The following is a 57,671-nucleotide window of genomic DNA, read 5'->3' on the forward strand; positions in this document are numbered from 1 at the left end:
TGTTATCCCTTCCAGCCCCGGATATCTGATGCTTCTGTCTGTCATGCTGGAACCAGCCCCTGCAATGGGTCAGATTTTGGGCCGATTGCGAGCAGTCCAGTTGCAGCGGCTAAAAATTGTAGCGCGTCGAGAATTGCACGCGCTGGAGATTGCCGCTGCGACCATCTTCGAGAGTGCGCTCGGCATACATCAGCTCGATCCCGATATCGAGCGGGGTGACGGGCGTCCAGATGATGTTGGCAAACGCATTCCAGCTCTCATCGGTCACTTGGTTGGTGGTCAGGAGAACCGGGTTATCCGCTTTGAAGTATGATGCCCCGATGCTTGAGCGGGTTTTGTCTCCCCACACCCGGCGATAGGCGGCAAATCCGGAGTAGGTGAAGATCGGATCGAGATTTCCATTGGCATCGATCGCTGCATCATTGACGATGTTGAGGCCGATGTAGCGGCCAAGACCATCACCAGCGGTTGCCATGAAGCGGAAGTCATCCTTCCCGCCGACCTTGAGCTTGCCCGAAAGGCTCAGACCATAGGCAAAAGCGTTGTCATCGACGCCCATCAAATCGTCCGTGGAGACGTGCAACTGGCGCACAATGCCTGCCGCTGTAAAGTTGCCCCAGTCACCGGACCAATTGTAGCGTCCGACAACGTCTGGCAATTGGTCGTCACCTGCTAGCACGCGGGCGCCAGCTGGCGATGTGACCGTTGTTTCGGGTTGCTCAACCGCGACCTGAAGTCCGCCATTTGTATAGCGGATAAGAGGCTGGCGGTCGAAGACGGTGCCTGGCGTCACACCGATGAAATCGAGGCTGTCTGGTAAAGCGCCGACGTTTTGGAAGGTCGACCATGTCTGACCGAATGTCCAATTGTCGTAAGAGATAACAGCTTGGCGAATACGCGGCACAAAGCTGTTCGAAACCCGCTCATTGCCGCCAGAGGTGACGTTAAAATCGAGCTCGATCAGGCCTGTGAGCTTATGCTCGGCTCCCACGTCGGTTTCGGTCTTGAACAGGAACCGTGTCTGGCGCGCACTGAAGTCGGTATCGAAGCCGGAAGCAGCGCCGCCCACCGGGATAGCCCCCGGAATTAGGAAGTCGCGAAGAATCGAATTGTTGGCAAGCTGCCCGCCGCTTGTGCGCTGGCTGATCGCGTCGAGTTTGACATAGCCGTCATAGGTAATGCGGGTGTTGCCAACCTTGAAACCATCACCCTCCTGAGCGGCTGACGCAGCCAATTGCTGCTCTAGGCTGATGTTATTCGCTTGAAGTTTTTGCGTTTCAGCTAACAGCACCTCGCCTTGGGCGCGCATCGCTTCTTGTTCTGCACGCATCTGGGCTTCGCTTTGGGCAGAGGCAGTCTGCTGTGCATCCAGCCGTTCAATCAGCCCTTCAACCAGCGCCTCCAAGCGGTCCAGCCGGTCGTCAACCGATGCTTCCTGAGCCAGAACCGGGCTGGCGGTCAGGCACGTTGCGCTTAGCAAAATGAGACGCAGGCTTCCACGGATGTTGCGCGATGTCATTCTTGTGATCTCCCCTCACAATATCTTTTCTAGCCTCAGGTTTTGGCGGGGAGTGCGCTGCCTCGCTAGCTAGCGAAAAGTCGTACGACCTTTGTCTGAGAAACAGGAGAGCTGCGGCCCTGTATGGTGAGTCTCAATATGAGGAGATGAGACCATGCTCGAAGCCGTTGTCAGACCGCAGGCCGCTCACGCCACGAACTGTGTCGCAGAGCAATATGACGCACTGTATGCGCGCTCGGTTTCGGATCCGGCCGGATTTTGGCTGGAGCAAGCAGAACGTCTAGACTGGGTCCAAGCGCCTACGAAGGGCGGCGACTGGTCATTTGATCCAGCTAACATCAAGTGGTTTGAAGATGGCCAGCTCAACCTTTGCTACAATGCGGTTGACCGTCATGTAGAGGCAGGGCGCGGGGATACGCCGGCAATCATCTTTGAGCCTGACAACCCCACCGACGAAAGCCGCACACTCACCTATGCTGAGTTGCAAAGCGAAGTGATCGCCATGGCCAATGCATTGAAAGCAATCGGCGTTACCAAGGGCGAGCGGGTCACCATTTACATGCCGATGGTGGTCGAAGGCGTCACCGCGATGCTAGCCTGTGCTCGTATCGGCGCGATCCACTCGGTGGTGTTTGGCGGGTTCTCTCCCGAAGCGTTGGCCGGACGCATCGAAGATTGCGGCTCGCGCTTCGTTGTGGCGGCTGACGAGGGCCTTCGCGGCTCCAAACGCGTGCCACTTAAGACCAATGTTGATGCAGCGCTGAAGCTTCCTGGCACTGAAGGGGTCGAGGCTGTACTCGTCGTTGCTCACACCGGTGCTGACGTGCCGATGACTGAAGGCCGCGACCATAAGTTTGCGGATAAGGCGTCCGATGCGCCTGTGCCATGCGAGGTGATGAACGCTGAAGACCCGCTCTTCATCCTCTACACCTCAGGCTCCACCGGAAAGCCCAAAGGCGTGCTCCACACGACCGGCGGATACGGCGTTTGGACGGCAACAACCTTCCACTACATCTTCGACTATCAGCCTGGCGAGGTTTTCTGGTGCACCGCCGATATCGGCTGGGTCACAGGGCACAGCTACATCGTCTATGGCCCGCTGATGAACGGGGCGGCTCAGGTCGTATTTGAAGGCGTGCCAAGCTTTCCTGACCACGGGCGTTTCTGGGACGTAGTGGACAAGCACAAGGTCAACATCCTCTATACCGCGCCCACGGCAATCCGTGCGCTGATGCGTGAAGGTGATGATTTCGTGACGAGCCGGGATCGTTCGTCACTGCGCCTGCTTGGGTCGGTCGGTGAGCCGATCAACCCCGAAGCATGGCGCTGGTATTTCGACGTTGTCGGGGAAGGGCGGTGCCCCATTGTTGACACCTGGTGGCAGACCGAGACTGGCGGCTGCATGCTGACCACTCTTCCGGGCGCACACGATATGAAGCCTGGTTCTGCGGGCCTTCCCTTCTTTGGCGTGCAGCTGGAGCTTGTCGACAATGATGGCAGATCGCTTGAGGGGCCCAATGAAGGCAATCTTTGCGTGACCCATTCTTGGCCGGGGCAGGCGCGCAGCGTCTACGGCGACCATGAGCGCTTCGAACAGACCTATTTCAGCACTTACAAAGGCAAATACTTTACCGGCGATGGCTGCAAGCGGGACGAGGACGGCTACTACCGCATCACTGGCCGTGTTGACGACGTGATCAACGTCTCCGGCCACCGGATGGGGACCGCCGAAGTGGAAAGCGCCCTCGTCCTCCACGATACCGTCGCAGAGGCCGCTGTGGTCGGCTATCCGCATGATATCAAAGGGCAAGGCATCTATTGCTACGTGACTTTAAATGCAGGACTTGAGGGTTCGGAAGAGCTTTACAAAGAGCTGCGCACCCACGTCCGAAAAGAAATCGGGCCAATCGCAAGCCCCGATCACATCCAATTCACCGATGGCCTGCCCAAAACCCGTTCGGGCAAGATCATGCGCCGTATCCTGAGGAAGGTCGCAGAGAACGATTATGGCTCGCTTGGTGACACTTCGACGCTGGCCGATCCGTCGCTTGTTGACCGCCTTATTGAGGGAGGGCAGAACAACTAGAGGCGCAAGTGGGAGGGCTAACTATGCAAGTCGTTATAGCCGACGATCATCCTCTCTTCCGCACGGCTTTAAGCCATGCGGTGGGGAAGGTGTGGCCCGAGGCAAAGATCATCGAGGCAAGCAGTGCTGGAAAGGCCCGTGAGGCTCTTGGGCAAGCACCTGTAGAGGCTCTGCTGCTCGACTTGCACATGGAGGATTCCAACGGGCTTTCGGTGCTGATGGATCTGCGGCAGGACTATCCCGCCCTTCCTATTTCGATTGTATCGGCGAGCGAAGACCCCCGCGTAATCGCTGCAGCTCGGCAATTGGGTGCGGCCGCCTTCATTCCTAAATCCTCCAGCCTTGACGTAATGCGCGATGCACTTTCGGCTATGCGCGAAGGCGATGGGTGGTTTCCCGAGACGGGCGAAGAGGAAGACGCAGACCTTGCCAATATGGCAAGCCTCACCCCTGCACAGCGGCGGATATTATCGTCCATGCGTGAGGGGCTTTTGAACAAGCAGATCGCTTATGATCTCGAGATCAGTGAGGCCACGGTGAAGGCGCATATCACCGCAATTTTCCGCAAGCTGGGCGTCAACAATCGCACACAGGCCGTGTTGCTCGCAGGCAAACTTGATGTGGAACAAACCGCAGCCGATGTAATCAACCAATAGGGCTATTGCGCATACTCAACTGGCTTGGCAGGTCCGCGCGCCAATCCGCCCGAGATAAGCGCGCGCAAGGCAGCGGGTGACGAGGGTTTGAGCAGACGGTTTGCACCCATCATTTCAGCGGCTCTTTGGGTTTCATCCGAAGGCTCTGCAGTCATTAGGATAGCTGGCGGGCGCAGGCCCCAGTGCTGGCATAGCGTTTCGTAAACAGCATCTCCGCGCTCTTCACCGTCAAGCCGGTAATCCATGATGACCAGATCGGGCGACGTCGGCGCAGCATCAATCGCATTTGTCAGACCATGCGCGCATTTGACCGTGAGCCCCCACTTCTCGAGCAAAATAGAGGTCGCAGAAAGCACGGCAGGGTCATTGTCGACCACAAGAACGTCGGCCGCTCTTAGACTATGCGCTTTGCGACTGGGTTGACGCTCAGGCGCTGCAGCTTGCCAGCGCAGGACCGGCAGATGAAGGGCAAACTGTGTGCCTTTGCCGATTGTGCTGGTGGTCTCGACATGGATGTCGAGTAAGCGAGCGGCGCGGCGTACAATTGCCAAGCCTAGGCCTAGCCCTTCGCGGTCGCTCGATGTACCACGATTGAACTCGTCGAACACTGTCTCAATGTCTTCTTGTGCAATCCCGCGCCCTGTATCGAGGACACAAATACGCACCTCATCGCTTTTACGTCGCACCCCTAGAAGCACACCTCCTTCAGAGGTGTAACGGATTGCATTACTCACAAGATTACGCAGCGCGCTGGTCAGCCAAACCCTGTCGGTTGCGATGACAGCGCTGGTATGCACCCGCCTTAGCGAGATCGACTTGGCCTTTGCCTGTACGGCAAATTCACGCACGAGTTCATCAAAAACCCGCTCGACCTGCACCTGCTCAATTTGAGGCTCAACCCCACCGGAATCGAGTTTCGATATGTCGAGAAGCGCGCGGATTAGACGGTCTGCGGAGAGTATCGAACCATCGAGATCCTTGACCAACCGCTCGAGCGATTTTTCACCCGACACCTCTTCGCCAAGAGCAGAGGCAAACAGCCGCGCCGCGTTCAAAGGCTGGATCAAGTCATGGCTGGCCGCTGCCAGAAAACGGGTCTTAGACTGGGTCGCTTCGGCAAGCGCTGCATTGGCCAGGCTCAGCTGTTTAGTGCGCAGAGCGACCTGGTCCTCAAGCGCCTCCTCTGCCCTGCGATCAGCGGTAATATCGGTGTAGCTGGTAGTGTAGCCACCGCCGGGCGTGGGCGAACCGACAATCCGCATGATGCGCCCGTCATACTGCTCGCTCTCGATCCGGTGCTCGGTTCCAGCGCGCATGTGAGCAATCCGCCGCGCAATATTGGCTTCAACCTCGCCTTCACTCATTTGGGTGCGCGCGAGATTGAAACGAATGAGATCGGCAATCGGCGTGCCCACACTGACCAGATTCTCGGGAAGCGCGAACAGCTGAACATAGCGCGAATTCCACGCGACCAAGCGCATCTCTGCATCAACAAGCGCCACGCCTTGGTCGATATTCTCAATCGCAATTTGCAAGAGTTCACCGCTAAAGGAGAGACGCTTATTGGTCTCGTCGAACATGGCGACAACTTCTTGCAAAGGCACAGGATCACCGCCGGCCCATGACCCAACCAGCATGCGAGCAGATGAGGTGCCAATGACGCCCGAAATCGTTCGCTCCGCCATATCCGTCACCGCGGCGTCAGCCTCGTGATTATCGCGGTAATCACCGGGCAAAGCTGCGATGCTGGCATCGGCTCGCTCTTTGCCAACAAATTGCGCCAGCAAAAGCCGGACATCAGCGACCCGCTTTCTGGTGGTGAAGCGCACTGGCGCGCCACTGGAATTGGTGCCTGCAAAGGCCGCGGCCTGTGCTGCATCAACCAAAGATGGCGCAATCATTACAGACCCCAGCCAGTAAATGATCACATTGGCACTAAGGCTAAGAAGTACACCTGAGACCAGAGGATCAGGATGAATGGCAAATACCGGATCGCCGCCCGAGACAAGCGGCCCGATCAAAAGCACGAGCCACAGGCCAAAACCGGTGCACAGCCCCGCAATCATACCTGCCCGGTTGCCCGTTTGGCTGAGCACGCCAAGAACCAATCCGGGCGCAAATTGCGCGAGCGCTGCGAAGGCTAGCGTCCCAAGGCCGGCGAGCGTTTCAAGCGTGCCAAAACCTAAGTAAAACAGATAGCTGAAGAACAAGAGCGCTGCGATCACGAGCCTTCGTGTCATCAAAAGGCGGCCTGCAATTGCGCTGCGATCTCCTTTGCCGCTCAAGGCTTTGCGAAAGGCGACGGGCGCGATCAGATCGTTGGTGATCATGGTCGAAAGCGCAACACTGGCGACAACGATCATCCCGGCAGAGGCTGAAAACCCGCCTATAAAAACCAGCAGTGCGAGCGTTTCATTGCTGCTGGCCAAGGGCAGAGCAAGGACGATCATATCGGCATTGGTGCCAGCTGGCAGGATGCTTAACCCCGCCAAAACAATCGGCACAATCGCCAGTGAAATGGTCATGAGATAGGCCGGGAAGGTCCACCGCATGGCGGCGTCTGCCCGGCTGTTGCTAGCCTCGACAAAGGTCATGTGAAACTGGCGTGGCAGACACAGGGCTGCGCAAGCTGCGATCAAGGTCAGCGTCATAAACCGCGCATCGATCTGATCTGCTTTGAAGATATCGCCCGCCTCGACAACCGGCTGTGGCGCGTCCCAAAGAAGCGCCAGCGCAAATCCCGCCAGCGCCAAAAGTGCGACCAGCTTTACCGCTGATTCCACCGCTATGGTGAGCACCATTCCAGCATTATCGCCCGCTTTGTCTGCGCGCCTTGCTCCAAACAGGATTGCGAAGAGCGCCATCAATCCCGCCACCATCAAGACCATTTCATCGGCGGCCACCTGTGCTTCGAGCTCTGGACTCAGCATCAAAAGCGAGCTCCCAACCGAGCTGAGTTGGAGCGCCATATAGGGGAGCGAACCCACAGTTGCGATCAGCGCCACAAGCGCCGCGACGCTGGCTGATTTGCCGTAACGGGCAGAGAGAAAGTCCGCGATTGAAGTGGAATGTTGCGCTTTAGACTGTGCGAGGATCTTGCGGACAAGACTGAAGCCGATAGTGAATACCAAAATGGGGCCAAGGTAGATCGGCAGGAAATCGAGGCCGTCCCGCGCCGCTGTTCCAACGCCGCCGAAGAAGGTCCAGCTGGTGCAATAGACACCAATGCTCAAGCCACAAATCAGGCTTTGATTGCGCGACAGCCAATCGGCTGTCTTTGATGCGACAACGCCTCGCTCGCGGGCACGGTCCTGCCAGGAAGCCAGCCAGAACAGTGCGATGAGGTATGCTGTCACAGCGGCAATGGCTGCTCCAAACATCATGATCCCAAATCCCTCTCCGCGTGAGAGGCTACGCATTTTCCGGCAATGTGCAAGGCTTGGGACAGCGCGGCGGTCATTCAGTCAAGGCACGAAAAAGGGCGGCGTCGCTTTGACGCCACCCTCTGAGTTCGACCTGGGAGAGGTCAGGCCATTATGTGCACCTTAGTGGGCATGCGCTTCACCGGCGCCGCGTGGGACGCGGATCGAGTCCACCAGCTTACGCACTTCGAGCGGGGTCTTGGCGGTCACACTCGCAACGCCGATGGCGACTGCGAAGTTGATGACCATGCCGATCACCCCAATGCCCTCTGGCGAGATGCCAAACAGCCACGCATCCGCAGTGTTCGCCGCTGGGTTCACCAGCTTGAAGTATGCGATGTAGCTGAAGGTGAAGACCAGACCGCTGACCATCCCGGCGATTGCGCCTTCTTTGTTCATCCCCTTGAAGAAGATGCCCATGAAGATCGCTGGGAACAGGCTTGCGGCGGCCAGACCAAAGGCGAAGGCCACAACCTGAGCCACCCATCCTGGAGGATAGATGCCAAGGTAACCTGCCACAACAATCGCTGCCGTTGCCGCCAGACGCGCGGCCAAAAGCTCACCTTTGGCCGAGATGTTCGGCGTGAAGGTTTGTTTCAGCAGATCGTGGCTGACCGATGCCGAGATCACCAGCAAGAGGCCCGCTGCGGTCGACAGAGCTGCGGCAAGGCCACCAGCTGCCATCAAAGCAATCACCCAATCGGGCAGATTGGCAATCTGCGGGTTGGCCAGCACGAGAGTGTCGCGGTCAACATAGACCTCATTTTCGCTCTCAGCGTTTGGCGCGTTGGCAATCACACGCTCACCCGATGGGCCACGTTCGCCAGTGAACTCAGGCTTGCCTTCAAAGGCAGCACCGGGGCGATATTGCATAACGCCGTCGCCGTTCTTGTCCTGCCAAGCGTAGAGCCCTGCGTCTTCCCATTCGGTAAAGAAGCCCTCGACCTGTGTGTACTCAACATCGTCAACTTTGTTGATGAGGTTGTACATGCCAAACGCGCCCACTGCTGGTGCGACTGTGTACAGGCATGCGATGAACACAAGCGCCCAGCCTGCTGATTTGCGCGCATCCGATGCTTTGGGCACGGTGAAGAAGCGCACAATCACGTGTGGCAGACCGGCGGTGCCGACCATCAGGGCCATGGTGATGCAGAAGATGTCGATCGTGCTTTTTGAACCGCTGGTGTATTCATTAAAGCCCAGCTGAACGAGCACATTGTCGAGCTTCTCAAGGACATATGTTCCAGAGCCATCATTAAGCTCAGACCCCAGACCCAATTGCGGGATGGGATTATCCGTTAGATAAAAGCTCAAGAAGAACGCTGGCACCGTATAGGCAAAGATCAGCACGCAATATTGCGCGACCTGCGTATAGGTGATGCCCTTCATACCGCCCATCACCGCGTAGATGAAGACAATGCCCATCCCGATGATGACACCCATGGTGATGTCAACTTGCAGGAACTGCGAGAAGACGATCCCCACACCGCGCATTTGCCCGGCGATATAGGTGAAGCTGATGAAGATAAGGCAGATGACCGCCACCACGCGCGCCGCTTTGGAATAATACCGCGTGCCGATGAAGTCGGGCACAGTGAACTGTCCAAATTTGCGCAGGTAAGGCGCAAGCAATAGCGCCAAAAGCACATAGCCGCCGGTCCAACCCATCAGGTAAACCGAGCCATCATATCCCGCAAATGCGAGGATACCTGCCATTGAGAGGAAGCTTGCCGCGCTCATCCAGTCGGCCGCCGTTGCCATGCCGTTGACCACCGGGTTCACCCCGCCGCCAGCGACATAAAACTCTTTCGTAGAACCTGCCCGCGACCAGATCGCGATACCGATATAGAGGGCAAAGCTTGCGCTCACGAAGAGATAGATCAGGGTTTGCGTTTCCATTTTTCAGCCCCCCTCAATCGTCAAGATCGTACTTGCGCTCAATTTGCTTCATACGAACAACGTAGAAAGCAATGAGGGCAATGAAGATGTAGATTGCGCCTTGCTGCGCGAACCAAAAGCCGAGCGGATAACCGCCGAGGCTGAACTGATCGAGCCAGTCGCGTAGCAGAATGCCGCAGCCAAAGGATGCGACAAACCAAACTGTCATAAGGCTGCACAAAAGGCGGATATTCTCGCGCCAATACGCCCCCTCATTGGCAGCGGTTTCGCCGCTTTCCGCGCTCTGATCAGCGGCAGATGAGTTCATCGAAGAGGTATCGGCACTGCCGAAATCTTCTGCGAAATCATCAGCCGGATCAGCAGTTGAAATTGGATCGTCCATTTCTCTCCCCTTCTGCTATCCGTTTAGCCCGCAATAGAGAATATCCGAGCTTTCCCAGTGAGGCTAGGCGCGTGAGCTGTGTGGTGGGAGAGAGACTTTAGTCTTAGGCTGTCAGGTGGGCAGTGGGCTTAGCGTCCAAGATCGCTCAGCCTTGTCCCTTCATCCAGTCTCGTCCCCCCACCAAGCTTGCTGATTTGCGCTTGGAGCAGTTCGGCTGCCGCTATGGCATCGGACAAAGCATCATGCGCGCTGTAATCGGGCAGACCATATCACGCCCTTAGCCGCGCGTTCTTTGCCGATACCCGGTTTTCGAGTCCAGGCAGTCAAAACTGCCGAGCGGCTTGGGGCAATCTATCCAATTCTTAGAGGCCGATCCGGGGCCACCACGTACTCTTGCCTAGGCCAATAGTGAGTACTCCTTAGGCTAGAACGCAAGCAAATGCTCTATGTTGATCTTCCAATGGCTTGGACCATTGGGGTCACACCATAGGGAGAGAAATGGCGATGACGACGCTTCCAGTATTACGTCACCAAGCGCTCAACAATAACGGGTTTGAAGCGGCGAGCGTGCGCAAACTGTCAGAGGTTGGGCAATCACAATCGCATAGTGCGCTTCTGGTATTCGATCCTAAGAAGGAAGAGATTTTCGCTGCAAGCGAGAGTTGCCTGAGGGTGTTGGGCAAAACGCCTCAGTCCCTTGTGTGCACTCGCCTAAAGTCACACCTCAGCACGCCCCTAGTGCACGGGCTGCGCAACCTTGCTGGTTTGCCTCACTTTTCGCACAAGCCCCTCGTTCTGGGTGATTACCTACTAGAGGATAAAACCTGCAATGTTTCTGCTTTTGGCAATGGCGAACACTGTGTTGCCCAATTTGAACTCATGCCGCCTGATATGGTCGAATTGTCGCAAGCGCAGTCCATCGACGCCATGCTGTTTCTGACCCGGGCCATTGAGGAATGCGATAATCTGGCAGATTTGCTGCGTGAGGTCTCGAGCTTTTTGAGACACGTGTCAGGCTATGATCGTGTGGCAGTGGGCGAGCTGAGTTGTGATGAAAATCTGTTAGTTGTGTCAGAAACCAAAAACAGGTCGATTGGCTCTGCGCTCAATCTGTCGCTTCCAATGGGAAATAGGATGCACTCACCGGTCATTTATGATTTTGACCAGGCGAATGTGCGCATATTCTCCGCGCGCAGCGGATTAGATGAACCAGACCTCTCGCACGCAACTTCACGACCAATCGGCGAAGATGATCGGCTGGTTCGCTTAGGAGCAAGAGCCAGTATGGTTCTTCCGATTGGCACTCAAAGTGGTCTGTGGGGCATGATGCTGTTCCACCATGCGTCCCCAAGAAAGCCATCCCCTCGCGTAAGACAGGTGCTTGAATGCGTGTTGCCGCTGCTTAGCCACAAGGTGCAATCGCTGGCAGAGACGCGCTTTTAAAGGATTTAGAACGCGAAATCGAGCTGAGCGGCATCCTTTATCGCTCCTTGCATTTTGGCTTCATCCAATTGATCTGCCAGCTCCAGACCGCTCACCGGTTTCTGCATTCGTACCGGCATAAAGGAACGCGGCACACGCGCGAAAACACCCTGTTGGAAACCATCATGCACACGCGCGCCAGACACCCCGAGGACGAACGGTTTCTTCTGTTGCGACTTGCGCAAAACTCCGAATAGCTGCGAGCAGAACATTAAGCCGCCCGCCCCTTCGTATTCGATGCAGCTTTCCTTGAAATAAGCATCGAGAATAATGGCGTCTGGCAAATTGTGGGTGCAGCTTTTGAGGGCGCTTTGAATGTCTAGGCAGTGGGTGACGTCATAGCCTCTCGCCTCAAGCTGCATGGCCCATGCGAACGCAAGTGCAACGTTATCTTCCACCAACAAAACGTGGTTTCGTTTCTGACTGTTGAGCATATCTTATTCTCTTTCCGAGGATTTCCAAGCTAGGTAATCCTTGGGCAAAGGTAGGCTGCCGTTTAACCATCCGAAATCCGTACAGCCCGCAAAATGTCTAGGTACTGCACCTACACCCTTCTCCTTAGAGGCTGCGACGAGTGGCGCTGCAGACTGCGTTCCATGCCTAGTCGCCTCTGCCACTTGGCCTAAGGATGTTCCCGGAGTTTCTTGTTGTCCGCGTTTTGCGCATATTTGTGGCCAATCCAGTTGGTTTTTCCGACTGGCTTGGGGCTTGGCCCCTGTTCGTTGGGATCTCAAATGCGGAGCGAATGGTGAGTAAGGCACAGACGAATGTACTGATCGTTGAGGACGACAGGATACTTTCATATGATTGGTGTATCGCCTTTGAGATGCGCGGATACCGGGTGCATCAGTACGATACTGTTGAGGCAGCTATCCACCATTGCATCCGTAATTGGCCCGATGTGGTTGTATTAGATGGCTATTTCAACGGCCCCAGAGGCGAGTTGAAGCGCGTTGGCGCAGCAACATTTTGCGCCGACATGCTAAAGCTTGCCTTAGAATTCGACAAGCCGATGCCTGTTGTTGTTGGGGTCACTGGCATGAACCGGTCGGAGTACATGCCGCACCATGTTTTCGATTCCATATCAGCCAATTTAATGCCCATTAGTCTGCAAAAGCCGTTCCCGCCCAACACCTTGACCAGCGCCGTTGAACGAATGCTCGATCAAGAGGCTCCGGCCGAGCCGCTACGTGCGGCCATGCCGTCGCATTAGCTCGATGCATCGGGCCCACTCAATCCCTCATCAATCGCATCTGCCAGTACGACCGGATGAAATGGTTTGCTGATGCGTACGGGCATGACCTCTTGCGATATCTGCCCAAAGACATCCACTGGGAAAAACTGGCTGGGACGCGAACCGGTCACTCCGATCACATGAGGCAGCTCTATCTCGTTATCGTAGGCATGGATCGAGAGCTTCGTGCAAAACAGCAAGCCGCCGCTGCCTGTTGGCTTGCCTTCTTCATCCCGGAAGAACGCATCGACGACTACCCCATCGGGCCAACGTTGCTCGCAAGCCGTGATAGCGTGATCGATTGTGTGACACGCCCCGACCTCATAGCCGCGCGCTTCTAGGGCTTGCGCCCATTGCCGCGTTAATGACACATCGTCATCGATCAAAAGGACATATTTGGCCGCGCCTGACGCCACGATGCTTCTTTCTTCCTATGCCATTAGCACTACGCTCACGGCCTTAGCTGTAAGCGGCTTTTTGAGCAGCTTAACATCGGAAAACTTCGCCGGTATCTTGGAGGAACTACCATATCCTGTGACAAAGGCGAAGGGGACATTTCGGTCGGTGAGGGCATCGGCAATGGCAAAACTCATCTCATCGCGAAGGTTGATATCAAGCAAGGCAAACTCAGGGAGCGCCTGCTCGATCATGCTTATCGCAGCGCCCACGGTCGAAGCCAAATCGACCTCTTGAAAACCAAGGCGTTTTAGAATTTTGGAATGCTCGATCGCCAGAAGATAACTGTCCTCAACAATAAGCGCACGGCCAAGCTTAAGCGGCTGGGTGGTGGTGGTAACACCGCTTTTCGAGGTTCCTGGCGTTGCCTCATTCGTACCGTTTGCCTTCAAAAATGGGTGCGCAGGCAGATTGTAGACTGCCTCAAAGCCTGTCTGGGCAAATGACAGGTCAGCACTGCCGTTGAATTCGTAGGGGATTGCCTCACGCAACAGTTCCATCCCGAACCCTTCACGGTCAGGCTCTGCGATTTCTGGGCCACCGCGCTCTTTCCATTGGAAGATGAAAGAGGGGCCTGCAACAAGCCAACTGATCTCCACCCGGCCATCTGGGACGGACAAAGCGCCGTGCTTGGCAGCATTTGATGCAAGTTCATGGATCAAAAGTGTGGCCATAGGCACCGCGTCGGTCGCTAAAAGCACCTCGGGACCAGATAGCGATTGAGCAATCTGGACCTCCGACAAAAATGGCTCCAGCTCCATCGCAATAAGCGCGCGCAACGAAACGCCTTCCATCTCCGAACGGGTTAGCATGTCATGCGAGGCAGCGAGGGAAAACAGCCTTTGTTCAAGGCTTTCGGCGTAATCCTCGGGCGAAGACGTGGAATCGCGTGCATGGCTTGATAGCGACTTTACCAGAGCAAGGATGTTCTTAACCCGATGGTTCAGTTCATCGGCAAGAATGCGTAGATTGTCTTTTTGCTGCATAATCCGCCCCGCCGCGCTCTGGCTGGCGGCGCATTCGCGCTGGATATGCATAGCAAACTGAACGTCTTCGCTGGTCCATTCATCGCTTCGATTGCCATTGTCTTCAATATATTTCGCAAAGCTCTTTCGCGGAGAAAGGCGCGGCTTGTTTTCAACCTCTTCAATGTCTTTCGCGGGAAAACCGCCCCACGTTACTTGCGAGCTGACCGCCTTGCGAAAGAAAACAACTCGCGTGTCAGGTTCTTTGATTAAAGGAATTTCGAGATAGCCCGCAAGGTCTATGCCGCCCACCTGGCCCAGGACCTTTGAAGCGTCGTTCGAGCCCGTCAAATCCAGAATGTCAGAAGCAATGGCGAAGGTGTTTTCAGACGAGGACTGAAACGTATCGGGCGCGATCCCTCTCGTCTCCCAACTGCAGCCGATAGCAACGCCTAGTCCCTCAAAATCAAAGATATCCTTCGCCGCTTTTTCCACGTCCTGCGCAAATTGATCGGCTGTTTTTAGCCTCGTCTGAAGGCTGATAAAGCTGTCCCGAATGTCGCCAATGGCCATTTGACTATCAGCGATACCTTCACGCAGCAACTTAGCGATGCTGAAGGAGACTATGTGCCCGATGACTTCTCCTGCATCGAGCAGGTCCATCCCGGCGACACGCGGCTCTTCATTGTGGCAAGTGATAAGGCCCCAAAGCTTGCCCTCAACGACAATTGGGATCGTCATGCTCGCCTTGATCCCCATGTTGGTGAGGTATTCAAGGTGCACCGGCGATGTACCGCGCAGAACCGCGATGGAAAGGTCGAAGTCTTCATCGTTCAGCCCATCCGCATAAAGCAACGGGACCCCATCGCTTTGGACATCAGAAATCGTGCGGATCGGCGTGGTTGCATATAAACTGCGTGCCTGCTTGGGAATGTCCCACGCCGGATAGCGAAGGCCAAGGAACGGCTCCATATGGCCAGAGCGACACTCCGCCACCACTTCGCCTGCGCCATCTGGCAAAAAACGATAGAACATTGTGCGGTCATATTCGGCAATGGTGTGCACATTGACGGTCGCAAGCTCGAAAACATCTTGCAGTGATCGCAGCTGCTGCATTCCGCTTGTCAAAGCGGCAATCCGGTCTTGCAAGGCGCGCGATGCAGTCGAGGTCTCAACCAGTTCGATATAGTCAAACTTTGGTCCAGAATGTACAAATAGGTCGAGCTTTTGTCCGGCACCTACACCATCGATTGTGCCAACATATTCGCGCCGTGTTTCGATAGTCGAATAGGCGAGCTTGTTGGAAAGAGCATGCAGGATATCGGGTTCAAACAGCGTCTCAATCGTTTTCCCGATGCAAGTGTCTGGCGATGCATCAATAAACTGTCCGGCATTGCGTGAAATCGCAGTGATGAGATAGCGCTCTCGCTCAAATGCAATCAAACATCCGAAGGGCTGAATAGCCCCTGGAATATGGATCGGCTCTTTATCGCAACTCTCTAGCGCGCTTTCATCGACAGTTTTCATGGTCCCACCTGAACTTGATTTGTCTTAGCGCAAACCTTCGCGCCACTACAATCAAACTGTTCATGACACCTCTTGTTCCGCCGTATTGGCAACAACAAGAGCCCGGTGGTGTGCGCATGTAGCTACACTTGACCCAAAAGATTGGGGAGCCACTAAGTAATTCCACCGGCGTTCCGCGAAATTCTTCGAAAACTCGCAGGTATCTCTTCTGATTGTCTGCAAAGTATAGCATAAGGCGATTGGCGCAGCTTGGGTGCACGGCTGCATGGATCATTCTTTTGACGGGATCAAAATGGAGCACTTAGAAATTGATGAGCCTGAAGCGGAGGCTCAATTGGACTTTCCTGTTGTCGCAGTGGGCGCGTCGGCAGGTGGATTAGAAGCTGTCACCCAAATGTTTCACGATGTGGAAACGGGGACGGGCATGGCATTCGTGCTTATCATGCACCTTGACCCCAACCACGAAAGCATGATGGCAGAACTCTTGTCGAGCAAGACGGGCTTGCGCGTGCGGCAAATCCACGATGGTGACAGTATCGAGGTGGACAGCCTGCATATCATTCCACCGGGCTCAAGCCTGCGTCTGGACAAAGGTGTGTTTCGTCTGGACCCGTTTAGCGAGCCTCGCGGCCTGAGGCGTCCGATTGATAGCTTTTTCACTTCGGTCGCTCAGATTCAGTCCGACAAGGCGGCAGGTGTTGTGCTTTCTGGGACGGGAGCAGACGGCACCGCTGGCCTACGCATCATCAAAGAATTTGGCGGGATTTGCGTTGCGCAATCGCCTGAAGAGGCGCGCTATGACGGCATGCCTCAGTCGGCGATCTCGACCAAACTGGTGGATTTTGTCCTCGAAGCAGACACCATCATTCCGCGTCTCAAGGCCTTCTTCGATGGCGCAATGCAAGCCCGCTTTCCGCAAGACAATGAAGCTTCAGAAGAGGCGATGCGGTCGATCTTTACGGCCATTCATGACAATGTCGGCACGGATTTTTCAGGCTATAAACGCTCAACCTTGTTGCGTCGTCTTAATCGTCGGATGCAGGTGCTCGAAATTGATGAGGTGGACAATTATCTCATCAAGCTGAAAGGTGAGACGTCCGAGCAACAAGCGCTGGCGCGCGATTTCCTGATCAATGTGACATCCTTCTTCCGCGACCGGGAGAATTTCGAGCTGGTGCGCATGTCAATCATCCGCCCCATGCTCGAGCGGGCGGATGTCTCCGATGAGATACGAATTTGGGCACCGGGATGTTCTAGCGGTCAGGAAGCGTATTCCTATGCCATGATGATCGAAGAGACCTGTCAGGAGCTGCAAAAACGGCCTCTGGTCACGATCTTTGCGACCGATGTCGATGAAGCGATGATCGAACAGGCACGGCGCGCTTCCTATCCGATCACAATGCTCGATGAGATACCGGCGCGCTACCGCGAGCAATACACCACCGCGTCAGAAGACCGGTTTGAAGTGGTGCGCCGTGTGCGCGAAATGGTGCGCTTTTCGGTCCACAACATCGCGCAGGACCCTCCTTTCTCGAAGATCGATTTTGTTTCCTGCCGCAATCTCTTGATCTACCTTGGCGAGGAATTGCAGGCAGGCCTGTTCCCACTGCTGCACTTTAGCCTGCGTCCCGGTGGACACCTGTTCCTTGGAACTTCGGAAAGCGTGACCCGTAGCCAGGAACTGTTCGTTGCGGTTGATCAAAAAGCGCGCATCTTCCGGCGCAACGACGCAGCCAAACGCGTGCATGTGAGCTTACCGCTGAGTAAAAACGCGCGGGAGGGTGGAAGCAATCGCGGGATAGGCCGCTTATCAGAAGAGCGTGATTTCCCAAGGCACTCCAGCTTCGATGCGTCCAATGCCTCTATCTACGAACACTATGCGCCGCCTTTTGTACGTGTGACCAGCGATGGACGGATTATTGACAGTTCAGGCGACCTCAGCCTCTTTATGATGTCGCGCCCCGGTGATGAGCGGCAATTGGACACGCTTGCGCGCGACGGGCTGAGTGAAATCATCCAACCGTTGATTAATGAGGCCGTCACAGCGAGGGAGCGCCGCGTCCTTAAGGATGTTGAGATCGCATCGCCATTTGGCATTCAAAAAACTGATGTTTTCGCCCATCCAATGAAGGATGAAACGGCGGCGGTGATCTTTGTGGTCAAAGACCGCTTGCAGCCGCTCGCGGATCAATTTGCGCTGCAACCAATCTCACGCGACCGCAGGATTGCAGATTTGCAGGACGATCTTCAAGCCACCCGCTTAACACTGAAGGGTAAGGTCGAGGAGATTGAGACCGCGAATGAGGAACTGAAGAGTTCCAACGAAGAAATGATGTCGATGAACGAAGAGCTTCAATCGGCAAACGAGGAGCTGACCACCGCTAACGAAGAGCTCAAAAACAAGATCGATGAGCTGACACTAGCGAATGCAGATTTGGACAATTTCCTGCAGTCTGCTGATCTTGCCATGATCGTTCTCGATCGCAGCATTCGCATTCGTCATGTGACCAATGCAGCGCGTGATATGTTACCGCTCCTGCGCAGTGACGAGGGTCGGTCTCTGGCTGAGTTCAATATCCCGGTGGGTAATATCAATCTGACCAAACAAGTGCGCGAGGTCATGGAAGCTGGTGAGGTGTTCTCAAAGACAACTGAGCCTAATGAGGCGGGGCAGTCCTACTTTGTGCGCATTACGCCCTATTTCTTTGCCAATGGCTCGGTTGAAGGTGCCTCGATCACATTGGTCGATATCTCGCAAGAAGTTGAGCTGCGCCGCGATCTCGTCGCGGAAACTCGCAAGCTGCGTCTCGCGATGAGCACTGCGCGGATGGGCTCCTGGGACACTGATCTTGAAACGCTCGATATGGTGATTGATCCGGTCGCAGCTGAGTTGTTTGGCCTTGATACGCCAGGCGTAGTCCACAGAGACAAGGTGTTCCGCTATCATTGCTCCGATGACATCCCTCCTTACGAAAAGGTGAGGGACGCCGCTTTGTCTCAGGATCAAGGCTATTCCTACACCTTGCGTTTGGCACCGCCCGAACAGCCAGCGAAATGGATACAGGTGCACATCCAACCCTATGAGGATGAAAGTGGCCGCAAAAAGGTTACCGGCCTTGGCCTTGATGTAACAGACAGCATGCATCTCCAACAAGAGCTGCAAGAGCAATCAGACCTGCGTGACCTTGTGATGAATACAGGGCGCATGGGAATGGCCGACCTGGATGTGGAGCGCCAAATTGTCAGGGTGGATGAGATGCTTGCCGAGCATCTCAACCTGTCCTCAATAGGTGAGATCAACCTTGATGCATTGTCCTCCAGCTTTGTGGATGAAGACGTGCCGCTACTTCAAGAAAATCTCGCAAAAGCCATTGAAAAGGGGGAAGAGTACGAATTCGATTTCCGTATTGAGGACCCTAAGGTTGGCATCCGATGGGTGCGTACGCGTGGGCGGCCATACACAACCATTGATGGCCACAAAAAGGTCGCAGGCCCCACGCTCGATATCTCCGCTATGAAAGATCAGCAAATGCTGGTCGAAGAAATGAGCCACCGCATCAAGAACCTCTTTGCTGTCGTAGCAGGACTGATCCAAGCCGCGCCAAAAGAGCATAAAGCAGCCCGAAACATGGCGGCTGATTTGTTAGAGCGCGTGGTCTCTCTTGGGCGAGTGTATGACCTGGCTCGCAAAGACAATTCGATGAAGGGTGTGCCGCTTGGCGACCTTCTTGAATCCGTTGTTGGACCGCATGCGGTTGGCCACGCGGTCGAGATTGATGGGCCAACGATCTTTGTCGATGGCGATCAGGTCAACACGCTCACTTTGATCATTCACGAGCTTGTAACCAACGCAGCCAAATACGGCGCGCTTGGCGAACCAGATGGTAAGATCGACATCAACTGGAAGGTAAAAGGCAGCCGTAATGTCCAGCTCAAATGGATCGAAACCCGACCAAACTTTGAACCACCCAAAGACACAAAGGGCTTCGGAAGTCTACTTATTGACACCGGGGTCAGGCAGTTGAAAGGAGAGTTTACGCGACGCTTTGACGGGAAAGGGGCGTCGATTGACTTGAACTTTACTTTATAGCCTTGTTCCGGAGACACCCATGCATTCTGAGGCCCTGCTGAAAGACCTTTCCGTATTGATTGTTGAAGATGAATTTATTGTAGCGGCTGGGCTTGAGAGCACTTTCCGAAATGCAGGATCCGAAGACGTCACAATCGTTGGAAGCATAGCAGATGCATGGGACGCGGTAAGGCGCACCCGTTTTGACTTCGCGCTCCTCGATATACGCCTGCAAGATGGTTTTTCGTTCCCGCTGGCGATGGATCTTTTCGCAGATGGGGTGCCGGTGGTTATGCACTCCGGCCATGCAGAAATTTATCATTCTGCGCGTCTGCCCGGCATCATCTTTTGCCCAAAGCCGGCGACACCTGCCGAAATCGTACGCGCGTCGCTAAAGGCGATCCAGTTTAAGAGCTATCCGAACACCGCGCAGCTCGAAGACACACTGCATTAGGCTCCTAAAGTGCATAATCATTGGTAGGATTACCGCCCAATCAGATCGCCCAATAGAAAAGGCCGCCGCGCTTAAGGCACAACGGCCAATCCCATCGCTTTGGCTGCGCAGGACCAGGGAGCGGGTGACATCTTCGCCAGACTAATCCATCGCTCTCCTTTGTCATTACGTAACGCCGCTTAGGAGTAGGCGGTGACCAATCTCGTGTTCGCGGCGTAATTCGGCGGCTTTAGATTGCGAGCTGGCGCCTCCCTTAGCAGCGCACAGGTCTGTTTTGTGGTTCCCTTTTTCGCACCATTCCCATCACTTGGTAGCTTCCAAACAGTATCACGCGGCGGAAGCATTGATCGCGAATAACGCTTGGCGTTTTTTAGTGATTGGTTACTACATTGCCCCAAATCGCTTTGCGTGACCTTGATGCAAATCTTGCGGGGATGATCGACTTATCAAATGTTGGTGCAGCTCAAATTTCATGAAACTATCGCTGCTTGGCTAAATGCAAACGAGGCTGGTGTTTGGGAGTGGTTTTCCAACCAAAAGCTCCAAGATGAACAGAACGCGGAAACACGCGATTTGCTTTTGCAGCAAACGGTGCGGCTTTCAAAAGAGGCCCACGCTGATGCGTACACCTGTTGCGAGACCGCCATGGCTAAGCTTGGTGTGGAGGCACCCGTAACGCTTTATCAAGCTGGCGATGGAGCGATGAATGCAGCGCTCTATTTCATCCCGGGCGAGGTTCATGTGGTTTTGTATGGGCCGGTTCTGGAAAAACTTTCTGAGGTCGAACTCACAGCGTTATTCGGCCATGAAATTTCGCACTACATTTTGTGGACCCAAAGCGAGAGGCGATACCGCATCGCCCAGCAGATTATCGATGACGCCTCGCAGCAGTCGCCTGGCGACAATTCGCTTTACGAGACAGCGCGTCTTTATCAGCTTGCAACTGAAGTATTTGCTGATCGCGGAGCTGCCATCGCTGGAGGCGGTGAGGGGCCTGCGATTGCAGTGTTGTTGAAGGTCATGACAGGGCTCCAGACAACTGATCCTACCGCCTTTCTGCAGCAGGCCGAGGAGCTTGATGCAAGAGGAGAAATCAGCAAGAAACAGACCCATCCTGAAGTCTATCTGCGCGCGCTTTTCATCGACCGTTGGTGGCGTCAGCGCAATACCGATTTGGTCACCAAGATTGATGATTGGGTGCTGACGAAGCTCAAGGGCCCCATGGTCATCGGACAACTCGATCTGGTCGATCGCGAAGTGTTGAGCGGTCTCACCAGCCAGTTCTTTGCCCGGCTTCTCCACGAGACAGATTTGGCGAGCAAGATGGTGGTGACACAGATCCAACAGTTCTTCCCTGATTGGACGCTTGAGGAGGAGCGCATTGACCTTGAAAAGCTCAAAGCGCTCGCTGAAGACAAGAGCGTGCGGGACTATTTTATCGCGCTCATCTTCGATCTTGCGCACGCTGATCCGGACCAGACCGAGGAACTCTTGATAAGGGGTGCGAAACTGGCGCTAAGCCTGGATTGGGAAGACGATTATCGCGGCAATCTCAAAGCGCTTTTGAAAATGCGCAAACCCCAGATTGATCGGATTTTGAAGGCATCGGACAAAGTCGTATGGGAGATGAGCCGATGAGCGCCGATCTTCCTGACAACACGCAAGCTGCGCCGCGAGAGCCCATCAGACTGACTAAAGCGATGGAGAGTTATTCGGGCCAAATTCCGGAAAATGATCTCGTTCATATGTTCGTGCCTTTGATGCGTCAGGTCGCAGCGCTTCACGAACAGGGGCGTGTGGCCGATATCAAGCCCGACGCCTTGGTTGAGAACCCCGATGGGACCTTGGGGCTCGCCAATCCCGATGGTTTTGCGATCACCACCAACCTCAAAATGCTCCGCGCGGTTGAGCCGCAAGCCAATAGCTCGCTCAATATCGTCGGTGACCTTGAAGTCACGCGTGACAACACCAAAGGCACCAGCGTGCGCGATAAGGATGTAGCGGGGCCCGATGACGAGATTGATCGTCCGGTATATGTCTCTGGCTATAACGCATGGGAGGCGATGATTGGTCAGCATGACGAGCGCACCGATGTGTTTTGCATGGGGCAATTGCTCGCTGCGCTTGCCTGCGATCTCGACTTTGAGAGCGAGAATGACATCGCGACCTTCTCGGCTGCGCGGACCAATCTTTTTCGGATAAATTCACGGCTTCATCCCGTGGTTGCCGCGCTCATTGAGAATATGACACCGCTTGCTCGCCGGGACCGTCTGGGCAGTTTAAGTGCGATTGCGACCCGGCTTGAAAATTACCGCGAAGAGGGCGTCACTTTTGATCCGGACCGTGTGCTGGAAGGTGTTACGTCCGCACCCGACAGGCGCACAGCTGTTCTGTCGCATCTGCGCGACCGGCTGTTTGATCTGTCGCGCCGCAATAAGCTTATCCATTTCCGCCCCACTCAAGCGAGCGTCAATATGACTGTCGCAAGTGTGCCTTTGGTAATGCGGCTTGAATCAATCCGCGAAGATCAGCTTTGCACTTGGGGCAATCGGTTTGCGAAGGATGTGCTGTCCGCCAAACCCCAACCTTTGGGGCGTTGGCTACGATTTGAGGATCAGGTGTACCTGCCCTCATCGCTTGACCGTATCCTTCAGCAATCACGCCGCGACCGGGCCGAATATGGTTTTAGCAACCTTCGTCTTGTGGTCGCTTTTCTGAATTGGACGAACCTCAAAGAGGGCGGGGGTGAGAAGATCAACTCACCGCTTCTATGGCTTCCGGTGGATGTCAAAAAGAAGAAGGGTGTGCGCGATCAATACACCTTTCAGGTTCTCGACACGCAGGCGGAGTTTAACCCGGCTTTGCGACACTACTTGAAGCAGCTTTACGATATCAATCTACCTGCTTCTGTGGACCTCACCGAAACCTCGATTGAAGACGTCCATGCCGATCTCAAAGCGCAGATCCATGCGACTGAGCCCGGTGTGACGTTGGAGCTGACCACAGCTCCTTCGGTCAAGCTGATACACGAAAAGGCGGTTCAGCGCCTTCGGCAGTACGAAAAGCGGCGCGGCAAAGGCCGGGTGAGCGCGATTGGACGCCCGGATTTCAGCTACGACCGAAGCAATTTTAAACCGCTCGGCCGCACGCTTTTTGAACGTCACGTTGTGGTAAAACCGCTTCCTCAGCGGCAAACGCTCGGGCTGCCGATGCCTGCCCCGCGGCCCGATTATATGAGTGGGGTGGGCGTGAAAGAGCGCGAGGCCTATTCGCTCGAGAAGGAAGATAAGGGCAAATTTGCCTGGGATATTGACTGCGCGCAGGTGACACTTGCGCATTTCAACTATCGCAAAATGTCGCTCGTGCGGGACTACAGCGAACTCGTCGAAGGCGAGGGTGAGCAGCCGTCATTCGACAGGGTGTTCTCCATCGCACCGCGCGATGTGGAGACGCCGATGCCAGAGGCGCTTGCGGCGAAAGATCAATGGAATGTCGTTCCCTCTGATGCAACGCAAGACGCAGCCGTTGCAATGGCGCGCAGCGGTGATAGCTTTATCATCCAGGGACCGCCAGGCACTGGCAAATCCCAGACCATCACCAACCTAATCGCTGATTTCGCGGCGCGCGGGAAACGGGTGCTGTTCGTTTGCGAAAAACGGGCCGCGCTTGATGTGGTGTTCAACCGATTGAAGCAATCCGGGCTAGAGAGATTGGCGACGCTGATCCACGACAGTCAGGAAGACAAAAAGCCTTTCATCCACGATTTGAAGGAGTGCTATGAAGACTGGATCAAACGTGAGAGCGGTCTGGAGCAACTGACCGTCACGCGTGATCGCACGGTCAAGGCTTTCGAGCACAACTTCCAGCAAATCGCCGAGTTCGAAGCGGCCTTGTCAGCGATGGATGGCGAAGATGCGCCTTCGATCCGAGCATTGATCCGGAGGCAAATGGAATTGCCCGGTTTTGAGGGCGATTACCCGTATTCCTTGCGCGAGCGCTTGCCGACGCCGGCTCAATGGGAAGAGGCCAAGTCACTCGCGAGCCAAATTGAGCAATCAACGGCCCACAGTTTTGGGCTTACTAGCCTTTCAGAAACGCCCTTTGCCTTGCTTTCTAAATCCGTTGTCACCGACGAGCGGGCGTACGCACGAACGCAGGAGTTCATCGACGCGACCGAGAGCATCGCAGACCGTTTGAGTGATGCCTATGATGACTTGCCTGATTACATTCAGGGCGAAATTACATCGGTCGCTCAACTGACCCAGCTTGCCAAGTTGTGTGATCGCGCCCGTGCGGTAAAGCTCACGGAGAACCTGGGTCTGCTTGAAGAAAATTCTCCTGCGAGTGTTAAGCTTGCGCAGTTCCAATCTGCACACCAGTCACTTTCTCGCAAGCTTGCAGACGCCGACAATGCGAGCGCAAATTGGTCTGACCCCTTCGATGCTGATGATACGACTGCGGGATTGGCGCTGGCAGAGGCGAAAGAGCCCGGTTTCTTCAAATTCCTGAGCGGACCATGGCGCACTTTGAAGGCCTCTGTCGAGGCGCGCTACGACTTTTCTGCTCATGCCGTACGGCCCACGATAACCGAGGCATTGCGCAAGCTCATGGCAAGGCACGAAGCTGAGGCCGAGATGCGCTCCTGCGAGGCTGATCTGGGCGCAGCGTTTGGGACGGATGAGCCGACGCAGCTTCTGGAAACGCGCGATGAGGTCGCCGTTAGAAGGCGCGAGGGTAAGGCGGTGGAACGGCTATTTGATCCCTCAGCGGATGGCGCGTCCGACATCGCCGCACTTGCTGCCATGCTGCCCTCACTTGAGGCTCTGCATGAAAAGACCAGCGAGACTCTGCAAGACGCAGAGCGCCTTGATCTGTCCGAGCTCACCGAGAAAATCCGCGATATGCGCGAGGGGCTGGAAGACTTGCCAGACCTCTTGCCGCTGATCGCCTCGACTTATGAAGTGAGCGATCCATGTGGATTTGTCCTTCGCAACGTCAGCGAGAGCGCCTCTGCGATGGAAGCCTTAGTCGTGGATGAGGCGCTGCAGGCGACCTTCCGCACCAAACCCGAATTGCAGCGCTTTGATGCAGGCCGCTTGGGGCAGCTCGCAAGGCGCAGTGCAAAGGCGCGTTCGATCCTAGCCGAAGACAATGCGCGTTCGATCCTTGCAAGCGTCCATAATGACTTCCTCGCCAACGTTAGGCATTCGACGCTCTCCACCTCACAATTAGACGCGCAAGGCAAAGCTCTGAAGAAAGCCTATGCGACAGGGCGGCGCGAGGCTGAGCATGAGTTTGGCAAGTCCATGCGCTATCGCTCGATCCGCGATATGGCGAGCGGAGAGACGGGGCTGGTGGTCGGCGACCTTAAGCCGATTTGGCTGATGAGCCCCCTTTCTGTGTCGGACACGTTGCCGCTCACTCCTGACCTGTTCGATGTGGTGATCTTTGATGAGGCGAGCCAGATTCCTGTCGAGGATGGCGTGCCAGCGCTATGCCGCGCGCCGCAATTGATTGTGGTAGGCGATGAGATGCAGTTGCCTCCGACCAGCTTCTTCGCTTCATCCATTGATGAAAGCGATATGGAGATCGAGGTCGAGCATGAGGGCGAGGCGGTCAACATCATGCTTGATGCCGACAGCCTTCTCACTCAGTCCGCGCGCCATCTGCCTGCGACCTTGCTTGCTTGGCATTATCGCAGTCGGTCGGAGGCTCTGATCAGTTTCTCGAACGCTGCGTTTTATGATGGCCAACTCGTGACGATCCCCGATCAGGCTTTCCCTGTTCCGGGCGACAAACCGACGCCCTTGGCCTCTGATGATGAAGGCGCAGCGAGTATCGCGACACAGCGCATGCTTGAGCGGCCTATCAGTGTGCACAAGATCTCTGACGGCGTCTACGCCGAGCGCGCCAACCAACCCGAGGCACAGCTGATCGCTGGCATGGTAAAGCAGCTCTTGGTGACCGAAGGGGACGCAAAGAGCATCGGCATCGTTGCTTTCTCCGAAGCTCAGCAAAGTTGCATCGAGAAAGCGCTCGAGGACTTGGCGACCGCTGACAAGGACTTCGCTGCCCGCCTTGAGGACGAGTATGCGCGCGAAGATGATGGCGAGTTCAACGGGCTCTTCGTCAAGAACCTTGAGAATGTACAGGGCGATGAGCGCGACATCATCATCCTCTCCATCTGCTACGCGCCAAATGCGAAGGGCAAAATGGCGATGAACTTTGGCCCGATCAATCAGCGCGGTGGCGAGAAGCGTTTGAACGTCATCTTCAGCCGCGCGCGCCACCATATGGCAGTGGTCACCACAATTGAGCCAGAAGCGATCACCAACACCCATAATGACGGGGCGATGGCCCTTCGAACCTTCCTCGCCTTTGCGCGGGCGAGGGCGGTTGGCGATGCTGAGCTAGGCCGCTCAGCGCTTGCTTCGATCAATCCAAATGTGCGCTCGATCTTTGCAGCAGCGCCCCCTACAGACCCCTTGCGCAGCGCTATTGCGAGTGAACTCGCTGCGAGGGGCCACACGGTTGACGAATATGTTGGCGGGGCAAGCTTCCGCTGTGACCTGGCGATCCGCACCAAAGGCGGTGAGGGCTATGCGCTCGGTATTATGATCGATGGTGGGACAGCTGAAGGCACGCGCAGGGTGTATGAACGCTACGTCTTTAAGCCGACGATCCTGAGGGTCTTTGGCTGGAACATCGTTGACGTGCCCTCGCACTCTTGGCGGCAGGACAGCGAGAGCGTGATTGCAATGATCGAAGACGCGTTAGCGCACGGCGATGCGGCGTTGGGTGATGACGATCCCTTCGTCGATATCCCGCCACCGGTTCAGGTCAGCGTGCCGACCACCAAGCCATCTCAGCCGCTCACCGACGAGGTCGCCCCGCCGACCGAGGGTGATTGGCAGACGTTCCGCTTCAAGAAAGGAAGCTCAGACAAGTTCTGGCGCATTGCACTGCGCGGTACTGACGTGGTTGTGAACTATGGGCGCAGTGGCACTAAGGGGCAGAACAACACCAAGAGCTATGACGATGAAGCCAAGGCCAAGCGTGCAATGAATAAGCTCATCCTTGAGAAGACCAAGAAGGGCTACATTGAGGAATAGGTGCTCACCATGCAACAGAGCTTGTTTGAGCAGAGCGTTGCTGGGGTGCTTTGTGGTGCTGGGCGCGCCGGTGATTGCCTCTGCGGTGATGTGGCAGGGGGAGGCGCCTTCGCCGCGAGCGGTCTACTAGGCTGAAAGTGTGGCGAGCGAGCCCGCAAGGCCCGAGCTGCCACCTGCGGACTATGATCCTTATTCTGGGGCCTCACTGAGAAGGGACTAAATTCGCTCTAAAAGGCTCGCCGTGCTTGGCTAATCAAAGTCCCGCAGCATGTACGAGCTTATCATGTGTCGGGGGTTAGGTGAGGCCTAAGACCGACCCCACCTTCAGCAAAACCAAAGCCGATAAAGCCTTCCGCGAACGATAGGAAGCCATAGTAAGTTAGCGTGTCATCATTGAGGGACTTGTTGAAATCTTCAATGACAAAGTCGACTAGCTTTGTAGCGGATAGGCTCTTGATCGTTTCGATGTCACTTTCGGAAGTTGAAGGCGATAGCGAGCTTACGAAAAACTCTGTGACAATACGCGGTCCATCCGCATGAACAAGAAGGTTTTGCACGCCTCGAAAAGATAGGACAATGTCGGGCGCAATAGATGCATTAGAGAATGCAATTTCTAATGCACCTGTACCTTGTGAAACAATGCTCGAGATCCACCTGTCGTGAATGTTTGGCTCCCAAAGGAAGCCGTGTCGGTCAAATTCTAGATTTTTCATGTGCTAAAAATTCGCATTAGTTTCTTCGACGTGTTGGTGGCGGGGGATCACCGTCGCGATGCGGCCTTGATGGACCACGATCATCCTTAGTAGGTCGTCCACCTCCATCTGGGCGCCCCCAATCGTGTACATGTTCATCTCCTCCCGGACCTTTCTCGTTGTGCGGCTTATAGGACCCGCGAACTGCGTGGCCATCCTCGCCATATGTCACGCCTTCCTCTGCCCAATCGCTCAATCCATTCCCATCCTGGTCTTGCGGAGTTGGATAGCCGGGCATAGGAACGGCCTTGGGCGCTGGCACCACACCGCGCATCTGCTCCCCGTTGAAATCCAGCATATTGATAGGGTCATTTCCGACATAGGCGTAGAGGTTGTACTGGTCCGCATATCCGATGGGGTCGGTTTGGAGGAAGCGTCCGAGCGTTGGCGAGTAGATGCGGGCCCTTCGACTGCCTGCCAAGGCAGGCGCTCAGGACAGGCTTTGTAGTAACACATGTCCAGCTCTGGCAGCCACGCCTGCGGTTACCTCTCCAAGCGAACCCGGCACTTGTCTGAGACGCGCTATACCAGAACCGCCCCTTGGTCGCGAACTCATTGTCGGTGGCCTCTTGCGGAATCCAACACTCAAAACTGCCCCATCACAGCCAAGCCGAGCGGCGATCAACCGAGCGTTGGAAGCCTGCTGCGAATGACCTCATCCTCGCCCGCAGGAGCAAGCGCCGCCCTTCCGCGCTGCGGGTGAAGATGAGCTTGGAGGAGCCGACTTTCGCGTTCCACAGTTTGGCGAACATCTCGGCCACCTCTTTGCGGCCCCCAAGGCTTGCAGGCACCGCGTGGTAGTCTTCGCGCGCTATCGATCCCAACCATGACTTGCGCACCAGCAAGTAGCGCGGGTTTTGCACCGGTCCTAGCACCTCAGCCATGGCGATCATGGTCTGGCGTTCGGCGGCGCGGCTCACCCCTTTGACGATCACGTCCTTGCGCCCATCCATGCTGGAATAAATCTCGAGCTCGGCGTTTTGGAGGTCGTCTGCGCTGATGTATCCGAAATAGAAAAGGCACTCCAAAATCGCGCGCCCGACTTGTTCGAGGCTCCCCTCAAGCGAGCCATTGCGCCACAAAAGGCGGGTTGCTTTGACGAGGCTGGGAAGGCTTGCGAGCGTTGCGACCCCGGCTGCACCAAGTGCGAGTACACCCAACCCTTGGAGGGATGAAGCGCCCAGCACCCCTTCGCTAAACGCCATTCCGGCGCTCCCGCTCGCGGTCCAGGCGAGGGCGTGGAGCGTGTCTTTCCAGGCGAGGCTACGCGGGGCGTAATTGGGCGTGGCGGTCTCGCGAACCCTAGAGCGCGCCTCGCCTTCTCCGAGCGATGCTTCCCATTTGGAGGCTGTGCCAGCGCGGTCTTTGGCAATCGCAAAGGTGGCGGCGTTTTGGTCCTCGGCGCTTAAAACCGGGTCCAGGCCGAGCCTCCCAAGCCCGCTTTCGATGAGGTCCGATGATCCGTTTGCGATGCACTCAAAGGCGCGGAAACGCCTTGCCACGGTGCCAATATCGGTGAGGCCAGCGGTGCCGCTGTCATTCAGAGCGCCCCAATCGAGCGAGGCCGCGATGGCTTGGGGCAAAGCTTCTCCGCCGGGCTCAATCGTCGCCAAATGCCAGATGTTGGAGACTTTGTGCGCGTCCTCAGGATTAATCCGAATGGCCCGCCCGCGCATCTGGTTCGACAGTACGAAAGACGCCGTATTGCTCGCCAGCACCAGCGAATTCAATACCGGCGCATCCCACCCCTGTCCCAGCAGCGACTGTGTGCCCACAAGAATGCGGATATGCCCCCTTTGGAAGAGCGCGGTGACAATGCGGGTAGCGTCTGCGGAATGGGGGCAGGCGAGTTCGAGATGAGCGGGGCAGGGCTCCATTGCCTTGGTGCGAATATCACCGCGCGGCAGGCCAAGCTCTTCGCAAACCGCGGCAAGCGCCGCTTCGGCCTTCGCAGGAATAATTACCAGACTGCCCGTCAACACCGCCAGATATTCAGCGCAAATCCCGGCGCGCCGAAGGGTCTCGAAGATCGGCACCACGCCCAGCTTTGCCGGCTCAAACGGATCGCTCGCCCGCCGTGGCAATTCGCCAGCGCGGATATGGTCAGACAGCACCACCATCCGCAAAGCCTCGCCCAAAGACGCCTCCTCGGCGCGCGCGATGTCGCAAATGCTCTCCATCTTGCCGAGCGATGAGGCGAGCAGGCGGAAGACCGAGCGGGTGTGCGAGAGCCGCACCCGCTTGCCCTCGATTAGACCTGCCCGGTGAAGCCGCCGCTCAAGCGCCTTGTGGCGGTCGGCAGAAAGGGGAAACGCCTCGCGGTGCTGAAACACTAGCCCATCGAGCAGGCGCTCCAGCCAGAACTGCGATGGACTAGGCAATTGGTCCGCTTTAACGCCCAAGAGCTTGAGCGGCGCAGACGGCAATTCGCGCCCTACAGACCCAAGCAAAACCAGCACAGCGGAGAGCATTTCGGGCGCGTCCAAAACGTCCTCCTCATGGCCCTCTGGGTCCGTCAGCCATGGATGCTCCGCCAGCCAATCAAGCAGCGCGTCATCAGCGCGAAGGTCCTGTTGCAGCGCGTGGATCGCTTGCCCGCGCGCCTCCAGCAATTCGAGCGCATCCGCCGTCGGCTCGGACAACACAACATGGTCCTGATGCGGGCACAGATCGCCATTGCGCACCAATTCCGGGATGCCAATCTCCAGATCAATGGGGCCGCACAATCGCTCATACCGGTTCCATTCGGCAAAGCTCGCATCATAAGGCGGAGTCGCCGTCAGCGCGACAATGCGCACATTGGTAAGCTCGTGCGCAAGCCGGTTAAGGCACTCCCACCAGGCCTTGCGAAGATGGTGCGCTTCATCGAGCACAAGGGTGAACTCGCCCTTCCCATTAAGCGCCTCGATCAACGCGGTGAGGTCATCGCCCCTCCTGTAGCTATCGAGCGATTGATAGGTGGAAAGCGTGAGCTGTGCCGGGTCCGAAAGATCGTTGGAGACGGTCTCAGGCGCGGGCGGCGTTTGCATAAACAGCGGCACAAGGCGGCTTTGCCATTGGTCACGAATAGCAAGGCTGGGCGCAAACACCAGAGCAGGCCGCGCAAGCCTGCGCACAATCTCAAGGCCGAGCACCGTTTTGCCAGCCCCGGGCGCGGCGACAACATGCAGGCGGTTATCATCCAGATGCTGCTCCATCTCGGCAAGCACCCGCGCCTGATAGTCACGCCACGTGCCAGAGAAGTGCATCTGATCGAACATTATGGGTGGGATAAGGGGTGGGGCGAGCGGTGCATAGCCCGCTTAGCGTTTAGCTACTCACTTCTATCGCCTATTCGGCCACCCAACTTGTGCGTCCGCTGCCTTCTTCAGCGATAATTGACACGGAGTATGTCTTGCCGGTTGTTAGAGGCAGCTCATTGGTCTCCAAAGTAAACCTCGTGATTGGCTCGCCCAAGATCACCGACCGCTTTGAGTGGCAATAACTTTCCTCACTGCCCGAACGCCAGATTTCTTTGTTTGCCTCTTCATCAAGCACTTGGATCAGCTTTAAGCAGGTTGGACTGTTATCTTCTGAAAATAGCCCACCAGCTTTCTGGAAAGTGAAAACCACATCTTCGTCGATATTCTCAACGGCGATTTCGATTGCAGGCGGCGTGCAGCCCCCAATTGGTGCCAACAAAAAGAGTGACGCAAGAATGGGTTTAAGCTTCATGGCGAGATGTTTCCAATACTCTGGCTGTATTCTTGTCCCGAACGTCCTGATCGGTTTCTGAGCGATCACTGACCAAAGATATACTAGAATCTAACCTGCCGTCTCATTGGAAATCAGCTCCCAACAACAACGACACTTGACTTCCACCCCAATCTAACAGATATTTCTGTCATGACAGAAATAAACGTCGATTCGGATAAGCTCCCCGCTGCTGTCGAAGCGTTCGTGCTTCGCTGGGGGGATTTGGGCGGGCAGTGGGGTGTCAATCGCTCTGTTGCGCAGATCCAGGCACTGCTTCTGTTGTCAGAGCGTCCGCTTACCGCTGAAGAGATTTCTGAAAAGCTCGGCATGGCGCGCTCCAATGTGTCGAATTCGATCAAGGAATTGCTCAATTGGAAGCTGGTGATGCGTGTCCCCGTTATGGGCGACCGGCGCGATCATTATGTTGCAGAAACAGATATGTGGCAGATGGCGAGCAAGGTTGCGCAAGGGCGCAAGGAGCGCGAGATTGACCCGATGGTCGCCGCGATCAACGCTGCCATGGCCGATATCGATGATCCCAAGATCAGCGCCGAAGTGCGCGAGCGGCTGCATGGAATGCACGACTTCATCAACACTGTTGAGGGCTGGTACAACCAGATGATCCACGTGCCCCCGCAGCAGATTATGCGCCTTATTCGGCTGGGTTCGAAAGTCGTGGGCCTCTTAAAGTTCCTTGGCCGCAAGGAACCTGAAGAAACGGAACAGCCATAAAAAAATTTGAGTGCGGATTTCTCTCAATACAGAAATAACTAATCGTTCAGGAGGTGGGTAAGATGCAAAGGATGGTCAAAGAGGAGCTAGGAAGGGCGGGCCAAAAGCACGCCCCCGCAGCGCTCGCCGATATGCGTTTTCGCCAGCTTCTTGGGCCAAGTACGAATGGGCCTGGATGGGACGCGCTTCCTGCCAGTGTTAAGCTGCGTTTTGGCAAACGTCTGGGGGCGGGCGAGACCGCGTCTTACGTGGGCCAAGTCGAATATTGCCGCATGAATTTCGCAGGCCGGTTGCTTGCTCAGGCCTGCCGCGTGATCGGAGCGCCGCTGCCTCTAGAACGCGAAGGCGGCGTTGCGGCGAGCGTCAGCGTCACCGAAGACGGCGCAAGCGGTGGGCAGGTGTGGACCCGCATGTATGCAAGGAAGCGCGGCTTCCCGCAGGTAATCCACTCCGCCAAGCGTTTTGAGGGGCCCACTGGTCTAGAGGAATATCTCGGGCGCGGTGTTGGCATCGCCTTGAATGTAAGCGCAATCGAAGGCGGCATTCGCTTTGTGAGCGACCACTATTTTTTCGAAATCTTCGGCAAACGTTTGCGGATGCCGTGGCTGATCGCGCCGGGTGAACTCATCATCGAGCACAAGGATTGTGGGGGAGGTGCCTTCACCTTCGCGCTCTCGCTCAAACACGCATGGCTCGGCGAAGTCATGCACCAACTCTGCCGCTTTCATGACCAATCTGACGCCCAAAAGGGAGAAGCCCAATGACCGATATTCTGTGGTTTTTCGTTGTCGCACAAATCCTGATGGGCGCGTTTGATACGCTCTATCACCATGAGGGAACCGAGCGACTGGCATGGCGTCCCTCGCAGCGGTTGGAGCTGACACTGCACGGCGTGCGCAACCTTGCCTATGCGGTGATGTTTGTAGCCCTTGGTTGGTTTGAGCCGCAAGGGGCTTGGGCGATTGCCTTGATCGCGCTGCTAGTGGGCGAGCTTTTCATCACCCTGTGGGATTTCGTCGAGGAAGACCGGACACGGCTACTCCCGCCAAGTGAGCGGGTGACTCACACTCTTTTGACCCTCAATTACGGCGTGATCCTCGCAATGCTAATCCCGTGGCTGTGGGGCCTTGCCGGGCAGCCGACTGCTCCGGGAAGCGCTTACCATGGGCTGATGAGTTGGTTCTGCATCGTCGCGGCGGTTGGCGTTATCGTCTCAGGCCTTCGCGACCTTGCGGCGGCCAAACGCACTGAGCGCCTCACCGAGCTTGAGGCGAGCGAACTCGCCACCGCATTGCCGGGGCGTCAATCGGTTCTGGTGACTGGCGCGACTGGCTTTATCGGCAGCCGCTTGGTGGCAGCGCTTTTGGGTGCGGGGCACGAGGTGACTGTGCTCATTCGCGATAAGGCCAAGACAAAGCCAATGGCAGCGCACGGGCCTATGCGCAGTGTCGAAAGCCTCGATGAACTGCCCGACGATGCCCGGATCGACGCTATCGTAAACCTCGCGGGCGAGCCGATTTCGGACACCCCATGGACCAAGGCGAAACGCATCCGCATCGTCAAATCGCGCCTTCGTGCGACCTATGATGTGATGCGCCTGATCAAGCGGCTTGAGGTCAAGCCCGAGGTTCTCATCAACGGTTCTGCCATTGGCTGGTATGGCCTGCGCGATAATGAGCCTTTGACCGAGGCCTCTGAGGGCACTGAGTGTTTTTCCCGCCGCGTCTGTGTCTCTTGGGAGCGCGCTGCGGCAAAGGCTGAGGAATACGGCGTGCGCACCGTCATGCTCCGCACTGGCCTCGTGCTGGATCGCAGCGGCGGGATGCTCGCCAAGCTGCTCACCCCGTTTGAGTTTGGCCTTGGCGGGCGGTTTGGCGATGGGAAGCACTGGATGAGCTGGATCCACCGCGATGATCTGGTGCGGCTGATCGTCCACGCCATTGCGCGACAGGAAGTCAGCGGGCCGCTCAATGGCGTAGCGCCCGAGCCTGTCACCAATGCGCACTTCACTGCGGCGCTTGGCAAGGCTCTAGGTCGTCCTGCGATCCTCCCTGTGCCCGGTAGCCCGCTGAAAGCGGCTATGGGTGACTTTGCACAGGAGCTCCTGCTGAGCGGGCAAAGGGTGCTTCCCACCGAGGCTTTGCGTAGTGGGTTCGTCTTCGAATATTGGACCATCGAGGACGCCTTTGCGCAGATCGTGGGGCAGCCCGTGCAATCGAGCGCCCATGCTCAGCCAATCACCCGCCGCCCGAAATATCGCCGCGAAGGCTTGCTCACATAAGCAAAGGCCGGTGAGCGTAAACTCACTGGCCTTTGCCAAGGTAGAAACATGAGAAAAAAGAAGAGAGCCGACCGACCAAGGGCTAGGGCGGTGCGACCGGCTCTCTTCAGGCTGCCAGCCTGTCCAGTGGCTGGCGTCCGTTCCTAGAAGGCGAACCGGATACGCAGACCGCCTGTGTGCGCATCATATCCAGAGGCAAAGCGCCCGCGATATTCCGCTCCGACTGACACGTTGCCCTCGCTGATGAAGTCAGCGCCAACGGCGAGGTCAAAGCGTGATGCCGAGGCTTCGTCAGCGACAACAGTGAAGCTGTCCGCTCCGCCATTGAACGATCCGGCGATTGCAAGGGGATCGCTGCTGAAGTCGTAGGCGTAATCGACGCTTACGAATGGAACGAAGCCGCTTTCCGCTTTCAATGCCACACGGACACCCACACGGCCCTCAAGGAACTCAGCGCCCTCTTGGTCAAGCGTGAGCCCAAGGCCGCCTTCTTCTGTGAAAGTGTCACGGGAAAGGTCGGCGTAACGAAGGCCAATGGTTGGCGTGATGGCAATGCCGTCAGTGCCAAGATCGTACCCTGCGTTGAGGCTTGCGAACACTCCGTCCACATCGCTGTCCGAAGTGATAAACGAGCCAAGCGCTGTGCGTGTCTCATCCACTGAGCTGGTTGAATAACCCACCTCTGCGTTGACGAAGGCTTTGCCCAGGTCAAACCCGGCATAGGCACCGAATTGGAAGGCGTCTGCTTCGCTGCCCGAAGCCGTTGTGCCTTCTGCATCAATGTCGATGTCAGAGTAGTTGGCAAAGACACCCACAACGGTGTTCTCACCAAGCGTTGCGTCAAGACCAAGGGTAAAGCCGGTTGCCTCTGCATCGTAGCCACGTGTGCTGAGGCTTTCAGCATCGGCATTGGCATCGCGGTAGAAGGCTTCGCCCCACAGGCCCACGCCTTCGCCGCTCAAACGATCTTGCACCTGAGCGCTTGCGAAACGTTGGGTTTCGAAGATCTCACGGGTCACAGCAGGGTTCACCGCTGGCAGAAGGTCAAGAGCAAGGCTCTCAAACTCGGCCGCCGATGAAAGGCCGTTGATCGCGCCAAAGATACCTTCAGGCAAACGGTTGCCCGCAGCAGCCGTGGTGATCGCAGAGCCAAAGCTGTTGATGCTGCTATCGCCGGACACCGTACCAAGGTCAGTTGCAGACACAGCGACCGCGACCGAGCCCAGGACCACTTCATAGTCGATGAGGAAATCATCATCGAGAACGTTGATGGTTGCCCCTTCATTGGTGAAGGTGCCGTTTTCGGTGAGCACGTCGATTGTGCTGCCGATTTGGGCTTGGGTGACGCCAGTGGTGGCTATGTTCACAGTGCTGCCTGCTGAAAGAACCGTGTCACCTTCAACCGCCAGGCTATCAGCGCCAAGGTCGAAGCTGAGCGTACCGTTGTTGGTGAGGCTACCGTTCAGGATGCGCGCGCCAACAAAAGCGGTGGTGCTGTCTGCCGAAGTGGTCACGGTGACGTTGTTCAGGATGTTGCCCTGAATGGAGTTGCCGGTGCCGGTGATCGCCAGCGTGTCTTCAAAGGCCATGGTGCCCACGAAATTACCCACGAGAGTACCGCCATCATTGGTGAAGTTCACCGCTGAAAGAGCATTGCCAGCAAAGAAGGCATTTACGCCGCCCGACAGTGTTCCAGAGTTAGTGAAGGTCGCTCCAGTGTGGTCGCCAGCGCCAAGGTAGATACCGTGGTTGCCGCCAGAGATTGTGCCCGAGTTGTTGATCTCACCTTGGAAATCGATCCCGTTGACAACGCGAAGGCCCGCTGTGGTCATCTGCGTGCTTTCGGAATTGATCGTGCCAGAGTTGATGATCACAGCATCAGTCACGCCGGTATTGCCAACATTGCCGATCCGCACACCGTCGCCAGCGCCATTGGTTCCAGCCGCAGCCTGACCACGGCCCTGAATGGTGCCAGTGTTGGTCAGCGTAAAGGTGTTGGCCATATCGACAGCGCCGCCAATCTCTGCGCCAAAGCCAGAGCCTTCATTGCCCATGCCAGCGTCAACAGTGCCAGCGTTGGTGAAGGTGAAGTTGTCTGCGGTGCCGTCTGCATAAACGGTGCCGTTGCGCTGATTGCCGAGACCAAGGATCTGTCCGCCAGCCAAGTTGTTCACCGTCAGACCATTGCCGTCGATGTTCAAAGCGCGGCTTCCCGAAGAAATCACGCCAGAGTTGTTGACGATCGCTTGGCTGAAGTCACCGCCACCTGCTGGTGTTGGGTTGCCGAAGTATAGGCCGTTTTGGATGCCAGAAATCGTGCCTGAGTTCTCAAGCACGCCTTGGAAGCTCACGCCATTCACAAAACGGATGCCAGCAGCAGTGCCGTTGGCCGCTTCGCTGTCGATGACGCCGCTGTTGATGATGTTACCTACAAAGAGACCATCAGACGTGCCATCAAGCGCGCCCATATTGCGAGTACGCTCAAAACGAAGGCCATCGCCAGCTGTGGTTGCACCCGCAGAGGCGTTGCCGCGCCCTTGGAACGTTCCGGCGTTGGTGATGTTGAAGCTGTTGCCGCCGCTTTCAGCAGAAGCGAGTTCAACTGAGAAAGCAGCGCCTTCATTGCCTTCGCCTGCGTCAATGACACCGCCTTCAAGGTTGTTGAGCTCAAAGTTCTGCGCGGTGCTATCGGCGTAAACAGTCCCGTTGCGCTGGTTGCCCGTACCGACAATCGAGCCTGAGTTGTTTACCACAAGTCCGGTGCCGTCGATGTTCAGCGCGCGACTGTCTGAGCTGATCGTGCCAGCGTTATTGACCACGCCGCCTGTGTGATCGGCATCATTGCCGAAATAGAGGCCGTTTTGCGCGCCGGAAATGACGCCGTCTGCCTCATTGGTCAGCGTGCCCTGAAAGCCGATGCGGTTGGCAAAGCGAATGCCTGCAACAGTGCCTTGTGTGCTTTCTGAATTGATCAGGCCGCTGTTGGTGATGTCGCCTTCATAGACGTATTCCGGCGCTAGGCCGGGTCCAAAGAAACGTATGCCATCGCCAGCTGTGCCGCCCATGGGAGAGGCTTGGCCGCGACCCTGAATGGTGCCAGTGTTGGTGATTGCGCCGCCACGTGGAGCGCCGCCTCCGCCTACTTCGATTGCGATGCCAGCGCCATCATTGCCCATGCCCGCGTCAATTGAGCCGGTCGCTGAGTTGAGAATCGTGATGTTGTTGCTGGTGCGGTTGGCGTAGACTGTGCCATTGCGCTGATCGCCGGTGCCAAGGATGACGCCGTCATTGTTCAGCACTGCATCGGTGCCGTCAAAGTTCACCGCGCGGCTATCCGCGAGGATGCTGCCAGTTGCTGTGTTATTGATTGTTGCGCCAGTCGTGCCTTGGTTCACCTGAACCGTTTGGGTGACGCCGGTGGTCGCCAGTGTACCAGCGTTGTCGACTGTCACATCGTTGTTCGCGACAACCACAACAGGCGCGCCGTCAACGGTGCTTGTCACGCCTTCGGCTGCCGAAATGGTTTCCCCATTCGCAGCTGAAGTCACAGTCACATTGTCGCCGTCATTGATGACTTGTTGTGCTGCAACTGGGGCCGCCACAAGAAGTGCCAGCATCGAAGCGGAGGCATACAATAGGGGGATTTGGGTGTCGAAGCCGTGCGCCCTGCGGGGAGGTCGCTGCCCTTATTCACGGTAGAACTCATCGTTTCATCCTCATGTTCGCGCGCGGATAGGGACCGCGCGCATCTCTCAAAGTGGGATGTCGAAGAGCAAGGAGAGCCTAGGGTGGTAAGGGGGTAAAACGCTCCCTGCTCTTCAGACACAGAGTGAGTGCGAGAGCGCGTATGAAAGGTTCAAACTTCTTTATGAAAATTTCTCGTCTGCGGCGAAGCCATTGCTTTTGCGAGGAAAAAGGGCGTGCTAGAAACTGCGGCTGAGCGCTACTACCACTGAGTCTCGGCCTTGCCAGGGGCCTGAAAAATAGGTGCCATCGCCCGAGCCAGCAGTGCCAGCCGTGACACTCAAAGTGAAGCGCTCGAAGTCCTTCGAGACGCCAACCGATGCGTCATAGCGCGTGTCTCTCCCGCCAAACGATCCTTCGCCTGCAAGCCGGTTCAAAACGCCCACCCGTGCATTCACGCGAAATCCCGAACCAATGTCGCGCACGGCGTTGGCTTCAAGGTAGAGCGTGGTCAGATCCTGGTCGAGATAGCTGGGCGAGACCCAAGCGTAGATGGCCACGTCTTTCACAATCAATCCGCCATAGACTTCCGCAAAGGTCTGCGCCTGCGCGCCGCTGTATCGGTCGGTGTAGCGATTGACCACGAGGCCGGTATCCAGCGCAATATTGCGGTCCAGAGACTGCACAAAGCCAGCATTGAGCGAACCCCGCAAAACGCCCACACCATCGCCATTGGTGGTCGCAGCAAGAGAACCGCCGGTGTAGAGGCCCGATGCATCGTCATAGCCCGCCGACACAATCGCGACAGGCTCGCCCTCGCTAACTGAACGGCCTCGAAATCGGTCATCGTTCTGGACTGTCACAGTCGCACTAACCTGCGCGCTGGCGGGGCTAAGCTCGCCGCTGAACAGGCCCACAAGCATCAACATAAACGCCAAAAGGCCGGTTCGCAGACCAGCCCTTGTCGTCGCACTCCTTGGAGATGTTTGTGCCCTCAGCGCCCTTCTCGTGTGTTTTGTGGTGGTGCCCTACCTGAACGTCGCCGGGATATCGATTTCGCGGCTCGTTGGCCCGGTCCGAACAAGCGAGCGCCAGGGCCCTTTTCTTGGCCGATGTTTCTCATAATTGAGCGCTAATAGCCCTGAAATATGCGCGGCGGAATAGGAGCTGCCGGTCACAAAAGTCCACCCGCCGCCGGGCTTTGTGGTGGGGATATCGCTGCCCGGTGCGACATAACCGCGCCCTATGGAAACGCCCTTCTGGCTCACTGCGATGACGTCTGAATGCGAGGCGGGGAAACCACCGCGTGGCAGGTCCTGATTATAGGCGGCGACCACTGCAATTCCGCGAGAGGTTGCTGTATCGATCAGGCTGGAAAGCAGCCGATTGGGAGGCCCGCCGAGGCTCAAGTTGATGATGTTGGCGCGGCGCTCAATCGCGTAATTGATGGCGCGCGCAAGGTTGAGGCTCGTGCACACAGAGCCGCGCGTATTGCCCTTTTGCCAACAGGCCCTCAGCGCCAGCAGCCGTGCATCCGGCGCAATTCCGGCAATGCCGATGCCGTTCTTCGCATTGGCCGCGATAATGCCGGCAACTTCGGTCCCATGATCCTCTGGGCGAGCGGGCGCTTGCGGGGCAAAATTGCGCGACAATCGAATGCGCCCGGCGAGATCAGGATGCGAGGCGTCAATCTGCGTATCAATCACCGCAATATTCACATTGCGCCCTGTCCATGTTGAATGCACCGAGGCCAAATTCCAGCCGCTCGTCGCAGGCGAGAGCGAGGCGAGGGGATCGGCTTTCCCGCGCCCGCGCCGAGCAAGCGTTTCATACATCGCGATGGGTTCTGCCCATTCGACGGAAGGGTGCGCCTCGAGAATTTTTACCGCTTCGGCCTCAGTGTGCTTATCGTTGAACCGGATCACCAGGCAATCGAGACCCAGCACAGGCATGGGCCACACTTCAACGAATTCGAACCCATATTCGCCTGCGATCTGCCGCCCGAGCCGCTCGCGCACAGCCTTTATCAGCGCCGAGCCATAGCCGCTGCTATACGATGCGCCGGGGCGAAGGCGATTGGGGGCCTGCGTCACCATAACGAGCAAGGTTTTTGCGTCTTCTTGCTGAGCTGCGGCGGGCGCTTCTGCTTCGCGTGCGTCCGCTTGAGCAAGCGCGGGCGCACTCCAGAACGGAAGCAAAAGAAGAGCTGCCAATAGGGCCTTAGCAATCCGCATTATTGCTCTTCCTCACCGCCAAGCGCCTCGACCAATACAACCCCTTCGCGCGTTCGCAATTCCTCAATCACCTTATCAAGAACGCCCTCTTCGACCTCGATCACATAGCCGCCATTGGCCATGGGTCCATCGACAATGCGTGCGCCCACGGCAGTGAGCGTTGCATTGACATTGGCCGAGGTCACGTCAGCTTCAAAGAGCAAAACCGCATCGCCCGTTGGCGAGGAAGTTGTCGCAGGGTCATCTGAGCTGAGCACCCGGTATTCATCGGCTTGTGAAGGCGCGCCCGAAGGAATGAGAACAAAGGCCATCGCCGCAATAGCCGCCGCCTGTGCGGTGGCGAGCCAGCCAAGGCCCGTGCTCGGCATCTTAACCCGGCGCCAAATGCTGGCGCGCGCTCCAACCCCGGTGGCAGGGCGCAGGCGCTGGGCGGAGAGGTCTACCTCTGGCTCGTGTGCAGCAAGCTTGGCTTGAAACTTCGCCCATGCCGCATCGGCTTCGCGCGGATCATCCTCGCGCTCCATTGCGGCGACTGAGGCCAGCGCGGCATCAAGCTTCGCGTCATCGGCATCCTTCATCGCAGCCTGGCCCTGATCCATGTCGTGCTTATTTGCCATAATGTCTAAGTCCAATCGGCCAAAGTGCCACCAAGCGAGGCTTTCAGCTTGCGCCTTGCATGGTACATTCTGGTCTTCACAGTGTCCTCAGGGCAATCCATGACCGCCCCGATTTCGCGATAATTTAGCCCTTCAAAATACGCCAAACGGACCACTGAACCCTGATCCTCCGGCAATTTTCCGAGTGCAGTTTGCAGCCGGTGTTTCGTTGTTATCTGAGCGAATGGCTCATCAGCTTCAGGACCAATGTCTTGGCCCTTATCCATATCGTCGGGCAGTGCGACCTCGCGGACCGGCTTTCGCTCTTTCAGCGCCCGCCTGTAGGCAATCCCATAGACCCAGGTGGAGAGTTTGCTGCGCCCCTCAAAGTCTTTGATCTTGTCCCAAACGATCATCATCACATCATCAAACACTTCATCCACCGCCGCTTCGCTTGGCACAATCCCGCGGATAAAGGCGCGAAGCTTTGGACGGTAATCCTTATAAAATGTCTCGAACACGGCCATATCGCCCGAGCACAATTGCTCGATTAAAGCCGCATCTTTGCCGCTTGCTGATGAGCCCTTTTCATTCAGCAAAGTCATTAAACGGTGTCGCCTTTCTTGCTCCCAATATGCGCCTTAGTGGGCGGCATGACGAGAAAGGTTCAAAGTTTTTTGCGGCAAGGTTACATTTTTGAGCAAGTGCCCTCTGGCTCGCCGCCGGAGAGCACAGTTTGCGCGAAACTCTGCGCCTCATCAATCGAGCGCAATAGCCCTTCATTGTGATTGGCCCCTTCATAGGTCGCAGAAGTCAGCTTTGCCCCTGCCGCGCAGGCCTCTTCGATAAAGGCTCTTTGCATCGGAAAGGGCGTAATCTTGTCGGCTGTGCCTGACCCTGTGAACACTGGAATTTGGAAGCCCATATCCGGAAGAGTGGTGCGCGAGAACACTTTGACCAGTGCAAAATCTGGGCGGCCATCATAGGCATTGCCTGTCGAAAGCTGCGCCTTCATCGAGGCGTCAACGAAATCGAAGACGCACATCTCGCCCATCTTGGCTGCGACCGGCTTGGCCTTGGCTGAGAGGATGTCCTCCATCGCGAAATCCGGATCAAGCATCTCAGCAAAGCCCAGCATGTAAAGCGAAAGTGCCGTCGAGGGCGTCACAGCCTCCCGGTCTGAATTGGCGGCCAACTCCCAAATGACGCCGGGCGAGAAGTGCGGCACGCCGGTCGCCATGATGCCTGCGATATCAATGTCCGGAGCATATTCAGCGGCATAACTGGCAGCGGCCAAGGCGCCGGTTGCACCTTGCGATTGGCCCGCGATCACAACCTTGTCATTGATAGGTAGGTCAGAGCCTTGCACAGCGCGGATAAGGTCAAGGTTGTTAAACGCCATGGTGCGCGCGTCCATGTAAGGGTGGGTCCCAGGGGTGCCGAGCCCTTGGTAATCGGACGCTGCAATCGCAAATCCTTTTTCCAACCAGGGCCCCAAATAGGTGCGGTCCCGCTCACCGCGCCCCGCAAAAGATGGCGCACACACATCGCCAATGCCAACGGTACCATGCGACCACACAAGAAGCGGCCAGCCGCCTTCTGGTGCATCGCCTTCGGGCAAGAAAAGCGCGCCAGAAACCGCACTTATGCCGGTTGCACCGAGCCCTTCGGTCGAGGAATAGAGAATGCGCAAATTGGTGCCCGCCTCTGCCAGCGTTGCTTCCCCTGCCATTGCTTCTTGGCGAATTAATTTGCCCGGTGCCTCAGGCAGGATTTGCGGGCTTGCATAAAATTCGCTGAGCAACGTGTCGCCCCGCGGAGCCGCCGTGATTTGATCAATATTTTCTGGGACGCGGGTTTCAGACCATGCCCATGCTATAAGGGCCCCAAAAAGGATCAGAATAGCGCCCGTAACGCCGCCCAGAATTTTGACGATCCTCATCCAAGTTCCTGTCTGAAAGTGTTTTGCACACAGCGTCCTAGGCGCGCCGTGAATGGAAGGGAAGCTGGCAACTGGGCTTTGGTCCAAGATTGAGCCAATCATCCAGCCAATATTACGCGCCGCCGAACATCACCCCATGCCAGACCCCTTAAAGGGGAATTAACCATTATCGCTCAGAGCCTTTTATCAGAATTGAAAGGGTGGGAACCAAGGCCGATCAATGTATTCTTACAGCCAATCAGAATTCGTCGGTGCTAAAGCTGGCTTGGATGCCGCAATTATTGTGCCGATCTTCAACGAGGCGCAAAACATAAAGCCGTTGACGCAGGCCTTGATTAATGTGCTTGAGAACACGGATTTTGAGATCCTGTTTGTCGATGATGGCTCAACCGATGGCTCTCAATCCATTGTCGAAGAGCTTGCCCGAGAAGACCGCCGCATTCGCCTGATCCGCCGGATTGGAAGGCGCGGATTGGCATCGGCGGTGACGGAAGGGTTTCTTGCAACGCTCGCCCCAGTGGTTGCTGTCATCGACGGTGACATGCAGCACGATGAAACCATTTTGCCAAAGCTGATTTCCAAGATCGCACATGGCGATGCCGATCTTGCGGTAGGCACTCGCTATGCAGACGGCGGTTCAATGGGCGCTTGGGCGCAAAGCCGCCAGACCATTAGCCGTCTTGCAACGCGTATTGCCTCAACCATCATGAAAACACAGCTGAGCGATCCGATGAGCGGTTTCTTCGCCATCCGCCGCGAGCTTTTCTTCGCCGTCGCTCCCAGTCTTTCGCAAACGGGCTATAAGCTGCTTCTGGATATTGTTGCCTCGCACAAAGAGCCGATCAAGACCGCCGAAGTCCCTTACACTTTTCGCACCCGTACAGCTGGCGAGTCCAAGTTGGATGGCGCCGTGGTGCTCGAATATGGCGAATTGCTTTTGGAAAAGCTGGTGGGACGCATTCTGCCGGTAAAGCTCATTATGTTTGGTGCAATTGGCCTTTTGGGCGCGCTTGTTCACATGTCGTTGCTTTGGGCAGCGCTTAGTGCTGCCAGCCTTGCTTTTCCCATCGCCCAAGGCCTTGCGACATTTGGGGCGATGACGTTCAATTTCACCCTCAACAATGCGCTCACATACCGTGACCGGATGTTGACAGGGTTTCAGTGGGTCACAGGACTGGCAAGCTTTTGTGCCGCCTGCAGCCTTGGGGCAGTTGCCAATATTGGGATAGGGACGCTTCTTTTCACAGGCTCTTGGTCGTGGTGGGTGTCTGGCCTTGCGGGCGCTGCGATTGGGTCTGTGTGGAACTATGCTGCAACGTCCTGGCTTACGTGGAGGCGGCGCTGATCGAACAGCGGCGATAAACGGGCGAACACATGACCAGCATCACTGCTCTTCTGAATTGGTGGGAGGGAATGGATCGGCCTTTGTCGCGGATTCCGAGGCTCGGCGCCATCTCGCTGCTTTTGGCCTTGGCGGCGGCCATGGGCTGGAGCTCCATGAACATCGACCCTGTTGCTGCGCATGGTGCCGGTCCAAATGATGACGTCTCGAAGCTTAGCACCGAGGCCCAAGCACAAGACGCAAACGACAATGAGAAAGGCGACCTTGCCCTTTACCGGCGCATTTCAGAGCGCGTCTCATCGGGTGAAAGCTATTACGCTGCGGCCGTTGCCGAACAAGAGGCGGGTAATTATCCAACGCGGCCCTTCGTAACCGTTCGTCAGCCAACGCTTGCTTGGATGCAGGCGGCAATTGGTGTGGAGGGACTGCGCGTTGTTGCCATGGGCTTATTGGTTGCATGCCTGATCGTTTTTTATGCGCGTTTTCGAGATCGGATCGGTCTTGTGGAACGGGTCGCCGGCCTAGTGTTGATCCTGATTGGTGGGATTGCCGCAACAATTCCCATCGCGGGGCTCGTGCATGAGATTATAGCTGGGCTTTTGCTCACCTTCGCATTTCTTGCTTATGATCCGAGGCGCTATTGGCCAAGCCTTCTTGCAGCTGGCCTTGCGATCTCTATCCGCGAGATATCGGTGACCTTTGTGTTGCTTTGGCTTGCTTTCAGCGCAGGGTACAGCCGTTGGCGCGAGACTGCTTGGATTGCCGTGCTTATCGCCTGTTTTGCGCTTGGAATGTATGCGCATTACCTTGGCGTTTCGGCACATACGTCACCGGCAAGCCCATCGTCGCAGGGGTGGGAGGCACTTGCTGGATATAGCTTACCTGTCGCTGCGCTCTATCAGCTTACATTCCTTCAAGCGATCCCTCCTGCGGTGGCCGCTCCTTTGGCGATTTTGCCACTTCTCGGATGGTTAAGCCTTGGTGGGAGAATGGGGCTTTTCGCCGTGCTTTGGTGTCTAGGACACTTCACAGCGCTCGCACTGTTCGCGCGGCCTGAGAATTTTTACTGGGTCCAGATTGTGCTGCCAGCCTATCTTATCGGCTTCGCCTTTGCCCCGCGCGCAATCTATGAGGTGTCATTGCGAGCAATCGGTAGGTCCAGAGCTTAGGGCAAGAACCCCTTGCTTTTGCGCCCGTATTGGCGAAACCTGAGCGCTAATGACATAAACGCATCAGGACCTCGCTTTTGCCTCACAACACGCCCGACGTCTCGCACATCATTGCGCAGCTTACAGTGCAAGAGAAAGTGCGCATGCTATCGGGTGACCTCGAATTTTGGGATGGCATGCGCCAATTAACGAAAGAGGATTATTATCACCGTTTCGCGTTTCCCGTGGCGGCCAATGAACACCTTGGGGTGCCGGGGCTCAGGTTTATCGATGGACCAAGGGGTGTTGTTGTGTTCGGCGGGGCAACGATGTTTCCGGTCACGATGGCGCGCGGGGCGACTTGGAACCCGGAACTTGAGGCTAAAATTGGCGATGCTCTTGGTAAGGAGCTGAGGCTGCTTGGCGGCAGTCTTACAGGGGCTGTGTGTATCAATCTCTTGCGCCATCCCGCCTGGGGCCGCGCGCAAGAAACCTACGGTGAGGATACCCACCACCTGGGCATAATGGGCGCTGCCCTTACGCGAGGGATCCAACGCCACGCCATCGCCTGTGTGAAGCACTATGCTCTCAATTCGATGGAGAACGCCCGGTTTCAAGTCGATGTGTCAATCGATGATCGTTCTCTCCACGAGGTATATCTGCCGCATTTTAAGGACTGTGTGGATGCAGGGGCGCAATCATTTATGAGCGCCTATAACTCGGTGAACGGGGAATGGGCGGGGCAAAACAAAGTGCTCCTCGATGACATTTTGCGCGGGCGCTGGGGCTTTGATGGGTTTGTCATCACAGATTTCATCTTTGGCGTTCGCGACGGCGAGAAGGCAATCGGGGCAGGGCTCGATCTGGAGATGCCATTCCCCATGGTCTGGGGTAAATTCCTCGATGCTATGGTAGAAGATGGGCGCGTCGATGAAGCGCTTCTCGACCGGGCGTTAGAGCGCGCGATCAAGCCGCAATTCGAATTGCCACCCATTGAAGAGTACGACCGTGCTGACCTTGGTTGCGAGGCGCACAAAGCGCTTGCGAGACAGGCAGCAGTTCAGTCCATTACGCTTTTAAAGAATGAAGGCGATGTGCTCCCATTACCGCTCGGGGCGAATGTGGTGATGCTTGGTGAGCTCGCGGCGAAAGCGACGCTTGGAGATCGCGGATCTTCTGATGGACGCCCGGACTATGCGGTTCATCCGCTTGAGGGAATGAAGGCGGCCACGAAAGCAGCTTCCATTGGCACGGTTACGCAGTTCGATACGCTGGGTAGTGATGAGGCACGCAAAGCGGTGAGCGAGGCCGATGCGGTTCTTATTGTCGTTGGCAACACGTATCGCGAAGAGGGCGAGTACATCGCGCCGCTATCCAGCCTTGCGGCTTTGTCCGAAAACTTCCCGCCCCCACCAGGGCTCCATTGGCTGTTTGGCAAGCGCTTTATGCGCCCTGTCTGGGTAAGGATCGTAAAAGCCATGCTGGGCCTCGCCTCGCGCTCCCAGCGAAAGGCCTTTGACAAAGAGCAAGGGTCCTTCGGGCGCGGAGGCGACCGTGATAGCCTGCGTTTAAAACCTGAACACGCGCAGCTTATAAACGAGGCCGCTAAGCTCAATCCTAACACTGTCGCCACGCTTGTGGGTGGCAGCGCGATTGTGATGGAGGAATGGAAGGCGGCCGCCAAAGCCATCATGATGCTGTGGTATCCGGGGCAAGAGGGCGGCCATGCGCTTGCCGATATTGTTTACGGGAAGCGCAATCCATCTGGTCGCTTACCGTTCTCGATCCCGACCGATGAGGCGCACCTTCCGTTCTTTGATAAAGACGCAACCTCAATCACATACGACCTTTGGCACGGCTATCGTAAACTGCGCCATGACAAAAACCCGGCTGCATTCCCCTTTGGTTTTGGGCTCTCCTACACGCAATTCGCAGTTGATGGCCTATCTTGCGATAAACCGGATTATGATCCCGCAGAGACGGCAAATCTTGCAGTGCAAGTTGCCAACACAGGCGCGCGCGATGGAGACTTCGTCGTGCAGATTTATGTGAGCGCCAAAGACTCCAAAATCGAACGCGCTAGCCGCGAGCTAAAGGCCTTTTCAAAGGTGCCTCTTGCAGCCGGTGAAAAGCGCACAGTTGAGATTGCGCTGCCTATCGCAAAGCTTGGATATTTCGACACCCAAACCGATGATTTCCAGGTGGAGCTGACCACCTACACCCTTACCGCAGCAAGCCATGTGGATGATGATGGCAAAGCGGTGCAATTAGAAGTCGGCCCTGCTAAGTGAGCAAGCCGACGCGCCCAGGTTTTTTGCAAACGGTCTCTTCACGGAAGATCGTGGTAGCGGGCGCAAGTGGTGCGATAGGCCGTGCGGTTGTGCGTGAATGTTTGGCGCGTGGGTATAACGTGACGGCGTTGGTGCGCAGTGCCTGTGTCGATCTGCCCGAGCTGACTGGCTCCCAGATTCAAGCTGCCGACTTGTCTGACCCGGAGGCCATCATCCGCGCCGTGAAGGCGATCAGGCCGTCAACCATTGTCTCTTGCATTGCCTCGCGAAGTGGTTCGCCCAAGGATGCGAAGGCGGTTGATTATCAGGCCAATCTAGACCTTTTGCGTGCAGCTGAAATGGCGGCCGTGGAGCATTTCATCTTGCTTTCTGCCATCTGTGTTCAGCGCCCCAAATTGGCATTCCAGCGGGCGAAATTGGCGTTTGAGGCTGAACTTCAAACGTCGAGAGTGACGCACACCATCGTGCGCCCCACCGCGTTCTTCAAATCTCTGTCGGGACAGGTGGAGCGGGTGCGGGCGGGTAAACCCTTCTTCCTGTTCGGCGATGGGGAGCTTACTGCATGCAAACCGATTAGCGATGCGGACTTGGCGCGCTTTATCGTGGATTGCGTGGACGATCCGGCAAGGCGCGGGCAAACCCTTCCCATCGGCGGGCCGGGACCTGCAATTACGTTGAAACGGCAAGGTGAATTGTTGTTTGAAGCAGCGCAGCTTGAGCCGAGATTTCGGTCTGTTCCGGTGGGATTGTTCAGCGTCTTTGCGAGGCTGTTTTCGCTTGGCGCATGGGCATCTAACTGGCTTGCAGAGAAGGCTGAGTACGCGCGAATTGCTCGTTACTACGCGACACACAGTATGCTTGTCTGGGACGGCGAGGCGGGGCGATATGATGCCGAGGCAACGCCTGAATTTGGGGACGATACGCTGATTGATCATTACGAGGCTCTGCTTGCGGAGAACCCGCAATGAGCAGTGGCAACCTCCTTTTCACCTTCGCAAGCTGCGTGTTTTTTATGGCGCTCGTTGGCTGGATCAGCTGGCTGAAAACGCGCGGGACTGCGGATACGAAGGACGGCTATTTTCTTGCCGGACGCGGGCTTGGCGCGACCTTCATCGCGGGCTCGCTGCTCCTCACCAATCTCTCGGCTGAACAGCTCATTGGGCTTAATGGCTCTGCCTATGGCTTCAACATGTCGAGCATGGGCTGGGAAGTTACGGCAGCGGTCGCAACTATCGCCATGGCGCTTGTGTTCTTGCCCAAATACTTGGCCGGAGCCTTCACCACACTGCCGCAATTTTTGAATGATCGGTTCGATCCCACTGTCCGGCGCATGTCGGTGCTGCTGTTTATGCTGGGATACGGTCTCGTGACGATCCCGAGCGTGCTTTATTCGGGCAGCCTTGCGGTGATTGCCTTCTTCGACGTGCCAGCGCTGACGGGGCTTGGCGATTTTGAGGCGCTGGTCATGATGGTGATCGTCATCGGAGTGATCGGCTCTGTTTATGCGGTCTTTGGCGGGCTTCGCGCGGTGGCGGTTTCTGATACACTCAACGGAGTCGGGCTGCTTATCATCGGCATATTGGTGCCAGTGTTTGGGCTGATCGCGCTGGGCGGCGGCGATTTTGGCGCAGGTCTTTCCACCTTGGGAAGCGAGCACACTGAGAAATTGAACGCGATTGGCGGTGCGGACGATCCCACGCCCTTTGGCACGATTTTCACGGGCATGGTGTTTGCGAACCTGTTTTACTGGTGCACCAATCAATATGTGATCCAGCGGACACTCGGCGCAAAGTCATTGGCAGAAGGTCAAAAGGGCGTTCTGCTTTCGGGCTTCTTCAAGATCATGGTGCCCTTCATGATGATGATCCCGGGCGTGATTGCGTTCCATATGTATGGGCCGGGTCTGGGCGGTATTGATGAGGCCTATCCGCGCCTCATCCGTGATGTCCTGCCGCTCTGGATGAGCGGGTTTTTCTTGGCTGTTCTGCTCGGCGCGGTGCTCAGCTCGTTTAACTCGCTCCTTAATTCAGCAGCGACTTTGTTTGCGCTCGATATCTATGGACCTGCCAAAGGTGATCAGGTCACTGACGAGCAGCTTGTGCGCGTGGCGAAGATCGCGAGCGTTGTGATCGCGCTCTTCTCTTTTGCGGTGGCGCCATACCTGTCGCAGGCACCCGAAGGGCTATTCCAGCTGATCCGCAAGTTCACCGGGTTTTACAACATCCCGACGATTGTGATCGTGATGGTGGGCCTGTTCACCGCGCGAGTGCCGGCCTTGGGCGCGAAGATCGTAATCGTCTTCCACATCACGGCCTATGCGCTCCTCACATTCATCTTCAACGATGCTGTGACGCTCCACTTCATCCACCAATACGCTGTGCTGTTCGTGATCGAAGTGGGCATTATGTTCGCCTGCGGAGCGCTTGCCCCGCGCAAGGAAGCTTGGGCGTTCACCCGCAATGAGAAAGTGGACATGACGCCGTGGGTCTACGCAAGGCCGCTCGCGGTGACGCTGTTCAGCTGCGTCGTGGCGACATACTTGCTATTCTCACCCTTGGGCGTGGCGAGCGATAGCGGGCCGGGCGCACTATTCGGGGCGCTTATCGCAGCGCTGATGCTTGGCAACGCGGCCTATTGGTCGCGGGCGGCTATTAAGCGATGAGCGAGGCTAGGACCCTGCGTTTGCCCTCGAACGGACGGCGGCCGTGCATGACTGCGAAATTGTCGATCAGCGCGACATCTCCCGCCTGCCATGCGAGGTCATGGGTGAACTCATCGGCCAGCGCAATCGCTGGGGCCATGTCCTCGTTCGTGATCGGCTCGCCGCCTCCAAAGGTGATCGCTTTGTTCGGATCGTTCCGGCTGTCAGCCCAGCCTCGGAAAGCTGCGATAAGCTGGTTGAAGAAGGTCTTGCGGCCATCTGCGAGCGTGCGAACGGCTGGCAGAGCAGCGGTGGTGACGCGCAGCGATCCATCGGCAAGCCACTCCCAAGAGTAGCCAAGCTCTTTCAGCCGCGTCTCAGCTTCGGCCTGATCGGCAACGCTCAGTGTGGAGCGCCAACTGCGGCCTTGGCCAGAGCCCGCATCGTCAGAACCAGGCATCACATTGGTGTAGCGCACGCCCTCGGCCTCCAGCCTCGCGACAAAGGCTGGCGATTGCTCTTCAAGCCGCTCCAGCACCCAGTCCGAACGGCACAGCGGCGTTGCGCCTCCGCTGCCCGGAGCGATCTCGCAATAGAAAAACAGCTTTGCCGGATAGAGCGGGGTCTGAGCCATTTCATGGTGGAGGAAAATCTCAGTCAAAGGCGGCGCTTCATTGGCGGTGAACACGCGCGGCGTCACATTGGTGCGCACGGCATTGCTGAGCGAATCTTCATAAGTGAAGCCCGCCTCGCCATAACCTTCAATCGCCGCGTCAAAAGCATGCGGATCGGGCACATCAAAGCCGCGAAACAGAAGCGCGCCAGCGTCCGCCAAAGCAGCATCAACCGCGCCTTTGTTTGCGGAGAGGAAAGCGGCCAAATCGCCGCCGCCAGGGATTACACCGGGAAACTCTGACATCTGCGCCTCAGTCATAGATCGGGTGGAACCTTCCAAAAGCGGCCTCGGCAAACACGCCTGGATCGTTGAATCGGCGGTCTTGATTGAGAGCGCTGATCGCGGCCATTTCAACCGCCGAAAGCTCGAAGTCCTCGATTGCCAAATTCTCGCGCATCCGTTCTGGCTTGGTGGTCTTGGGGATGATCGAATTGCCGCGCTGAACGCCCCATTTAAGAAGCACTTGCGCGGGCGTCTTCCCATGCGCCTGCGCCGCGACCATCACGGGCGCAGTGCCGAGCAAACTCTCCTCGGCGTCCGCCATATTCAGCTCGAAGTAACTCTGTGCGCCAAGCGGAGAGAAAGCGGTCACTTCCATGCCGTACCCACGCGCGCAGCGGATGAGCTTTTCTTGCGTCAGGTAGGGATGGCTTTCGATCTGTAGATGGCTCGGTTTCACGCTCGCGTATGTCATCAGATCATGGATCAACGCGGAGTTGTAATTGCAAACACCAATGCGATTGGTGAGACCCTTCTCCACCAGCGCCTCCATCGCATGCCACGTCTGATACAGCGGCACTTTGGCGGGGCGCATCTCGGGTTCGGCGGCATCAGGGTTGAACAGCCATTCGGGCGGGTAGCGCTCCTCAATCGGCACATATTCCAGCGCGATGGGGAAGTGGATGAGGTAGAGGTCGAAGCACTCAATTTGCAGGTCAGAAAGCGACTTACGCGCTGCTTCTTCGACATGTTCGGGCGCGTGGAATGTGTTCCACAGTTTGGAGGTGATCCAAAGCTCATCGCGCGTCACAAGCCCTTCAGCGATAGCGCGCGCAAAGCCCTCTCCGCTCTCGGCCTCATTGCCGTAATCCGCAGCGCTGTCGAAGTGACGATAGCCTGCGCGGATCGCCTCTACGACCGCCTCAGCTGTCTCTTCGCGGGGGATCTTCCAAAGGCCGAAGCCAACTGGGGGCATGGTGCTTAGCAAAGGTTCAATCCTCAAACTTGATATTGACTGGAAGGCCAGTGGCGATGCTTTCCTGAGCCGCCGCTCCGATGACGACCGAACGATAGCCATCGCGGGCGGTGATAAGGGGCTGGGTTCCATTCACCAAGGCTTCGTGAAAGTCGCGCTGCTGGAAATATGTGGCCCCGTGGTGATCGCCTGCGGCCAAGGCTTCGGGCGGCACGCCAATGTGCTCTTTGAATGGGCCAGATTTATCGCGCGGGGACCATGTGACGTGGCCTCCGGGAAGTTTGACTTCTAGCTTGCCAACCGGGCCAACTGCGCTGATCTCTTCTTGCTCATCGGAGCCCTCCGCAAACATGCAAAGGTCGAGCACCGCGCGCGCTCCGCTGGCGAAGTCGAGCATCACGAAAGCGTTGTCGATGATGTCGGGTGTCTCGCCGTCGTAGAGCTCATCCAAATGGTTCACGTCTGCCGCCCCACTGGCAAAGACCCGCACTGGCTCATCGCGCAAGATATGGCGCATCAGGTCGAAGAAGTGGCAGCACTTCTCCACCAATGTGCCGCCAGTGTTGCGGTTAAAGCGGTTCCAGTCACCGACCTTCACAAGGAAGGGGAAACGGTGCTCACGAATGGCGAGCATTTTGACATCGCCTGCCTCGCTAGAATGCACCCGTTCGATGAACTTCGTGACAGGCGGCATATAGCGATATTCGAGGCCCACCCAGAAGAGATTGTCATACTCCTTCGCCGCCTTCGCTAAGGCCAAAGCGTCTGCGGGATCGGTGCACATGGGCTTTTCCAGAAGCACAGCGCAGCCTGCCTCCATCACGGGCTTCACCACATCGTAATGGGTGAAGTTGGGCGAGGCGATGATAACCGCATCGGGCTTGGCACTCGCAAGCATTTCAGCCGCATCGGTGTACATCTCAGGGCTCTGCCCAAGCTGCGCGGCCTTCGCCATCGCTGCCATGCGTGATCCGCTGTCAGGCTCAGCAATCGCAGCAAGCTCAGCACCCGGCACCAGCGCCAAGTTCGCCATATGCTCACGGCCCATCATGCCGCAGCCGATGATTGCGTATCTGCGTCTCTCTCTCATGGGATCAGCCTGTGAGGCGCGTTCATGCAATTGTCCAGATTGCCGTTGCGGCAGGTTGCAATATTGCGCTTCCGATTTCGGGTTTGCCAAGCCCAAGAGAGCCGAGGTCGACCGACCGGTTGGAGTAGTTAAAGGCAAACATGTGGCTGGCACTACGGCGAATGCGGATGCCTTCGGGTAAGTCAATCAAATCAAGTTCGGCCTCACCCGCAACCTGTTCAACCAGAAGGTCCAAAAGCGAGCGATCTGGCCATGCAGCGCAGTAGCGCAAATTGCCCTTAGAGTAGACCACGCCACGGCCATCATTGAGCGCGCGTTCAGGGGGGTAATGGGTAGACACATCCTCAAGCCAGCGAGTGACGGAAAACCCGTCTCCTTCATGCGCAATATTGTTACGCAAGCTCTCAACCCGTGTGACGGTGAGATCAAGCAGCTCGCGAAGCGCGCCAGGGGCAAGGCCCTCAGGAATGCACAAGCTCTCACTCTTGCTACCCGAACGCGGACCAATCAGCACCGGGCAGGTGAGCGCATTGAGCTTGCCTGCAAAGCCATCTGGCAGGATCGGAAGGGTCGGAATAAACACAGCGCTGTAATCCGACAGCTGCGCATCGGGGGCAACGATATCGACGTCCAGCCCGCGCCGTCTCAGCGCCGAATACCACTCATACACAAGCTCCAAAAAGCGGAAGCTCTTGCCCTGTGGTTGAATGCCGCACACCCATGCAGCTTCGTATGAGAATACGATTGCGACCTTGGCTTTTGCGATTTTCTGTTCGCCGATCAGCCCAATGATATCTGCAACCATGCGCGCTTCATCGGCGGCGGGTGCATCGACGCTATCGGGGCGAAGAAGCCCTGCGTGCATTTGCTCCTGCGCAAAAGGAGCCTGTCTCCAGCGGAAATAGCTGACGAATTCGGCACCATGCGCCATCGCCTCCAGCGTCCACAGCGCGACCATTCCGTCGAGAGGTGCAGGATTAAACCGCGCCCAGTTCACGGGGCCGGGTTGCTGCTCAATGATCCCCCAACGGCCATCCGAACACCCCCGGTAAAGGTCGTGGTGAAAGGCCGCGATATCAGGGTGCCCTTGGCGCAAGTAAGCTGACTTTTCCTCGTCCGAGAACCAGAACTGCTCCAAAAACCCAAGCGGGTAAGAATCCCAAGTCGCCACATCCAAGTCGCGCCCAACATCGTGGTGATCGAACTCGGTAAAGAAGCCCATGAAGTTGTGCGTCACGTCTCTACCCGGCGACAACTCACGCAAGATCGCCACCTGCTCTGCGTTAAAGCTCACCACCTGATCGGAGGCAAAGCGGCGGTAATCCAGCCAATGCGAAGGGTTCGCCTCGGTCACAGTCAAATACGGCGGGTCGATCTCGGCAAAGGACCGATATTCCATCGACCAAAAGACATTGCCCCATGCGGTATTGAGAGCGTCAATCGTGCCATATCGCGCCTCGCACCACGTCCGAAATCCTTCCGCGGCGGCGTCCGAAAAGCTCAGCACCGTGTCATGGCAACCATACTCATTATCGGTCTGCCACGCGGTAACGCTCTTGTGCTCGCCATACCGCTCAGCCAAAGTGCGCGTGATCCGCCGCGATTCTCCGCGATATCCCTGATGCGAGAAGCAATAATGCCGCCGCGAGCCGAACCCCCGAGGCCGCCCATCCGCATCAATCGCCACCATATCGGGCATGGAATCGACCAGCCATTTTGGCGGCGTTGCGGTCGGCGTGCACAGCATGATGTTGAGACCAGCACCCGCCAAAACCTCAATCGCGCGGTCAAGCCAGCCCCAATCAAGACGACCCGGCTCAGGCTCAATCCGGCTCCACGCAAATTCGCCAATACGCACAAGGGACAAGCCCATTTCGCGCATCCGCCGCGCGTCGTCAGCCCATATCTCTTCGGGCCAATGTTCCGGGAAATAGCAGCAGCCAAGTTTCACGGCATATGTCTCCCAACAGATCGCCCGATTGGTTTCATTATGAAAGGGCAGCAAGGCCCCGCGTTATCGCCATTGGCAATTTGTGCAATGGGTTTAGGCTGAGCCTTAATACATACGTTCAATTCCTAGAGCGCATTTACACATATAAAAATATCTTTATATGATGCCCAAACCATGGTCATTGATGCACTCTTTAAGGCTTTGGCGGACCCCACGCGGCTCCGCATTGCGCGGCTGCTTTCCGCGATGGAGCTTGCTGTGGGAGAGTTGGCGCAGGTTCTGGGTCAGAGCCAGCCGCGCGTCTCGCGCCATGTCGGCATTTTGTGCGATGCGGGTATTGCCGAGCGGCGGCGCGAGGGGAGCTGGGTGTTCCTGCGCTCTGTCAGCGGCGAACAGGCGGGCCCCGTACATGCGGCTCTTGAACGATTGCTTGCGACCGCTGAGGCAGAAAATGCCGAATTTGCGCGGGTTTGCGCCGATGACCGGCGAAAACTTGCTGCCATCCGTCAGTCGCGTGAGGCCAATGCCGAGGAGTATTTCGCGGATCACGCCAACGAATGGGACGAGCTGCGCGCGCTCCACACGCCGGAGGCCGAGGTCGAAGAGCAATTGCTCGGCGCGCTAAGCGGTGCTGATTTGGGCGCGGTGCTGGATATTGGCACGGGCACGGGGCGGATGGCTGAACTGTTCGAACCCCATGCGGTGAGTATCAAAGCGCTCGACAAGAACGTCGAAATGCTGCGCGTTGCACGGGCGAAATTGCAGCACTTGCCCGCTGGCAAAATTGATCTGGTTCAAGGTGATTTTTGCGATTTGCCGTTTCCTGCGGCCACGTTTGATACGGTGCTGCTCCATCAGGTCCTCCACTTTGCGCCAGAACCCTCGATGCCGCTGGCCGAAGCGGCGCGCGTGACGAAAGCCGGTGGGCGGATCGCGATTGTCGATTTCGCCAGCCACAGTAACGAAGACCTGCGCGACCGGCATCAGCATGCGCGTCTGGGCTTTGCCGATGATCAGATGGAAGCGCTCCTTCGCGCCGCCGGATTTGAACCTGCTGCCCCCCACGCGATGGATGGCGGGGAACTGGTGGTCAAAATCTGGATTGGGACACGTAAGGGCGCGGTAAGCGCTGATCCCGGCACCACCCCTTCACCCTCTCTTCCCCGCAAAGAAGCTTGAAAAATTATGACCCCTACCCTCAACCAATTGCACGAGGCGCGCACCGCTTTGGATAGCCCGCTGTTTTCCGATCTTCCCGGCGATATCGACATCAGTTTCGAATTCTTCCCGCCCAAGACGGAAAAGATGGCTGAGACGCTTCAGGCAAGCGTTGAGACTTTGCAGCCGTTGGGGCCGCGCTTTGTGTCGGTGACGTATGGAGCCGGGGGTACGACGCGGGAGCGCACCCATGCAGAGGTCGTGCGGGTGCAGACCGAGACCAACATCCCCGCCGCCGCGCACCTCACCTGTGTCAATGCGACCAAGGATGAAGTGAACGCAGTTGCGCGCCATTATTGGGAAAGCGGAATTCGGCACATTGTGGCGCTGCGCGGCGATGCGCCTGATGGCGGGGCCTACACGCCGCATCCGGGCGGTTATGCCAATGCGGTGGACTTGATCGCGGGCCTTAAAGAGGTTGCCGATTTTGAGATTTCGGTCGCAGCCTACCCAGAAGTTCATCCCGATAGCCCCGATGCGCAGACCGATATCGCCAATTTGAAGGCCAAATTTGACGCAGGCGCAGACCGCGCAATCACGCAGTTCTTCTTTGATCCTGAATGCTTCTTCCGCTTCCGCGATGAGGCGGCGGCAGCTGGGATTGATGCAGAGATTGTGCCGGGCATCATGCCAGTCATGAGCTTTGCCGCTGTGCAACGGATGAGCGGGCTTTGCGGGACGGCTATTCCAAGCTGGATGCAGGGGCTTTTCGAAGGCCTCGATGAACGCCCCGCCGCGCGCCAATTGGTGTCGGCAACGATTGCAGCTGAGCTTTGCCGTAAGCTGTATGCAGGCGGGGTTCGCCAGTTCCACTTCTACACGTTGAACCGGGCTGAGCTTTCTTATGCGATCTGCCACATGCTCGGCAAACGGCCAACCGGAGACGCCTCATGAATGCGC

At 56.8% G+C, this 57,671-nt stretch carries 40 protein-coding genes (1 of these 40 only partly in view); 19 read left to right on the forward strand and 21 right to left on the reverse strand.

Annotation, left to right across the window (positions count from 1 at the left end):
- Nucleotides 1-109: 109 nt before the first annotated feature.
- On the reverse strand, nt 110-1,519 hold the full coding sequence (locus tag AC0V61_RS09495) for a DcaP family trimeric outer membrane transporter (RefSeq protein WP_486157003.1): 1,410 nt from the start codon (nt 1,517-1,519) through the stop codon (nt 110-112).
- A gap of 154 nt (nt 1,520-1,673) precedes the next feature.
- On the opposite strand from AC0V61_RS09495, the gene acs reads away from it, so the two are divergent.
- Nucleotides 1,674-3,605, forward strand: a complete 1,932-nt coding sequence (gene acs / locus AC0V61_RS09500) for an acetate--CoA ligase (RefSeq protein WP_486157004.1) — start codon at nt 1,674-1,676, stop codon at nt 3,603-3,605.
- Nucleotides 3,606-3,628: 23 nt separating this feature from the next.
- The gene (locus AC0V61_RS09505; RefSeq protein WP_486157005.1) at nt 3,629-4,261 is read left to right on the forward strand and encodes a LuxR C-terminal-related transcriptional regulator; all 633 of its coding nucleotides are present in this window, start codon (nt 3,629-3,631) and stop codon (nt 4,259-4,261) included.
- A gap of 2 nt (nt 4,262-4,263) precedes the next feature.
- Here the strand turns inward: AC0V61_RS09505 and AC0V61_RS09510 are convergent, their stop codons facing one another.
- The 3 genes from AC0V61_RS09510 to AC0V61_RS09520 form a co-directional block, all read right to left on the reverse strand.
- Complete coding sequence (locus tag AC0V61_RS09510) at nt 4,264-7,644, reverse strand: hybrid sensor histidine kinase/response regulator (protein ID WP_486157006.1); 3,381 nt, start codon at nt 7,642-7,644, stop codon at nt 4,264-4,266.
- A gap of 162 nt (nt 7,645-7,806) precedes the next feature.
- Entirely contained in the window at nt 7,807-9,582 is a 1,776-nt protein-coding gene (locus AC0V61_RS09515) for a sodium:solute symporter family protein (protein WP_486157007.1), read from the reverse strand.
- 13 nt (nt 9,583-9,595) lie between these two features.
- Nucleotides 9,596-9,964 (reverse strand): DUF4212 domain-containing protein, encoded by a 369-nt coding sequence (locus AC0V61_RS09520; protein WP_486157008.1) that lies wholly within the window; start codon nt 9,962-9,964, stop codon nt 9,596-9,598.
- A 504-nt stretch (nt 9,965-10,468) separates the two neighbouring features.
- On the opposite strand from AC0V61_RS09520, the gene AC0V61_RS09525 reads away from it, so the two are divergent.
- Nucleotides 10,469-11,407, forward strand: a complete 939-nt coding sequence (locus tag AC0V61_RS09525) for a GAF domain-containing protein (protein WP_486157009.1) — start codon at nt 10,469-10,471, stop codon at nt 11,405-11,407.
- Between the two features lie 5 nt (nt 11,408-11,412).
- Here AC0V61_RS09525 and AC0V61_RS09530 read toward each other — a convergent pair whose 3' ends face one another.
- Nucleotides 11,413-11,808 (reverse strand): PleD family two-component system response regulator, encoded by a 396-nt coding sequence (locus AC0V61_RS09530; RefSeq protein ID WP_486157010.1) that lies wholly within the window; start codon nt 11,806-11,808, stop codon nt 11,413-11,415.
- A 266-nt stretch (nt 11,809-12,074) separates the two neighbouring features.
- Between AC0V61_RS09530 and AC0V61_RS09535 the strand changes: the two genes are divergently transcribed.
- The gene (locus AC0V61_RS09535) at nt 12,075-12,659 is read left to right on the forward strand and encodes a hypothetical protein (RefSeq protein ID WP_486157011.1); all 585 of its coding nucleotides are present in this window, start codon (nt 12,075-12,077) and stop codon (nt 12,657-12,659) included.
- Here the strand turns inward: AC0V61_RS09535 and AC0V61_RS09540 are convergent.
- Nucleotides 12,656-13,096, reverse strand: a complete 441-nt coding sequence (locus AC0V61_RS09540; RefSeq protein ID WP_486157012.1) for a hypothetical protein — start codon at nt 13,094-13,096, stop codon at nt 12,656-12,658. The genes AC0V61_RS09535 and AC0V61_RS09540 overlap by 4 nt on opposite strands.
- Before the next feature lie 15 nt (nt 13,097-13,111).
- Complete coding sequence (locus tag AC0V61_RS09545; protein ID WP_486157013.1) at nt 13,112-15,628, reverse strand: HWE histidine kinase domain-containing protein; 2,517 nt, start codon at nt 15,626-15,628, stop codon at nt 13,112-13,114.
- Nucleotides 15,629-15,893: 265 nt separating this feature from the next.
- Between AC0V61_RS09545 and AC0V61_RS09550 the strand changes: the two genes are divergently transcribed.
- The 4 genes from AC0V61_RS09550 (at nt 15,894) to AC0V61_RS09565 (ending at nt 27,263) form a co-directional block, all read left to right on the forward strand.
- Nucleotides 15,894-19,718, forward strand: coding sequence for a CheR family methyltransferase (locus AC0V61_RS09550; protein WP_486157014.1), 3,825 nt, complete (start codon nt 15,894-15,896; stop codon nt 19,716-19,718).
- Nucleotides 19,719-19,737: 19 nt separating this feature from the next.
- On the forward strand, nt 19,738-20,151 hold the full coding sequence (locus AC0V61_RS09555) for a response regulator (RefSeq protein ID WP_486157015.1): 414 nt from the start codon (nt 19,738-19,740) through the stop codon (nt 20,149-20,151).
- Nucleotides 20,152-20,601: 450 nt separating this feature from the next.
- A complete protein-coding gene (locus tag AC0V61_RS09560; RefSeq protein ID WP_486157016.1) occupies nt 20,602-21,789 on the forward strand; it encodes a M48 family metalloprotease in 1,188 nt (395 codons plus the stop codon).
- A complete protein-coding gene (locus AC0V61_RS09565; protein ID WP_486157017.1) occupies nt 21,786-27,263 on the forward strand; it encodes an AAA domain-containing protein in 5,478 nt (1,825 codons plus the stop codon). Before AC0V61_RS09560 ends, AC0V61_RS09565 begins: the two co-directional genes overlap by 4 nt.
- Before the next feature lie 281 nt (nt 27,264-27,544).
- Here AC0V61_RS09565 and AC0V61_RS09570 read toward each other — a convergent pair whose 3' ends face one another.
- From AC0V61_RS09570 to AC0V61_RS09585, 4 genes are all read right to left on the reverse strand, one after another.
- On the reverse strand, nt 27,545-27,976 hold the full coding sequence (locus AC0V61_RS09570; protein WP_486157018.1) for a hypothetical protein: 432 nt from the start codon (nt 27,974-27,976) through the stop codon (nt 27,545-27,547).
- A 16-nt stretch (nt 27,977-27,992) separates the two neighbouring features.
- Nucleotides 27,993-28,436: an RHS repeat-associated core domain-containing protein gene (locus AC0V61_RS09575; RefSeq protein ID WP_486157019.1), complete on the reverse strand. Its 444-nt coding sequence runs from the start codon at nt 28,434-28,436 to the stop codon at nt 27,993-27,995.
- 178 nt (nt 28,437-28,614) lie between these two features.
- Nucleotides 28,615-31,275: a DEAD/DEAH box helicase family protein gene (locus tag AC0V61_RS09580; protein ID WP_486157020.1), complete on the reverse strand. Its 2,661-nt coding sequence runs from the start codon at nt 31,273-31,275 to the stop codon at nt 28,615-28,617.
- Nucleotides 31,276-31,345: 70 nt separating this feature from the next.
- Nucleotides 31,346-31,729 (reverse strand): hypothetical protein, encoded by a 384-nt coding sequence (locus tag AC0V61_RS09585; protein WP_486157021.1) that lies wholly within the window; start codon nt 31,727-31,729, stop codon nt 31,346-31,348.
- 171 nt (nt 31,730-31,900) lie between these two features.
- Here AC0V61_RS09585 and AC0V61_RS09590 point away from each other — a divergent pair, with 171 nt between their 5' ends.
- From AC0V61_RS09590 to AC0V61_RS09600, 3 genes are all read left to right on the forward strand, one after another.
- Nucleotides 31,901-32,482: a GbsR/MarR family transcriptional regulator gene (locus tag AC0V61_RS09590; RefSeq protein ID WP_486157022.1), complete on the forward strand. Its 582-nt coding sequence runs from the start codon at nt 31,901-31,903 to the stop codon at nt 32,480-32,482.
- Between the two features lie 62 nt (nt 32,483-32,544).
- Nucleotides 32,545-33,246 carry a DUF4166 domain-containing protein gene (locus tag AC0V61_RS09595; protein WP_486157023.1) on the forward strand — a complete coding sequence of 234 codons (702 nt, stop codon included), beginning with the start codon at nt 32,545-32,547 and terminating at the stop codon, nt 33,244-33,246.
- Nucleotides 33,243-34,763 carry a TIGR01777 family oxidoreductase gene (locus AC0V61_RS09600; protein WP_486157024.1) on the forward strand — a complete coding sequence of 507 codons (1,521 nt, stop codon included), beginning with the start codon at nt 33,243-33,245 and terminating at the stop codon, nt 34,761-34,763. Before AC0V61_RS09595 ends, AC0V61_RS09600 begins: the two co-directional genes overlap by 4 nt.
- Before the next feature lie 143 nt (nt 34,764-34,906).
- Here AC0V61_RS09600 and AC0V61_RS09605 read toward each other — a convergent pair whose 3' ends face one another.
- The 6 genes from AC0V61_RS09605 to AC0V61_RS09630 all read right to left on the reverse strand — a co-directional run bounded on the left by AC0V61_RS09605 (nt 34,907) and on the right by AC0V61_RS09630 (nt 43,219).
- Nucleotides 34,907-38,380, reverse strand: a complete 3,474-nt coding sequence (locus tag AC0V61_RS09605) for an autotransporter domain-containing protein (RefSeq protein WP_486157025.1) — start codon at nt 38,378-38,380, stop codon at nt 34,907-34,909.
- Nucleotides 38,381-38,686: 306 nt separating this feature from the next.
- A complete protein-coding gene (locus AC0V61_RS09610; protein WP_486157026.1) occupies nt 38,687-39,376 on the reverse strand; it encodes a TorF family putative porin in 690 nt (229 codons plus the stop codon).
- Between the two features lie 99 nt (nt 39,377-39,475).
- The gene (locus AC0V61_RS09615) at nt 39,476-40,681 is read right to left on the reverse strand and encodes a S8 family peptidase (RefSeq protein ID WP_486157027.1); all 1,206 of its coding nucleotides are present in this window, start codon (nt 40,679-40,681) and stop codon (nt 39,476-39,478) included.
- Nucleotides 40,681-41,298, reverse strand: a complete 618-nt coding sequence (locus tag AC0V61_RS09620) for a hypothetical protein (RefSeq protein ID WP_486157028.1) — start codon at nt 41,296-41,298, stop codon at nt 40,681-40,683. The genes AC0V61_RS09615 and AC0V61_RS09620 overlap by 1 nt, the downstream gene beginning before the upstream one ends.
- A gap of 5 nt (nt 41,299-41,303) precedes the next feature.
- Complete coding sequence (locus tag AC0V61_RS09625) at nt 41,304-41,882, reverse strand: RNA polymerase sigma factor (RefSeq protein WP_486157029.1); 579 nt, start codon at nt 41,880-41,882, stop codon at nt 41,304-41,306.
- A gap of 83 nt (nt 41,883-41,965) precedes the next feature.
- On the reverse strand, nt 41,966-43,219 hold the full coding sequence (locus tag AC0V61_RS09630; protein WP_486157030.1) for a lipase family protein: 1,254 nt from the start codon (nt 43,217-43,219) through the stop codon (nt 41,966-41,968).
- A 220-nt stretch (nt 43,220-43,439) separates the two neighbouring features.
- On the opposite strand from AC0V61_RS09630, the gene AC0V61_RS09635 reads away from it, so the two are divergent.
- From AC0V61_RS09635 to AC0V61_RS09655, 5 genes are all read left to right on the forward strand, one after another.
- Nucleotides 43,440-44,564 carry a glycosyltransferase gene (locus AC0V61_RS09635; protein WP_486157031.1) on the forward strand — a complete coding sequence of 375 codons (1,125 nt, stop codon included), beginning with the start codon at nt 43,440-43,442 and terminating at the stop codon, nt 44,562-44,564.
- A gap of 29 nt (nt 44,565-44,593) precedes the next feature.
- On the forward strand, nt 44,594-45,730 hold the full coding sequence (locus AC0V61_RS09640) for a hypothetical protein (RefSeq protein ID WP_486157032.1): 1,137 nt from the start codon (nt 44,594-44,596) through the stop codon (nt 45,728-45,730).
- Nucleotides 45,731-45,807: 77 nt separating this feature from the next.
- Complete coding sequence (locus AC0V61_RS09645) at nt 45,808-48,000, forward strand: beta-glucosidase (RefSeq protein WP_486157033.1); 2,193 nt, start codon at nt 45,808-45,810, stop codon at nt 47,998-48,000.
- Nucleotides 48,001-48,050: 50 nt separating this feature from the next.
- The gene (locus AC0V61_RS09650) at nt 48,051-48,968 is read left to right on the forward strand and encodes an NAD(P)H-binding protein (RefSeq protein WP_486157034.1); all 918 of its coding nucleotides are present in this window, start codon (nt 48,051-48,053) and stop codon (nt 48,966-48,968) included.
- Complete coding sequence (locus tag AC0V61_RS09655; protein WP_486157035.1) at nt 48,965-50,662, forward strand: solute:sodium symporter family transporter; 1,698 nt, start codon at nt 48,965-48,967, stop codon at nt 50,660-50,662. Before AC0V61_RS09650 ends, AC0V61_RS09655 begins: the two co-directional genes overlap by 4 nt.
- Here AC0V61_RS09655 and AC0V61_RS09660 read toward each other — a convergent pair.
- The 4 genes from AC0V61_RS09660 to AC0V61_RS09675 are packed head-to-tail and all read right to left on the reverse strand — an operon-like array spanning nt 50,652 to nt 55,553.
- Nucleotides 50,652-51,575, reverse strand: a complete 924-nt coding sequence (locus AC0V61_RS09660; protein WP_486157036.1) for a TauD/TfdA family dioxygenase — start codon at nt 51,573-51,575, stop codon at nt 50,652-50,654. The two genes, AC0V61_RS09655 and AC0V61_RS09660, sit on opposite strands and share 11 nt — an antisense overlap.
- Complete coding sequence (locus AC0V61_RS09665; protein ID WP_486157037.1) at nt 51,568-52,512, reverse strand: aldo/keto reductase; 945 nt, start codon at nt 52,510-52,512, stop codon at nt 51,568-51,570. Before AC0V61_RS09665 ends, AC0V61_RS09660 begins: the two co-directional genes overlap by 8 nt.
- 16 nt (nt 52,513-52,528) lie before the next feature.
- Nucleotides 52,529-53,602 carry a Gfo/Idh/MocA family protein gene (locus AC0V61_RS09670; protein ID WP_486157038.1) on the reverse strand — a complete coding sequence of 358 codons (1,074 nt, stop codon included), beginning with the start codon at nt 53,600-53,602 and terminating at the stop codon, nt 52,529-52,531.
- A gap of 22 nt (nt 53,603-53,624) precedes the next feature.
- Nucleotides 53,625-55,553, reverse strand: coding sequence for a beta-galactosidase (locus tag AC0V61_RS09675; protein ID WP_486157039.1), 1,929 nt, complete (start codon nt 55,551-55,553; stop codon nt 53,625-53,627).
- 174 nt (nt 55,554-55,727) lie between these two features.
- Between AC0V61_RS09675 and AC0V61_RS09680 the strand changes: the two genes are divergently transcribed.
- The 3 genes in view from AC0V61_RS09680 to AC0V61_RS09690 are tightly spaced (at most 6 nt apart) and all read left to right on the forward strand, a layout consistent with a single transcriptional unit that may run on beyond the window.
- On the forward strand, nt 55,728-56,732 hold the full coding sequence (locus AC0V61_RS09680) for an ArsR/SmtB family transcription factor (protein ID WP_486157040.1): 1,005 nt from the start codon (nt 55,728-55,730) through the stop codon (nt 56,730-56,732).
- A gap of 6 nt (nt 56,733-56,738) precedes the next feature.
- On the forward strand, nt 56,739-57,665 hold the full coding sequence (gene metF, locus AC0V61_RS09685) for a methylenetetrahydrofolate reductase (protein ID WP_486157041.1): 927 nt from the start codon (nt 56,739-56,741) through the stop codon (nt 57,663-57,665).
- Nucleotides 57,662-57,671, forward strand: partial view of a homocysteine S-methyltransferase family protein gene (locus AC0V61_RS09690; protein ID WP_486157042.1) — the 5' portion only. 1,037 nt of this gene lie beyond the right edge of the window; only the first 10 of its 1,047 coding nucleotides appear in the window; it begins with the start codon at nt 57,662-57,664; the stop codon falls past the right edge of the window. The genes metF and AC0V61_RS09690 overlap by 4 nt, the downstream gene beginning before the upstream one ends.

The organism is Erythrobacter sp. JB1-4, from assembly GCF_057365025.1.

Bases quoted from the DNA above. Each gene is read 5' to 3' on its own strand.
- AC0V61_RS09665 (WP_486157037.1), bottom strand. From the start codon at position 52,512: ATGCCCCCAGTTGGCTTCGGCCTTTGGAAGATCCCCCGCGAAGAGACA.
- acs (WP_486157004.1), top strand. From the start codon at position 1,674: ATGCTCGAAGCCGTTGTCAGACCGCAGGCCGCTCACGCCACGAACTGT.
- AC0V61_RS09545 (WP_486157013.1), bottom strand. From the start codon at position 15,628: ATGAAAACTGTCGATGAAAGCGCGCTAGAGAGTTGCGATAAAGAGCCG.
- AC0V61_RS09505 (WP_486157005.1), top strand. From the start codon at position 3,629: ATGCAAGTCGTTATAGCCGACGATCATCCTCTCTTCCGCACGGCTTTA.
- AC0V61_RS09605 (WP_486157025.1), bottom strand. From the start codon at position 38,380: ATGCTGGCACTTCTTGTGGCGGCCCCAGTTGCAGCACAACAAGTCATC.
- AC0V61_RS09535 (WP_486157011.1), top strand. From the start codon at position 12,075: ATGTTCCCGGAGTTTCTTGTTGTCCGCGTTTTGCGCATATTTGTGGCC.
- AC0V61_RS09640 (WP_486157032.1), top strand. From the start codon at position 44,594: ATGACCAGCATCACTGCTCTTCTGAATTGGTGGGAGGGAATGGATCGG.
- AC0V61_RS09630 (WP_486157030.1), bottom strand. From the start codon at position 43,219: ATGAGGATCGTCAAAATTCTGGGCGGCGTTACGGGCGCTATTCTGATC.
- AC0V61_RS09560 (WP_486157016.1), top strand. From the start codon at position 20,602: ATGTTGGTGCAGCTCAAATTTCATGAAACTATCGCTGCTTGGCTAAAT.
- AC0V61_RS09565 (WP_486157017.1), top strand. From the start codon at position 21,786: ATGAGCGCCGATCTTCCTGACAACACGCAAGCTGCGCCGCGAGAGCCC.
- AC0V61_RS09655 (WP_486157035.1), top strand. From the start codon at position 48,965: ATGAGCAGTGGCAACCTCCTTTTCACCTTCGCAAGCTGCGTGTTTTTT.
- AC0V61_RS09515 (WP_486157007.1), bottom strand. From the start codon at position 9,582: ATGGAAACGCAAACCCTGATCTATCTCTTCGTGAGCGCAAGCTTTGCC.
- AC0V61_RS09520 (WP_486157008.1), bottom strand. From the start codon at position 9,964: ATGGACGATCCAATTTCAACTGCTGATCCGGCTGATGATTTCGCAGAA.
- AC0V61_RS09600 (WP_486157024.1), top strand. From the start codon at position 33,243: ATGACCGATATTCTGTGGTTTTTCGTTGTCGCACAAATCCTGATGGGC.
- AC0V61_RS09495 (WP_486157003.1), bottom strand. From the start codon at position 1,519: ATGACATCGCGCAACATCCGTGGAAGCCTGCGTCTCATTTTGCTAAGC.
- AC0V61_RS09530 (WP_486157010.1), bottom strand. From the start codon at position 11,808: ATGCAGCTTGAGGCGAGAGGCTATGACGTCACCCACTGCCTAGACATT.
- AC0V61_RS09620 (WP_486157028.1), bottom strand. From the start codon at position 41,298: ATGGCAAATAAGCACGACATGGATCAGGGCCAGGCTGCGATGAAGGAT.
- AC0V61_RS09550 (WP_486157014.1), top strand. From the start codon at position 15,894: ATGGATCATTCTTTTGACGGGATCAAAATGGAGCACTTAGAAATTGAT.
- AC0V61_RS09510 (WP_486157006.1), bottom strand. From the start codon at position 7,644: ATGATGTTTGGAGCAGCCATTGCCGCTGTGACAGCATACCTCATCGCA.
- AC0V61_RS09590 (WP_486157022.1), top strand. From the start codon at position 31,901: ATGACAGAAATAAACGTCGATTCGGATAAGCTCCCCGCTGCTGTCGAA.
- AC0V61_RS09555 (WP_486157015.1), top strand. From the start codon at position 19,738: ATGCATTCTGAGGCCCTGCTGAAAGACCTTTCCGTATTGATTGTTGAA.
- metF (WP_486157041.1), top strand. From the start codon at position 56,739: ATGACCCCTACCCTCAACCAATTGCACGAGGCGCGCACCGCTTTGGAT.
- AC0V61_RS09670 (WP_486157038.1), bottom strand. From the start codon at position 53,602: ATGAGAGAGAGACGCAGATACGCAATCATCGGCTGCGGCATGATGGGC.
- AC0V61_RS09660 (WP_486157036.1), bottom strand. From the start codon at position 51,575: ATGACTGAGGCGCAGATGTCAGAGTTTCCCGGTGTAATCCCTGGCGGC.
- AC0V61_RS09525 (WP_486157009.1), top strand. From the start codon at position 10,469: ATGACGACGCTTCCAGTATTACGTCACCAAGCGCTCAACAATAACGGG.
- AC0V61_RS09635 (WP_486157031.1), top strand. From the start codon at position 43,440: ATGTATTCTTACAGCCAATCAGAATTCGTCGGTGCTAAAGCTGGCTTG.
- AC0V61_RS09595 (WP_486157023.1), top strand. From the start codon at position 32,545: ATGCAAAGGATGGTCAAAGAGGAGCTAGGAAGGGCGGGCCAAAAGCAC.
- AC0V61_RS09610 (WP_486157026.1), bottom strand. From the start codon at position 39,376: ATGTTGATGCTTGTGGGCCTGTTCAGCGGCGAGCTTAGCCCCGCCAGC.
- AC0V61_RS09585 (WP_486157021.1), bottom strand. From the start codon at position 31,729: ATGAAGCTTAAACCCATTCTTGCGTCACTCTTTTTGTTGGCACCAATT.
- AC0V61_RS09580 (WP_486157020.1), bottom strand. From the start codon at position 31,275: ATGTTCGATCAGATGCACTTCTCTGGCACGTGGCGTGACTATCAGGCG.
- AC0V61_RS09615 (WP_486157027.1), bottom strand. From the start codon at position 40,681: ATGCGGATTGCTAAGGCCCTATTGGCAGCTCTTCTTTTGCTTCCGTTC.
- AC0V61_RS09680 (WP_486157040.1), top strand. From the start codon at position 55,728: ATGGTCATTGATGCACTCTTTAAGGCTTTGGCGGACCCCACGCGGCTC.
- AC0V61_RS09625 (WP_486157029.1), bottom strand. From the start codon at position 41,882: ATGACTTTGCTGAATGAAAAGGGCTCATCAGCAAGCGGCAAAGATGCG.
- AC0V61_RS09570 (WP_486157018.1), bottom strand. From the start codon at position 27,976: ATGAAAAATCTAGAATTTGACCGACACGGCTTCCTTTGGGAGCCAAAC.